Annotated in this window: 47 protein-coding genes and 6 pseudogenes (2 of these 53 only partly in view); 42 read left to right on the top strand and 11 right to left on the bottom strand. The window is 54.9% G+C overall.

All coding sequences use genetic code 11. The features are described 5' to 3' along the window. The 14 genes from ACYZTY_RS13715 to ACYZTY_RS13650 form a co-directional block, all read left to right on the top strand. Window positions 1-1,211: the 3' portion of a carbon starvation CstA family protein gene (locus ACYZTY_RS13715; protein WP_461958939.1), read on the top strand. The gene continues 853 nt to the left of window position 1, outside the view; the window shows 1,211 of its 2,064 coding nt (coding positions 854-2,064); its start codon lies beyond the left edge, outside the window; its stop codon occupies window positions 1,209-1,211. 15 nt (window positions 1,212-1,226) lie between these two features. Then, window positions 1,227-1,424 carry a YbdD/YjiX family protein gene (locus ACYZTY_RS13710; protein ID WP_109631600.1) on the top strand — a complete coding sequence of 66 codons (198 nt, stop codon included), beginning with the start codon at window positions 1,227-1,229 and terminating at the stop codon, window positions 1,422-1,424. Between the two features lie 250 nt (window positions 1,425-1,674). Next, window positions 1,675-2,496, top strand: coding sequence for a polyphosphate kinase 2 (ppk2, locus tag ACYZTY_RS13705; protein ID WP_461958938.1), 822 nt, complete (start codon window positions 1,675-1,677; stop codon window positions 2,494-2,496). Between the two features lie 167 nt (window positions 2,497-2,663). Then, a complete protein-coding gene (locus tag ACYZTY_RS13700) occupies window positions 2,664-5,561 on the top strand; it encodes a sensor domain-containing phosphodiesterase (RefSeq protein ID WP_461958937.1) in 2,898 nt (965 codons plus the stop codon). 105 nt (window positions 5,562-5,666) lie between these two features. Beyond that, a complete protein-coding gene (locus ACYZTY_RS13695; RefSeq protein ID WP_461958936.1) occupies window positions 5,667-6,191 on the top strand; it encodes a cupin domain-containing protein in 525 nt (174 codons plus the stop codon). 834 nt (window positions 6,192-7,025) lie between these two features. After that, on the top strand, window positions 7,026-7,274 hold the full coding sequence (locus ACYZTY_RS13690; RefSeq protein ID WP_461958935.1) for an AbrB/MazE/SpoVT family DNA-binding domain-containing protein: 249 nt from the start codon (window positions 7,026-7,028) through the stop codon (window positions 7,272-7,274). 173 nt (window positions 7,275-7,447) lie between these two features. Beyond that, entirely contained in the window at window positions 7,448-8,125 is a 678-nt protein-coding gene (locus tag ACYZTY_RS13685; RefSeq protein ID WP_461958934.1) for a GntR family transcriptional regulator, read from the top strand. A gap of 84 nt (window positions 8,126-8,209) precedes the next feature. Further along, entirely contained in the window at window positions 8,210-8,944 is a 735-nt protein-coding gene (locus tag ACYZTY_RS13680) for an SDR family NAD(P)-dependent oxidoreductase (RefSeq protein WP_461958933.1), read from the top strand. Next, a complete protein-coding gene (locus ACYZTY_RS13675) occupies window positions 8,937-10,001 on the top strand; it encodes a phosphotransferase (RefSeq protein WP_461958932.1) in 1,065 nt (354 codons plus the stop codon). The genes ACYZTY_RS13680 and ACYZTY_RS13675 overlap by 8 nt, the downstream gene beginning before the upstream one ends. Continuing rightward, window positions 9,998-11,263 carry an aspartate aminotransferase family protein gene (locus ACYZTY_RS13670; RefSeq protein ID WP_461958931.1) on the top strand — a complete coding sequence of 422 codons (1,266 nt, stop codon included), beginning with the start codon at window positions 9,998-10,000 and terminating at the stop codon, window positions 11,261-11,263. The genes ACYZTY_RS13675 and ACYZTY_RS13670 overlap by 4 nt, the downstream gene beginning before the upstream one ends. Window positions 11,264-11,503: 240 nt before the next feature. Next, entirely contained in the window at window positions 11,504-12,604 is a 1,101-nt protein-coding gene (locus ACYZTY_RS13665; protein ID WP_461958930.1) for an ABC transporter ATP-binding protein, read from the top strand. Between the two features lie 39 nt (window positions 12,605-12,643). Next, complete coding sequence (locus ACYZTY_RS13660; RefSeq protein ID WP_461958929.1) at window positions 12,644-13,672, top strand: ABC transporter substrate-binding protein; 1,029 nt, start codon at window positions 12,644-12,646, stop codon at window positions 13,670-13,672. Window positions 13,673-13,754: 82 nt separating this feature from the next. After that, entirely contained in the window at window positions 13,755-15,002 is a 1,248-nt protein-coding gene (locus tag ACYZTY_RS13655; RefSeq protein ID WP_461958928.1) for an ABC transporter permease, read from the top strand. 40 nt (window positions 15,003-15,042) lie between these two features. Continuing rightward, the gene (locus tag ACYZTY_RS13650; protein WP_461959320.1) at window positions 15,043-15,828 is read left to right on the top strand and encodes an ABC transporter permease; all 786 of its coding nucleotides are present in this window, start codon (window positions 15,043-15,045) and stop codon (window positions 15,826-15,828) included. 88 nt (window positions 15,829-15,916) lie between these two features. On the opposite strand, the gene ACYZTY_RS13645 is transcribed toward ACYZTY_RS13650, so the two are convergent. Beyond that, window positions 15,917-16,426: a Rieske 2Fe-2S domain-containing protein gene (locus ACYZTY_RS13645; RefSeq protein ID WP_461958927.1), complete on the bottom strand. Its 510-nt coding sequence runs from the start codon at window positions 16,424-16,426 to the stop codon at window positions 15,917-15,919. 208 nt (window positions 16,427-16,634) lie between these two features. Between ACYZTY_RS13645 and ACYZTY_RS13640 the strand changes: the two genes are divergently transcribed. The 6 genes from ACYZTY_RS13640 (at window position 16,635) to ACYZTY_RS13615 (ending at window position 20,566) form a co-directional block, all read left to right on the top strand. Then, a complete protein-coding gene (locus ACYZTY_RS13640; RefSeq protein WP_461958926.1) occupies window positions 16,635-17,099 on the top strand; it encodes a thiol-disulfide oxidoreductase DCC family protein in 465 nt (154 codons plus the stop codon). 154 nt (window positions 17,100-17,253) lie between these two features. Further along, the gene (gene folE, locus ACYZTY_RS13635) at window positions 17,254-17,814 is read left to right on the top strand and encodes a GTP cyclohydrolase I FolE (protein ID WP_461958925.1); all 561 of its coding nucleotides are present in this window, start codon (window positions 17,254-17,256) and stop codon (window positions 17,812-17,814) included. 35 nt (window positions 17,815-17,849) lie between these two features. Further along, window positions 17,850-18,560, top strand: coding sequence for an SDR family NAD(P)-dependent oxidoreductase (locus ACYZTY_RS13630; protein ID WP_461958924.1), 711 nt, complete (start codon window positions 17,850-17,852; stop codon window positions 18,558-18,560). A gap of 14 nt (window positions 18,561-18,574) precedes the next feature. Continuing rightward, a complete protein-coding gene (locus ACYZTY_RS13625) occupies window positions 18,575-18,880 on the top strand; it encodes a DUF6482 family protein (RefSeq protein ID WP_461958923.1) in 306 nt (101 codons plus the stop codon). Between the two features lie 25 nt (window positions 18,881-18,905). Beyond that, window positions 18,906-20,444 carry a cryptochrome/photolyase family protein gene (locus ACYZTY_RS13620; protein WP_461958922.1) on the top strand — a complete coding sequence of 513 codons (1,539 nt, stop codon included), beginning with the start codon at window positions 18,906-18,908 and terminating at the stop codon, window positions 20,442-20,444. Next, window positions 20,441-20,566, top strand: coding sequence for a DUF2256 domain-containing protein (locus tag ACYZTY_RS13615; RefSeq protein WP_461958921.1), 126 nt, complete (start codon window positions 20,441-20,443; stop codon window positions 20,564-20,566). Before ACYZTY_RS13620 ends, ACYZTY_RS13615 begins: the two co-directional genes overlap by 4 nt. A 95-nt stretch (window positions 20,567-20,661) precedes the next feature. Here the strand turns inward: ACYZTY_RS13615 and ACYZTY_RS13610 are convergent, their stop codons facing one another. The 3 genes from ACYZTY_RS13610 to ACYZTY_RS13600 all read right to left on the bottom strand — a co-directional run bounded on the left by ACYZTY_RS13610 (window position 20,662) and on the right by ACYZTY_RS13600 (window position 24,637). After that, entirely contained in the window at window positions 20,662-22,221 is a 1,560-nt protein-coding gene (locus ACYZTY_RS13610) for a diguanylate cyclase domain-containing protein (RefSeq protein ID WP_461959319.1), read from the bottom strand. Window positions 22,222-22,598: 377 nt separating this feature from the next. Then, window positions 22,599-23,969 (bottom strand): heavy metal sensor histidine kinase, encoded by a 1,371-nt coding sequence (locus ACYZTY_RS13605; RefSeq protein WP_461959318.1) that lies wholly within the window; start codon window positions 23,967-23,969, stop codon window positions 22,599-22,601. Next, a complete protein-coding gene (locus ACYZTY_RS13600; RefSeq protein WP_461958920.1) occupies window positions 23,966-24,637 on the bottom strand; it encodes a heavy metal response regulator transcription factor in 672 nt (223 codons plus the stop codon). The genes ACYZTY_RS13605 and ACYZTY_RS13600 overlap by 4 nt, the downstream gene beginning before the upstream one ends. A gap of 150 nt (window positions 24,638-24,787) precedes the next feature. Between ACYZTY_RS13600 and ACYZTY_RS13595 the strand changes: the two genes are divergently transcribed. From ACYZTY_RS13595 to ACYZTY_RS13555, 9 genes and pseudogenes are all read left to right on the top strand, one after another. Continuing rightward, complete coding sequence (locus ACYZTY_RS13595; protein WP_461959317.1) at window positions 24,788-25,291, top strand: GlcG/HbpS family heme-binding protein; 504 nt, start codon at window positions 24,788-24,790, stop codon at window positions 25,289-25,291. Window positions 25,292-25,301: 10 nt separating this feature from the next. Next, complete coding sequence (gene uraH, locus ACYZTY_RS13590; RefSeq protein ID WP_461958919.1) at window positions 25,302-25,712, top strand: hydroxyisourate hydrolase; 411 nt, start codon at window positions 25,302-25,304, stop codon at window positions 25,710-25,712. Window positions 25,713-26,480: 768 nt separating this feature from the next. Continuing rightward, window positions 26,481-27,206, top strand: a pseudogene (locus ACYZTY_RS13585) (PAS domain-containing protein); the annotation flags it as partial. 81 nt (window positions 27,207-27,287) lie between these two features. Further along, window positions 27,288-27,797: a methyl-accepting chemotaxis protein gene (locus tag ACYZTY_RS13580; RefSeq protein ID WP_461959316.1), complete on the top strand. Its 510-nt coding sequence runs from the start codon at window positions 27,288-27,290 to the stop codon at window positions 27,795-27,797. A 107-nt stretch (window positions 27,798-27,904) separates the two neighbouring features. Next, window positions 27,905-28,432: pseudogene (locus tag ACYZTY_RS13575) on the top strand (oxidoreductase); the annotation flags it as partial. Window positions 28,433-28,434: 2 nt separating this feature from the next. After that, on the top strand, window positions 28,435-28,887 hold the full coding sequence (locus ACYZTY_RS13570) for a PAS domain-containing protein (protein WP_461958918.1): 453 nt from the start codon (window positions 28,435-28,437) through the stop codon (window positions 28,885-28,887). A gap of 374 nt (window positions 28,888-29,261) precedes the next feature. Further along, window positions 29,262-29,471, top strand: coding sequence for a hypothetical protein (locus ACYZTY_RS13565; protein ID WP_461958917.1), 210 nt, complete (start codon window positions 29,262-29,264; stop codon window positions 29,469-29,471). A gap of 9 nt (window positions 29,472-29,480) precedes the next feature. Beyond that, window positions 29,481-29,567: pseudogene (locus ACYZTY_RS13560) on the top strand (transposase domain-containing protein); the annotation flags it as partial. A 2-nt stretch (window positions 29,568-29,569) separates the two neighbouring features. Further along, window positions 29,570-29,983, top strand: a complete 414-nt coding sequence (locus ACYZTY_RS13555) for a type II toxin-antitoxin system HicB family antitoxin (protein WP_461958916.1) — start codon at window positions 29,570-29,572, stop codon at window positions 29,981-29,983. Window positions 29,984-30,044: 61 nt separating this feature from the next. Here the strand turns inward: ACYZTY_RS13555 and ACYZTY_RS13550 are convergent, their stop codons facing one another. Continuing rightward, a complete protein-coding gene (locus ACYZTY_RS13550) occupies window positions 30,045-30,545 on the bottom strand; it encodes an Lrp/AsnC family transcriptional regulator (protein WP_461958915.1) in 501 nt (166 codons plus the stop codon). Between the two features lie 119 nt (window positions 30,546-30,664). Between ACYZTY_RS13550 and ACYZTY_RS13545 the strand changes: the two genes are divergently transcribed. The 5 genes and pseudogenes from ACYZTY_RS13545 to ACYZTY_RS13525 all read left to right on the top strand — a co-directional run bounded on the left by ACYZTY_RS13545 (window position 30,665) and on the right by ACYZTY_RS13525 (window position 35,891). Further along, a complete protein-coding gene (locus ACYZTY_RS13545) occupies window positions 30,665-31,699 on the top strand; it encodes a histone deacetylase family protein (RefSeq protein WP_461958914.1) in 1,035 nt (344 codons plus the stop codon). A 50-nt stretch (window positions 31,700-31,749) separates the two neighbouring features. Next, window positions 31,750-32,802, top strand: coding sequence for an ornithine cyclodeaminase (locus ACYZTY_RS13540; protein ID WP_461958913.1), 1,053 nt, complete (start codon window positions 31,750-31,752; stop codon window positions 32,800-32,802). A gap of 152 nt (window positions 32,803-32,954) precedes the next feature. Beyond that, on the top strand, window positions 32,955-34,370 hold the full coding sequence (locus ACYZTY_RS13535) for an amino acid permease (protein WP_461958912.1): 1,416 nt from the start codon (window positions 32,955-32,957) through the stop codon (window positions 34,368-34,370). A 333-nt stretch (window positions 34,371-34,703) separates the two neighbouring features. Then, window positions 34,704-35,393 (top strand): hypothetical protein, encoded by a 690-nt coding sequence (locus ACYZTY_RS13530; protein ID WP_461958911.1) that lies wholly within the window; start codon window positions 34,704-34,706, stop codon window positions 35,391-35,393. Window positions 35,394-35,681: 288 nt separating this feature from the next. Continuing rightward, window positions 35,682-35,891, top strand: a pseudogene (locus ACYZTY_RS13525) (hypothetical protein). Between the two features lie 154 nt (window positions 35,892-36,045). Here ACYZTY_RS13525 and ACYZTY_RS13520 read toward each other — a convergent pair. Beyond that, window positions 36,046-36,687, bottom strand: a complete 642-nt coding sequence (locus ACYZTY_RS13520) for a TetR/AcrR family transcriptional regulator (RefSeq protein ID WP_461958910.1) — start codon at window positions 36,685-36,687, stop codon at window positions 36,046-36,048. 92 nt (window positions 36,688-36,779) lie between these two features. Between ACYZTY_RS13520 and ACYZTY_RS13515 the strand changes: the two genes are divergently transcribed. Continuing rightward, a complete protein-coding gene (locus ACYZTY_RS13515) occupies window positions 36,780-37,412 on the top strand; it encodes an NAD(P)H-dependent oxidoreductase (protein ID WP_461958909.1) in 633 nt (210 codons plus the stop codon). A 650-nt stretch (window positions 37,413-38,062) separates the two neighbouring features. Here the strand turns inward: ACYZTY_RS13515 and ACYZTY_RS13510 are convergent. Then, window positions 38,063-38,695 (bottom strand): TetR family transcriptional regulator, encoded by a 633-nt coding sequence (locus ACYZTY_RS13510; protein WP_461958908.1) that lies wholly within the window; start codon window positions 38,693-38,695, stop codon window positions 38,063-38,065. Window positions 38,696-39,465: 770 nt separating this feature from the next. On the opposite strand from ACYZTY_RS13510, the gene ACYZTY_RS13505 reads away from it, so the two are divergent. From ACYZTY_RS13505 to ACYZTY_RS13485, 5 genes are all read left to right on the top strand, one after another. Further along, entirely contained in the window at window positions 39,466-40,089 is a 624-nt protein-coding gene (locus ACYZTY_RS13505; RefSeq protein ID WP_461958907.1) for an isochorismatase family protein, read from the top strand. After that, window positions 40,086-42,038 (top strand): anthranilate synthase family protein, encoded by a 1,953-nt coding sequence (locus ACYZTY_RS13500; RefSeq protein ID WP_461958906.1) that lies wholly within the window; start codon window positions 40,086-40,088, stop codon window positions 42,036-42,038. Before ACYZTY_RS13505 ends, ACYZTY_RS13500 begins: the two co-directional genes overlap by 4 nt. Before the next feature lie 68 nt (window positions 42,039-42,106). Further along, window positions 42,107-43,573 carry an MFS transporter gene (locus tag ACYZTY_RS13495; protein WP_461958905.1) on the top strand — a complete coding sequence of 489 codons (1,467 nt, stop codon included), beginning with the start codon at window positions 42,107-42,109 and terminating at the stop codon, window positions 43,571-43,573. A 64-nt stretch (window positions 43,574-43,637) separates the two neighbouring features. Beyond that, window positions 43,638-47,099 carry a carboxylic acid reductase gene (car, locus tag ACYZTY_RS13490; protein WP_461958904.1) on the top strand — a complete coding sequence of 1,154 codons (3,462 nt, stop codon included), beginning with the start codon at window positions 43,638-43,640 and terminating at the stop codon, window positions 47,097-47,099. A gap of 148 nt (window positions 47,100-47,247) precedes the next feature. After that, a complete protein-coding gene (locus tag ACYZTY_RS13485; protein WP_461958903.1) occupies window positions 47,248-48,336 on the top strand; it encodes a 3-deoxy-7-phosphoheptulonate synthase in 1,089 nt (362 codons plus the stop codon). 109 nt (window positions 48,337-48,445) lie between these two features. Here the strand turns inward: ACYZTY_RS13485 and ACYZTY_RS13480 are convergent. Continuing rightward, window positions 48,446-48,556 (bottom strand): annotated as a pseudogene (locus ACYZTY_RS13480) (transcriptional regulator); the annotation flags it as partial. A gap of 212 nt (window positions 48,557-48,768) precedes the next feature. Here ACYZTY_RS13480 and ACYZTY_RS13475 point away from each other — a divergent pair. After that, on the top strand, window positions 48,769-49,554 hold the full coding sequence (locus ACYZTY_RS13475) for a transposase (protein ID WP_461959315.1): 786 nt from the start codon (window positions 48,769-48,771) through the stop codon (window positions 49,552-49,554). A gap of 175 nt (window positions 49,555-49,729) precedes the next feature. On the opposite strand, the pseudogene ACYZTY_RS13470 reads toward ACYZTY_RS13475, so the two are convergent. Next, window positions 49,730-49,846 (bottom strand): annotated as a pseudogene (locus ACYZTY_RS13470) (MarR family transcriptional regulator); the annotation flags it as partial. Window positions 49,847-50,094: 248 nt separating this feature from the next. Here ACYZTY_RS13470 and ACYZTY_RS13465 point away from each other — a divergent pair. Beyond that, the gene (locus tag ACYZTY_RS13465; protein WP_461958902.1) at window positions 50,095-55,710 is read left to right on the top strand and encodes a putative Ig domain-containing protein; all 5,616 of its coding nucleotides are present in this window, start codon (window positions 50,095-50,097) and stop codon (window positions 55,708-55,710) included. A 102-nt stretch (window positions 55,711-55,812) separates the two neighbouring features. On the opposite strand, the gene ACYZTY_RS13460 is transcribed toward ACYZTY_RS13465, so the two are convergent. Next, window positions 55,813-57,183: an HlyD family type I secretion periplasmic adaptor subunit gene (locus ACYZTY_RS13460; RefSeq protein WP_461958901.1), complete on the bottom strand. Its 1,371-nt coding sequence runs from the start codon at window positions 57,181-57,183 to the stop codon at window positions 55,813-55,815. Further along, window positions 57,176-57,671 carry the final stretch of a type I secretion system permease/ATPase gene (locus ACYZTY_RS13455; protein WP_461958900.1) on the bottom strand. It continues 1,226 nt past the right edge of the window, so only the last 496 of its 1,722 coding nucleotides appear in the window; its start codon lies off the right edge, out of view — the gene reads right to left on this strand; it ends in the stop codon at window positions 57,176-57,178. The genes ACYZTY_RS13460 and ACYZTY_RS13455 overlap by 8 nt, the downstream gene beginning before the upstream one ends.

Below are 57,671 nucleotides of genomic sequence, written 5' to 3'. Positions count from 1 at the left end.
TCCTCAAGATTGGCACCATCGTGGCCTTGGCGATCGGCATTCTGATCACCATGCCCGACCTGAAAATGCCAGCACTCACTCAATTCATCGACGGCACCGGGCCGGTGTGGAAAGGCGGGTTGTTCCCGTTCCTGTTCATCACCATCGCTTGTGGCGCGGTCTCTGGTTTCCACGCGCTGATTGCTTCCGGCACGACGCCGAAGCTGTTGGCTAACGAAGGCCATGCCCGTTACATCGGTTACGGCGGCATGCTGATGGAATCCTTCGTGGCCATCATGGCGATGGTCGCGGCTTCGGTGATCGAGCCAGGCGTGTATTTCGCCATGAACAGCCCGGCGGCGCTTGTCGGCTCGGATGCTGTTTCGGTTGCTCAGACGGTCAGCAGCTGGGGTTTTGCCATTACTCCGGAAGCGCTGCAAGCAGTGGCCAAGGACATCGGTGAAACCACCATCCTGGCTCGTGCCGGTGGCGCACCAACGTTGGCAGTCGGCATCGCGCAGATCCTGCACCACGTTCTGCCGGGTGAAAACACCATGGCATTCTGGTACCACTTCGCGATCCTGTTTGAAGCACTGTTCATCCTGACCGCAGTCGACGCCGGTACCCGTGCCGGACGCTTCATGTTGCAGGATCTGCTCGGCTCGTTCGTGCCATCCCTGAAACGCACGGAGTCCTGGACTGCCAACCTGATCGCAACCGCCGGTTGTGTGGCGATGTGGGGTTATCTGTTGTACCAAGGCGTGATCGACCCATTGGGCGGCATCAACACCTTGTGGCCGTTGTTCGGCATCTCCAACCAGATGCTGGCCGGTATCGCGCTGATGTTGGCGACTGTCGTGCTGATCAAAATGAAACGTCAGCGCTACGTCTGGGTGACCATGCTGCCAGCCGTATGGCTGCTGATCTGCACCACCACCGCAGGTTTCATCAAGCTGTTCGATGCCAACCCGGCGATCGGTTTCCTGGCCCTGGCCAAGAAGTACAGCGATGCCCTGGCCAACGGTCAGATCCTCGCGCCGGCGAAGAGCATCGACCAGATGCACCACGTGATCTACAACGCCTACACCAACGCTACGCTGACGGCGCTGTTCCTGCTGGTGGTCTTCAGCATCCTGTTCTTTGCGCTCAAGGTCGGCATCGCCGCTTGGGGCACCAAGGAGCGTACGGATAAAGAAGCGCCATTCCAGGCGATGCCGCAGCCGCAGCCGTGATGGAGGAGGGCGCCTATGTTCAATGACCTGAGTCGCCTCGGTAAATACCTCGGTCAGGCCGCACGCCTGATGGTAGGCATGCCCGACTACGACACCTACGTCGAACATATGCAGAGCAAACATCCGGACAAGCCGGTGATGAGCTACGAGGTGTTCTTCCGGGAACGCCAGGAAGCGCGTTACGGGAGCAAGGCCGGGCCGAAGTGCTGTTGATCCGCTAGCCGCGGGTTATCAAATGTAATGTGGGAGCAGCTCTTTGTGGGAGCGAGCCTGCTCGCGATAGCGGTCTGACAGTCAGCCTTGATGTTGAATGTGAAGTCGCAATCGCGAGCCGGCTCGCTCCCACAAGACTGCTCTCATTTTTTTGTGTCTGGTTTGGTAATCCTCAGCGCGCTCCTTGGCACCTATACATCTTTAACCATGGACTAAACTCAGCGATCACAGCGACTGTGAGGGCTGGGTTATGGCAAAGGACAAGAAAGGCAGCAAGAAAACTGATTCCGCCGCAAGCGCGAAGATGTCCAACAAGGACTACCTGAGCGAACTGCGCCGACTGCATGTCGAAATAGTGAAGTTGCAGGAGTGGGTGCGGCAGAAGGGCATCAAGATCTGCATTGTTTTCGAAGGACGCGATGGGGCAGGCAAGGGCGGGACGATCAAGGCGCTGACCGAACGGGTGAGCCCGCGTATCTTTCGGGTAGTGGCGCTGCCTGCGCCGACCGATCGCGAAAAAAGCCAGATGTATGTGCAGCGTTACCTGCCACATCTGCCGGCGGCGGGCGAGGTGGTGATCTTCGATCGCAGTTGGTACAACCGTGCGGGCGTCGAACGGGTGATGGGGTTCTGCACCAAGGATCAAGTTGTCGGTTTCCTGAAGGCAATACCTCTGGTGGAGCGCGCGATCGTCGACTCGGGCGTAATCCTGCTCAAGTATTGGCTGGAAGTCAGCCCGCAGGAACAGACCCGCCGACTTGAGGCGCGCATCAAAGATGGACGCAAAATCTGGAAGCTGACCGCAATGGACCTGAAGTCGTACAGCCGCTGGTATGACTACTCGCGTGCACGTGACGACATGTTCAAGGCGACAGATACCGAACATGCCCCATGGCTGGTGGCCAACTCGAACGACAAGAAACGAGCGCGCCTGAACATCATCACCGATTTGCTCAGCCGCATTCCCTATGAAGAGGTGCCGCGCGAGAAAGTGAAGCTGCCCAAGCGGCAGCGGCCCGGCGGTTATCGTGAGCCGGATTACCCACTCAAAAAGATCCCCGAAAAGTTCTGATTATTCAGGGGCAGCGTCGCGAAAACGTCGTTGCCTCTCCCTTGGTTGATACTGAAGCGAATAAAACGATTGAAAAAAACTTATATAAGCCTTAAACGGGAAGCTCACTGGCATATTGCTAACAATAACTAAATGGATATCGCCAGCTTTTGGCTCAGGGAGCGCTGATGAGTTTTCGTCTATTGACCGACTTCCCGCGGCAATCGAACGATGGCGACGTAGTCGCCTCTCAACTGAAAGGTAGTTCGGATACTGTCGGTATGGCCTGCGCTGGCAACGAAGACGCGGTCGAACAATTGCTGGCCTCAGCGCGCCATTGGACCCACACCAGCGCATGGGTGGTGTACCGCGCCGGTGAACAAATGCATTGGGTCGGGCAGGGCGACCCACTGGTGAAGTGGCCGTCGAGTGTTGCGAACGAAGAGTTTGAAGCCTTTTGCCGAACCAGGCACTTGCACCGTTGGCCGACCGGAAGAGGCGAAAGTGTGCTGGGTTGGCTACTTGCGCCCGTCAACGATGCCGAGGAGCCGGCACTTGCCGAGTTTGCCCGGTGCTTGGGCATGCAGGTACAGACCAGTACCCTTGCCCGTGCGCAAATTACTCAGCGTGTGCTGTATGAAATTACCTACCTGGCCAGTTCTACCCGCGACCGGTCAGTGTTTCTGGTGGGAGTGCACCGTCTGCTGGCGAGCCTGATCGACGCCGAGAATTTCTATCTCGCGCTGTATGACCCCCACAGTGGCAAGATTGACTACCCGTATTACGTCGACATCATCGACGTTGACGCCGTAGAGGCCGAGCACTACGAATACCTTGACGCTTCTCACCTGTCATTGACCGGCCAGGTGTTGACCACTGGCCAGCCGTTGCTGATCGACGCCGCCGGTATTCGCGCGGCTCAGGCCGACGGGCGTTTCTATTGCGTGGGAGATCGTCCCGAGTTCTGGATGGGCGCACCGTTGAAAAACGCCTCGGATGAGGTGTTTGGCATGCTGGCGATGCAGGTCTACGACGTTTCCCGTACCTACAGCGCTGAAGACCGCGCGCTGTTTCTGGTGGTGGCCCGCCACGTGGCCATGGCGCTGGACCGGATTCTGCACCGAGAGGGCCTGGAAGCGACGGTGATGCGCCGCACCCAGGAGCTTTCGGCACTCAACGACGCATTGAGGCAGGAAGTGGCAGAGCGAGAGCGCGCTGAACATCTGCAGAGCGCGCTGTTCCAGATTGCTGAACTGTCCAGCCAGCCTGGCGATATGGCTGAGCTGTTTCAAACCTTGCATGGCATCGTCGGTGATCTGCTGTTCGCGCAGAACTTCTACATCGCGCTGTTCGACGACACGACCCGTGAAGTGACCTTTCCTTACTATGTCGATGAGCGGCAGACGACCTGCCCGGTGGCACGGCGTGGACGCCAGGGCCTGACCGAGTACGTTATTCGTCAGCGTCGACCTTGCCTGATTGACCCCGGCGAGGCTGAACGATTGTCTGTACAGGGTGAAATCGAACTGGCCGATGAATATGTCCGATCCTACTCCTGGCTGGGCATTCCATTGTTCGATGGCGATGTGGTACGTGGCGTGCTGGCGGTGCAAAGCTATACCTCGCAGGTGCGCTATACCTTGCGTGATCAGGAACTGCTGACTTTCGTGTCGCGGCATATCGACACCGCGTTATCGCGACGCACGGCCGCCGAAGCGATCCATGCCGCCAACCTCAAGCTCGAAGCCCGGGTGCAGAACCGTACCCGCGAGCTCGATCACGCCAATGCCAAGTTGCAACACGAAAACTCCCATGATGCGCTGACCGGGCTGCCGAATCGTACCTACCTGCAACAGCACCTCAATCTCGCCTGGTCACGATTTGGCAGCGAAGGCGGGCACCTGGCGGTGATGTTCATCGACCTCGATCGTTTCAAAATGGTTAACGACAGCCTCGGCCACCATTTTGGCGATCTGCTGTTGATGCAGGCCGCCCACCGTTTGCGCAACTGCCTGCGCGAGACCGACATGCTCGCGCGACTGGGGGGCGATGAGTTTTCGGTGCTCGCTCCCGAGGCGCCGCTGGACGTAGTGATCGAAATCGCCGAACGGATCCTGGTGGCGTTTGATCTGCCGTTTTTTATCAATGGCCATGAAGTTTTTTCGTCCTGCAGTATCGGTATTGTCAGCGCCGACAATCAGTTTCATGCCGAACCCGCCGACTTGCTGCGCGATGCCGATGCGGCGATGTACCGGGTCAAGAGTGCCGGTCGCGACAGCTACGCGGTGTTCAATCAGGAAGTGCGCCGCGAAGTCTCAGACCAGGTCGAGCGTGAAGGGGCCTTGCGTAATGCCCTCAAACGAACCGACGAACTGCTGCCGTATTTCCAGCCGATTGTCAGCGTCGACAGTGGCGAACTGTTAGCCCTTGAAGCGCTGATCCGCTGGCATCAGCCGGGCGGCCGGGTAATTGCGCCGGGAGAGTTCTTGCCGAATGTCGAGGGGTTGCGTCTGATCGGTCGACTGGACCTTTACATGCTCACCAGCGTCGCGGCGATCCTCGCAAACCCCCAGCACGCCAATTGGCCTCCGGTGCACGTCAATTGCTCCAGCTACAGCATGACGCGTCCGGACTTCGCCAGTGATGTGCTTGCATTGTTGGCGCAGCACCAGGTCGCGCCGTCGCGGATCTGCCTGGAGTTGACTGAAGGTGCGTTGGTGGCTGAACCGGCGATTGCCCGGCTGAACATGCAGCAATTGGCCGACAACGGCATGTCGGTGGTGCTCGATGACTTCGGTGCAGGATTTTCATCCCTGAGCTATGTGCATCAATACCGTTTCAGCGGCTTGAAGATCGACAAGTCATTCATCCTCGAACTGACCACCAGCGCCCGCAGTCGCGCGATCGTGCGCGCGATTGTGCGGATGGCCGAATCGCTGGATCTCAGCGTGGTGGCCGAAGGTGTCGAGGATGAAGCAACGCTTGTCTTGCTGCGCGAAATGGGGGCAGGGCAGGCCCAGGGTTATTATTTTGCCAAGCCGATGGGGTTGAAGGCGTTGTTGGAAACTTCGCTGTTAGGGCGCTAACGTTTGGGCTTTATATATAACTAAACTAAACATGCATTTAGCGTAGTTATAATTATTAAGCATATATCGATGGGTAGTCACTTTTATGAGAGAGCCTAAATCCAGATGACCAGCAATGTGTTTAAAACCCTTGTTCCTGGCGCTGAAGCATTGATTACAGCACTGGATCTGGAGCCTCATACGGAAGGTGGTTTCTATCGCAGAACCTTCCAATCGGATCACCATCCCATGGTTGAAACCGATAGCGGCCCGCGTTTCCTGATGACATCCATTTACTATTTGCTGACCAAGGATGCGCCGACAGGTCATTTTCATCTCAACCAGTCAGACATCGTGCATTACTACCATTTGGGAGACGCAATTCAGTACAGCCTGATCTTTCCAGATGGCACGTTGAAAACTGTGGTGATGGGCAGCGACGTTATCGCCGGGCAATGTTTGCAGCTGCATGTACCGGGCGGTGTCTGGAAAGCTTCGCGGCTGACAGATGGATTGGCTGGATACGGGTTGATCAGTGAAGCGGTTTCACCTGGGTTTGATTATGCGGACATGGAATTGGGTCATCGGCAGAAGCTCAGCGAACTGTTCCCAGAGCATTCGGAGCTGATTGCAGAGCTGACACAAAAATGAGGGGCTGGGAGTGAATTGAGAGCTTCAAAATCTGCGTGCAACCGGGCTAATCTCGAAACACGCTGTTACGTGTAATGTATATTATGTTAAATCATGTGCTATGTTAGATATGTTCATGAGCTGCCTAAGCCGCTTGTGGCAATTGATATTAGAGTGGAAATCATCGAAATTAACCGGACTCATTTTACAATTAGACTTAGGAGCTTCCGAACCGCGGCCTCATACCTAGAATGGAGAGTGAGTGGAAAAAATCAGCGATTATTCTCGACTAAAAGACCATTTTCAGGACGATAGCATTGATAGATAGCTGGAAAAATATCGCTCTCTGCCTATCTTGCTTCTTTGGAGATCAGATTATGACTCCCCTCGGTTGGATTTAAGACTCCGAGGCATCTACGCTACGATCATGAAATATTCAGTCCAGTCGCAAGGTCTAGATGGATTGGCTCACCTCAGTGCGCTGGGAACGAACATCACGAAACTCTGACCAGTCCTTTATCCTCGTGCACACGGGTACAAAAGCTTACTGCTCTGATCAAAGGACAGTCTCAGGCATTCGGCTCGAAATTCGGCAGATGGAACGCCGGTTCTTTAAGCTCGGCATAAACAAGCAATCGAGTAGAGCAAGGCACAGGCCGAAAGGGAATTTTTTGGCTCCCTTGCTCCCTTGCTCCCTTGCTCCCTTGCTCCAGCAAGTAAGTTGGGACTATGTGCAGGCCGTGTGCTGGTGATAAAAAAGCTCTCGTGGGCTGCCGAGCTGATACCTCAAAGGAGTTTCGTTGTGTGCAGCGATCGCACGTTACCATTGCCGACTCAAAGCAATGGAGACCACACGTGAGAAAGCCACTTATGAAAATCATCATCGAAGAATGGGATGGTGACGGTGCTATCCGGATTCCTGATGAGGCACTGCAAGAGTTGGAGCTGGATGTCGGCGACGCTGTGTATCTGATTGAAGAATTTGTCGGCAACACACGGTGCCTTGTCCTATCAAAAACACCTCAAATCGCGGATCGAAGTCTGGTGCCACTGTTGAATGCGCGCCCGACACAAGTTTTGGCCGAAGAGGCCACTGCCTACTGAAAGCGTCACCAAGGTCATGATTCGGCGAAGACTACCCTGAGCGCAGCATCCGCTCTCAACGCCCCAACCGTAGGGGCCAAGGCCTACCAATGCCGCTGCTAATTTTCGCAAAAGGCTTAATGCATCATGTTGTATAGTCGTTGGCCAACCTGCTCCATTTCACTCGGTGATCCATGTCTTACCCCCTCGACGCTATCACTCACACCTATCTGGGCAGCAACGTTTACTCCCAACTGCGCAACGCGTTGATCACCGGCGGGCTCAAACCGGACGATCGACTGCGTATCCGGGAACTGGCCAGTCAGTTGGGGACGAGCGTCACACCAGTACGTGACGCCATTCTGCAACTGGCCAAAGAGAAAGCTCTGGTGCTCAAGACCCCAAAAGACATCAGGGTGCCCGTGCTTGATAGTGCGGCCTATCTGGAAATCCGTACGCTGCGGCTGAATCTCGAAGGTCTGGGCGCCGAAACCGCGGCACGGCTTGCAACTTCCAGCGATCTGGCGCGCATCGATGCCAATATCCAACGCAACCTTGAGGCCATCAACAATAATGACCTTCCTGAAGCACTGCGCCTGAATAGCGAGTTTCACTTTTTGATCGCGGAAGCCGCTCGCATGCCTCTACTGCGCAGCTATTTGGATAGCTTGTGGATGCGTGCAGGCCCATTAATTGCTCAGGCATACGCGCACTTTTCCTTGACTATGGCCATCGAGCACCATGTTGAGATACTCGATGCGCTGCGCCATCAAGACGCCGCGGCGGCCAAGCATGCGATTCAGACAGACATTCTTGATGGCAATCAAAAAATGCTGGAATTCATAGCGGTCAGCCAGGAGGCAGCCTCCTAAACTCAGCTTTCCCTTGAACGGCTATTGACAGCAACCTCGTCTGAAACAATGATGCATCAAACATCAATTGATAGAGATGCGTCCATGAGCGAGAAAAAAAAGCTTCTTTTGACCGGAGCCAGCCGCGGCATAGGCCATGCGACGGTCAAGCACTTCAACGCGGCTGGCTGGGAAGTGTTCACCGCCTCCCGGCAAAACTGGGTCGCCGAATGCCCGTGGGCGGAAGGCTTGCTCAACCACATCCATCTGGATCTGGAGGACATTGACAGTGTAAGCGCCAGCCTGGCGACCATTAAGGAAAAACTGGGGGGACGCCTTGATGCTCTGGTGGACAACGCCGGCGTATCACCAAAAAGCCTGGAAGGCGGGCGACTCGGCGTGCTGGAAACCGATTACGCCACGTGGCTGAAGGTGTTCAACGTCAACCTGTTCTCTACCGCCCTACTCGCTCGTGGCCTGTTCGATGAACTGAAAGCCGCCCAGGGCAGCATCATCAATGTCACGTCCATTGCTGGTTCCAAGGTGCACCCTTTCGCTGGCGTCGCCTACGCCACTTCCAAGGCGGCACTCTCGGCATTGACCCGGGAAATGGCCTTCGACTTCGGCCCGCACGGGGTTCGGGTCAATGCCATCGCCCCTGGCGAAATCGACACCGCAATCCTGTCCCCGGGCACCGCCGATATTGTCCAGCGGCTGGTACCGATGAATCGGTTAGGACAACCAGAGGAAGTGGCCTCACTGATCTATTTCCTTTGCACCAGCGGTGCTTCCTACGTCAACGGTGCGGAAATTCACGTCAATGGTGGCCAGCATGTCTGAGGCCATCATGGACAGGGTGTGTTACGCCGATTTGATGACCACCCAGGCGCCAAGCGTGTCGCCTGCCGAGGCGCTGGAAATCGCCGATCGGGTATACGGACTCAAGGGCACGCTGAAGCTGCTGAATGGCGAACGCGATGCCAACTTTCTCATCCAGTCCAGCACCGGCGCCTTCGTCCTGAAATTTATCAATGCGGCCGAAGATCCCAACGTCATCAGCTTCCAGACCCAAGCATTGCTGCACATCAAGAAACATGGCGTGCACCTGCCGGTTCCGCGTGTGCTGCCCTCGCGCGATGGCGCAGTTGAACCGAAAGTGCGGGTCAATGGGCAGTCGCTGACACTGCGCACAGTCAGCTACCTGGACGGTATCTCGCAGAACCTGGGCACGCCCAGCGTCGCACTGATGCACGAACTCGGTACATCTCTCGCCGAAGTCAATCTGGCCCTCAAGGGCTTTCAGCACGCGGCGGCCCACCGCGACCTGCTCTGGGATGTCGGCCATGCGGAGCGGGTCAGGCCGTATCTGGATTACCTGGACGCTGATCAACTGCCATTGGTTTCCACCCTGCTGGACAGCTATGAAACCTCTGTGAAACCGCGCCTGGCCAAACTCCGTGCGCAGGTGATTCATAACGATCTGAACCCACACAACGTCATGCTCGACTGCGCAACCGGCAGCCGCGTCTCGGCCATCATCGACTTCGGCGACGCGCTCTACGCTCCGCTGATCAACGAGCTAGGGACGGCACTTTCTTACCAGTTCGACGCTGATGCGATCGATCCGCTTTGGCAGATCAAGGCCTTCGTCGCCGCTTACAACGAGCGGATTCCGCTGCAGCGCGAGGAGCTGGAGGTGTTAGGCGAACTGATCGCCATGCGCATGGCCATGGCCATCACCATCGCCCAGTGGCGCGCCAGCCTGTATCCGGAAAACCGCACCTACGTCCTGCGTAACCTGCGCACCACTTGGCGCAATCTGCAATGCCTCACCGCCTTGCCCGAAGGGTTGCTGACCCAAAGCTTGATCAACGCCTGCACACCGGAGGCTCCATGACTTCGACCACCGCAGCTGAACTGCTCGCCCGTCGCCAACGCGCGTTGGGGGGCAGCTATCGATTGTTTTACGAGGAGCCCTTCGCCCCGGTGAGAGGTGAAGGTGTGTGGCTTTACGACCAGGACAACACCGCATACCTGGATGCCTACAACAACGTGGCGTCCATCGGTCACTGCCACCCCGCCGTGGTGGCAGCCATTGCCGAGCAAAGTGCCCGGCTGAATACCCACACACGCTATCTGCACCCCTCGATTGTGGATTATGCCGAAGAACTGCTCAGCGAGTTTCCCCCGCAGCTCGATAATATGACCATGACTTGCACCGGCAGCGAGGCGAACGACCTGGCGCTGCGCATCGCCCGCTGCCACAGCGGTGGCACGGGCATCATTGTTACTCGCTGGGCCTACCACGGCGTGACCAGCGCATTGGCTGAGGTATCGCCATCGCTGGCCACGGGCCTTCCCACCGCCAGCCATGTGCGCCTGGTGGAGGCTCCGGATTCCTACCGCCGAACCGCCGATTTCGTCGCCAGCGTCAAAGCGGCGGTACAAGACATGCAGGCACAGGGCATCAAACCCGCGGCGCTGCTGGTCGACAGCATTTTCTCCAGTGACGGCGTGTTCAGCCCGGCTAACGGCGAACTGGCGGCCGCCGCGCAATGCGTGCGCGAGGCCGGTGGGCTGTACATCGCCGATGAAGTGCAGCCCGGGTTCGGCCGCACCGGTGGGCAGCGCTGGGGTTTTGCCCGCGAGTCGGTGATTCCGGATCTAGTCACGCTGGGCAAACCCATGGGCAACGGCCATCCGGTTGCGGCCGTGGTCGGGCGTTCGGCGCTGTTCGATCAATTCGGTCGTCAACAGCGTTATTTCAATACATACGGCGGCAATCCGGTGTCCTGCAGCGCAGCCCACGCGGTACTGCGGGTGCTGCGCGAAGAAGACCTGCAAGCCAATGCGCTAAAGGTCGGCGATTACCTAAAAACCGGGCTGCATGCATTGGCCAAGCGCCATGAAGTGATTGGCGATGTGCGCGGCGAAGGCCTGTTCATCGGCGTCGAGCTGGTGACAGACCGCGAGACGCAGGCCCCGGCAACAAATGCCGCGGCGGCGGTCGTCAACGGCATGCGCCGCCGTCAGGTATTGATCAGCGCCACGGGGCCACAGGCCAACATTCTGAAAATTCGTCCGCCGCTGGTATTCGCCCGGGAGCATGCGGATCTGTTGCTTGAACGCCTGGATGAAACCTTGAGCAGCCTGAACTGAGCGTTACATCTTGCCGAAGCACGCTTTATTGAGCCTGCTTCGACACCCGGCGAAATGCCCCCAATCCAGGGCAATCGACCAAAGACTCGAATGCCCTCGCACAGTTGTGGTGCGGCCTCATAAGCGCTTCCACCCGAAGAACCTCACACCAGGCTGGATGAGTTCAGTGGCACGGATTCTGCTTTTATAAGAACATGATGCATCATGCTTCAATAGAGAAGCACATTTGGAGGGTTTGAGATGACAGGTAACAGTGCCAGCGCTTTCGTCCGCTTCAAAGGGGTGGAGAAAAGTTACGACGGTCTGAAGACCGTGGTTAAGCGGTTAGACCTGGACGTCGCCCAGGGCGAATTCCTCACCCTCCTCGGCCCATCCGGTTCCGGCAAGACCACCAGCCTGATGATGCTGGCCGGGTTCGAAACCCCGACGCATGGGCAGATCTTTCTTGAAGGCAATGCCATCGAAAGCGTCCCGGCCCATCGTCGCGGCATCGGCATGGTGTTCCAGAACTACGCCCTGTTCCCGCACATGAGCGTCGCCGAAAACATGGCGTTCCCATTGCAAGTCCGGGGCATGAAGCGCCATGAGATAGAAACCCGGGTCAAGAAAGCCCTGGAGATGGTGCGCCTGGGCGATCTCGCCAAGCGCTTCCCCGCACAACTGTCCGGTGGCCAGCAGCAGCGCATAGCCCTCGCCCGCGCGCTGATTTTCGAACCGAAGCTGGTGCTGATGGACGAGCCGTTGGGCGCCCTGGACAAACAGTTGCGCGAACAGATGCAGCTGGAAATTCGTCGCCTGCACCGCGACCTCGGCCTGACGGTGGTGTTCGTCACCCATGACCAGGCAGAAGCCCTGACCTTGTCCGACCGCATCGCGATTTTCAACGATGGTGTCATCCAGCAAGTCGACACGCCCAAGACGCTTTATGAACGCCCGGCCAACTCGTTTGTGGCCACGTTCATGGGCGATACCAACGTTCTGCCCGGTGTGTTGGGCGCATTCAGTGTCGACCACTGTCAGGTGCAGCTTGATCAGGGGCAACAGCTGACAGCCCGTACCACCCCTGGTTTGGCCACCGGCAGCCGCACCTCGCTGTCGATTCGTTCCGAACGGGTCACCCTCGATGGCGACGACAGTTATGACAACCGCCTGACCGGTTGCATCGAGGAGTGCATCTATCTGGGTGACCACGTGCGTATCCGTCTGAACGTCGCGGGCAACCACGACTTCAACGTCAAAGTGCCCATCGCCCAGATGCAATCTCATTGGCGCGAAGGCCACCGTGTTCCCGTCTGTTGGCATAGCGCGGACGCCTCGGCGCTCGACGCCATGCCTGCTTGATCCCTCCCCTTCATTGTTGATGACCTCAGGATATTTGCCATGCTCAAGCGTCTAGCCGCACTGACTGTTCTGACTGCCTTCGGTGGTCAGGTAAATGCTCAACCGCTGACCGTCGTGTCCTTCGGCGGTCTGAACAAGGAAGCCCAGGATAAAGCGTTCTATCAACCGTTCACGGCGGCTGGCAAAGGCGCCGTGCAGGCCGGGGAATACAACGGTGAAATGGCCAAGATCCGCGCCATGGTGGAAACCGGACAAGTCAGTTGGGATGTGGTTGAGGTCGAAAGCCCCGACTTGATCCGCGGCTGCGCCGAAGGCCTGTTCGAACCTCTGGACTGGAGCACCTTGGGCGACGCCAACAAATTTGTCAGCGGCGCCGTCAGTGAATGCGGCGCGGGGATTTTTCTCTGGTCGACCAACCTGACGTACAACAGCGCCAAACTCAAATCCGCGCCGAAAGGTTGGGAATCGTACTGGGACACCAAGACCTATCCCGGCAAACGCGGTCTGCGCAAAAGCGCCAAGTTCACCCTGGAAATCGCCCTGCTGGCCGACGGTGTAAAACCCGCCGAGCTGTATCAGGTATTAGGCACTCCCGAGGGCGTTGACCGCGCATTCAAAAAACTCGACCTGATCAAGCCCGATATTCAATGGTGGGAAGCAGGCGCCCAACCCCTGCAATGGCTGGTCGCCGGCGACGTGGTCATGACGTCGGCCTACAACGGCCGAGTGTCCGCCGCCCAGGGTGAGGGCCATGATTTCAAGATGGTGTGGAATCAGAGCCTGTACGACATCGACAGCTGGGCCATCGTCAAAGGCTCACCGAACAAAGCGATGGGTGAGCAGTTCATTGCCTTTGCCAACCTGCCCCAACACCAGAAAGTCTTCGCGCAAAATATCCCTTACGGGCCGACCAACAAGGACACGCTGCCGCTGATTGACGCCAAAACCCGGGAGCAACTGCCAACGGCACCGGCCAACCTCGAGAACGCCCTGCAAGTGAACACCAACTTCTGGATCGAACACGGCGAGGAGCTGGAACAACGCTTCAATGCCTGGGCGGCGCGCTGATCGATTACCCGCACAGACTGCCTGGATCGTGTCGGCGCTGACTGCCGGCGCGTCCGGGCCGTGTTGACGAAAGGAGACTCCCATGTCCGAAACGCTCGCCCTTCCCTCTGCGCCGCCAGCGGTTCAGACGCAACGCTTGCAGAGGAAATTACAGGCCACCAAACGGGCTTACATTCGACGTTCGATGCTGCTCATCCTGCCTCTGTTGGCCCTCCTAGTCGTGGGCTTTCTGACACCAATCGGGTCGCTCCTGACCAAGAGCGTGGAAAACCCGGAAGTGGCCAACGCCCTGCCCAAGACCCTGACTTTGCTAGACAACTGGGATGGTCAGACACTGCCGGGTGAGTCCGTGTTCAGCACCCTCGGTGAAGATTTGCGCAGTGCGCGCAGCAATGGTCAGCTGTTCGCCCTCAATCGGCGGCTGGGTTACGAAAGCGCTAGTTTGCGCAGCCTCTCGACCTCCATATTGGGCCGGTTGCCGGCCGACGGCGTCAATGTTCGTGACGCTCTGATAAAAGGCGTGCCGGCGCTGGCCGAGATCAAGACCTGGTCGACCCTCAAACAGCTCGGCCAACCCTACACCAGCTTCTACTGGCTGGCCGCTTTCGATCTGAAGATGGACGCCGGCAAGATCCGCGCGGTGACGCCGGATAAAGCGCTGTACCTGGACGTACTGAAGCGCTCGCTGACTATCGCCGGGCTGGTAACCGTTCTTTGCGTCCTGCTGGGCTACCCGCTGGCCTACTGGCTGTCGCGGCAACCGGCCCGACGCGCCAATCTGCTGCTGATCCTGGTGCTGCTGCCGTTCTGGACGTCGCTGATCGTGCGCACGGCGAGCTGGATCGTTCTGCTGCAATCCGGCGGCCTGATCAACAACACGCTGATCGATCTGGGCATGCTCGACAAGCCGCTGCAATTGGTATTCAACCGCGCCGGCGTGCTGATTTCGATGACCCACATTCTGCTGCCGTTTCTGATCCTGCCGCTGTATGCCGTGATGAAAGGGATCGACTCCCGCTATGAGCGCGCGGCGATTTCACTGGGTGCTCACCCTTTCACTGCGTTTAGGCGGGTCTACCTGCCGCAGACTTATGCTGGCGTGACGGCCGGTGCGTTGCTGGTGTTCATCATGGCCATCGGTTACTACATCACCCCTGCACTCCTGGGTGGGCCGGGGGATCAGATGATCAGCTACTTCGTGGCGTACTACACCAACACCACCATCAATTGGGGTATGGCGACGGCGTTGGGCAGTCAACTGCTGATCATCGTGTTGTTGCTTTATTGGGTGTACGCGAAGGTTTCGCGCCCCGCCAACCGAGCCGCATGAGGAGCCTGCAATGAAGCATGTCGAACCGTTCGAGATCCGTCTGTTGCGCCCATTCTTAAGCGTCTACAGCCTCGCATTGCTGATGTTCCTGATCATCCCAATCCTGGTCATCATCCCGTTGTCATTCAATGAGGGTTCATTCCTGAGCTACCCGTTGAGCGGCCTCTCGTTGCGTTGGTATCGCGAGTTCTTCAACTCCAGCGACTGGATGCCCGCCCTGCTCAACAGCCTGAAAATCGCCCCCGCCGCGACCTTGCTCGCCACAGTATTCGGCACCCTGGCTTCGGTCGGACTGTCTCGGGGTGAATTTCGCGGCAAGGCGCTGATCATGGCGATCATGATTTCACCGATGGTGGCGCCGGTGGTCATCGTAGCGGTCGGCCTGTATTTCTTCTTTGCCAGCTGGGGTTTGCTCAACAGCTATCTCGGCCTGGTCATCTCCCATGCCGTCCTGGGTGTGCCGTTTGTGGTGATCACCGTCAACGCCACGCTCGAAGGCTACGACCGCAGCTTCACCCGGGCGGCCGCCAGCCTTGGCGCAACACCCTGGTACGGCTTCAAACGCGTGACCCTGCCGCTCATAGCGCCGGGCGTGTTAAGCGGCGCGTTGTTCGCCTTCGCCACGTCATTCGACGAAGTCGTGGTGACGCTGTTTCTGGCCAGTCCTTCCCAGCGCACCCTACCGATGCAAATGTTTGCGGGTATCAAGGAGAATCTCAACCCAACCATCGCGGCCGCGGCAACCATGATGGTTCTCAGCGCATTACTGTTACTGCTGGCCATGGAAGCGCTGCGACGTCGAAACGAGCGCATTCAGGGCGTCTAGCAGAAAAGTGGGGGCGGTTCCTACGAGGAGTAGGAACCAATAAGCCAGCCAGTAGGTTATTGAGTGTGCACATGGAAGGTTGCTTAGTTCATCCCGCTACCGTTGGGATTCGGCATCGTCCGGAACTACAAGCTTGCGATGGTTCGAGCATGTGGGGGCCATATACAAACGATGCATGCGCAAAATCGAGGCCGTTTTTAATCACACGATCCCAACTTGCTTCCCAGTCGAAATGACCGGACACCACGCTTTCAGCTGAATCGACGATCCAGTCAAGCGTCGGTAGAGCTGGCCGTTCTGGCGCCAGTAGGTCACCCAAAAAATGCCAGATCCAGACATAGCGCTCCAATGTCGGATACGCGTCGATCCGAGCCTTCGCCGGAATGCGCAGGTGCGGCCGTGCCGGAATGTGAGTGCAGATGCCATCCGCTCCAAAAAGCCAACCCTGATAGGGGCAACTCACGCTGTCACCCACTTGGTTGCCGGCAGAGAGGGAGCCACCTCGATGAACGCAAATATCAGAAAGCAGATGTGCTTCCCTGACTGTCACGGAAGGCAACAAAAGGCTGACCCAGTAACCGAACAGGTACCAGCCCATCAGACAATCGGGAGGAAGGAAGCACGATGTACCAGAGATTTTTGCGCATGATTGGCAAATGACCAATGAGCATTGCATCAGGGACGTATCCGCTAACTTTGAACGCTGCCTGCCGTGAGTGGTTCATTTCACGGTAAAGGAATGACCGTGATTGTCAGGTCGTTTTTTTGGGACTACCTTATACAAAACTTATACAAGACGATAATCAATGTACAACAAAGAGCATTGGCCACTGACGTTGTACTTTGACGGCAACTATCCATTGTGTGCGCGTGAAATCACGATCCTGCGCCGACACGCCGCAGAGAGCCGACTGCTGTTTGTTGACATAGACAGTCCTGAGTTCGACGCCAAAGCGCTTGGTTTCACGTTCGAGCAAATGCAGGCGACTCTTCATGCCTGTTTCGCCGATGGCCGCTGGGTTAACGGCTTGGACGCCACCCTATGTAGCTGGCGTGCCGCCGGCCTGGGATTTTGGGCCACGCCGCTGACTTGGCGTGCACTCAGACCGCTGCTTGCACTCGGTTATCGCCTGTTTTGCCGTCTCCGTCCCCATTTGGCGTGGTTACCTCACCCGGATGGCCGCCGTCGATGTGTCGATAACCGTTGCGCGGTGCCGGAAGCAAAACCCACACGCGACGAGCTGCTCACCGTCAAAACAAAGCAGCCCTAGAACGCTTCGCTTTGGTATTGGGCTGACGAAGAACCTGATCCACAGTTGATCTCGCGATGCTCGTGTTATCTGCGTCAGATCGTGCGCAGCAGAAACGCCCCTACAGCCAAGGATTGCCGTCACATGAAGCGCAGCATGGCTGCGAGGAGTCTAAATGAACCCATCAATAGCCGAGCATTACCGTGAAATTCTCGTCGCCGTAGGCGAGAACCCTGAGCGTGAAGGACTGCTGGACACGCCCAAGCGCGCAGCCAAAGCGATGCAGTACCTGTGCAACGGTTACACGATGAATCTGGAGGAAGTCATCAACGGCGCACTGTTCGAATCGCTAAACGACGAAATGGTCATCGTGCGCGACATCGAACTGTATTCATTGTGCGAGCACCACATGCTGCCCTTCATCGGCAAAGCTCATGTCGCGTATATCCCCACAGGAAGGGTATTGGGCCTGTCCAAGGTCGCACGAGTGGTCGATATGTTTGCCCGCCGCTTACAGATTCAGGAAAACCTCACCAAACAAATTGCCGGCGCCCTTCAGCACATGACCGATGCCGCCGGTGTGGCTGTGGTTATTGAGGCAAAGCACATGTGCATGATGATGCGAGGCGTGGAGAAGCAAAACTCGGTGATGACCACATCAGTGATGCTGGGCGCTTTTCGCGATTCTTCCGCTACCCGTCACGAGTTCCTGCAACTGATAGGGCGACTCGGTTAGCGCCAATAGATCACGTCTGTCTGCGGAGAGGCTAAATGAACAGTTCCTTCAGGATGAACTCCCTTGGCGAGGGCTACCGTGCCTTGGTGATAGGCGCCAGTGGAGCGCTCGGCGCGGCGTTTTGTGAGTTGCTCAACAAAGATCCAAGATGCTCGGTTGTTCGTGAGCTGGGGCGCAACAGTGCTCCAGGATTGGATCTGGAAAAGCCCGACAGTATCGCCAGGGCGGCCGCCGAATTAGCTGAAGAAGCCCCGTACCAGTTGATTTTACTTGCTGCCGGTCTGCTTCATCGCGAAGACATCAAGCCTGAAAAAAGTTACACCTCTATTGAAGCGGATGCGCTTCAGGCGATATTCCAAGTCAACACACTCGGGCCTGCACTGGTTTTGCGTCACTTCCTGCCCTTGCTTGACCCTCGTGGTGCGATGGCAGTGCTCTCCGCCAAGGTGGGCAGCATCGGTGATAACCGTTTGGGCGGCTGGTATGCCTATCGCGCCTCCAAGGCAGCGTTGAACATGTTGATTAAAACGGCTGGGATCGAACTAGCACGAACACGACCTCAGACCCGCTTGCTGACTCTTCATCCAGGTACGGTCATCTCGGGCCTGTCCCAGCCCTTTAAAGGCGCTTCTGCCGCCAGGCCCGCAAGCCTCGCTGCCCGCGAATTGTTATCACTGATTGACCGTTTGGCGCCTGCCGACAGCGGCAATTTCTTTGCTTATAACGGAGAACGCCTACCGTGGTAGGCAGGGAGTGAACCTTGAATCTGCAAGCGTTGACCGAACGGGTCGCGAATGGCGAAGTACGAGAGTTGGAGCTGCTGTCTCTGGAAGGCGGTTTTTATCTGGCGCGAGTCGAGCTGGATCAAGGCCAGTTCACACTGCTGGACGACGAAGCAAAACCTATGCGCCTTCGCTCCATCAATCACCTGCGTGAGTTGTTGCAGTTTGTCCCGCCATTCCCCTGCGTGCTTGTGCAGCAGTGCGTCCATGACGAGATGTGCGGTTCACGTGAAGAGCCCATAGGGTCGTTACGCATTCCTTTCTCGCTGACTGCGCCTTGGTGAGTCACCTTCCGTTGGACTCTGTCGAATGAATAAGACTCACCGACTATGCCTGGTCTTGGGCGACCAGTTGTCTTTTGACCTGGCCTCATTGAAGGGGCTGGACAGCGAGCGCGATACGGTTTTACTGGTCGAAGTGATGGAGGAAGCCAGTCATGTGCCCCATCACCCGCAAAAAATCGCACTGATCTTCAGTGCGATGCGTCATTTTGCTGAGGCGTTGAAGCAGTGCGGCATCCGCGTGCAATACGTCACGCTCGATGATCCGCACAATAGCGGATCGGTGCCGGGCGAATTACGGCGCTGGCAGTCACTGCTGCAACCGGATGAGCTGCACCTGACAGAATGCGGTGACTGGCGCCTGGAGCAGTCACTGAAAGATTGTGGCTTGGCGATCCAGTGGCATACCGATAGCCGTTTTCTCTGCACCCGACTCGAGTTTGCGTCCTGGGCCGAAGGCAAAAAGCAGCTGCGCATGGAGTTCTTCTACCGTGAGATGCGACGCAAGAGTGGCCTGTTGCTCAACGGCGACGGCAGCCCGGTCGGCGGCGCCTGGAACTTTGATGCCGAAAACCGCAAGGCGCTTCCCAAAGGCTCAAGAGCGCCCTCGCCCGTGCGCTTTTCGGCAGATGCGATTACCCAGGAGGTGCTGGCGCTGGTCGCAAAAAACTTCTCCGGCCACTATGGCGCCCTCGACACCTTTGACTACCCGGTCACCCACGCCGATGCCCAGGCGTTGTGGGACTACTTCCTCGATTGGGGCCTGGCAGCCTTCGGCGATTATCAAGATGCGATGGCTAACGATGAACCGTTCCTGTTTCATGCGCGGATCAGCGCCGCGCTGAATATTGGCCTGTTGGATCTGCGTCAATTGTGCAGCGACGTCGAGGCTGCGTATTGGGCGCACAACATTCCATTAAACGCCGCCGAAGGCTTTATCCGTCAACTCATCGGCTGGCGTGAGTATGTACGGGGCGTCTACTGGCTGAAAATGCCCGACTACGCCGGCGGCAATCTGTTTGGTAACAGCAGGCTGCTTCCAGAGTTCTATTGGACAGGCGACACCAAGATGAACTGCATGGGCCAGGCGGTCGGCCAAAGTTTGAAACATGCCTATGCCCACCACATCCAGCGGCTGATGGTGACCGGCAACTTTGCGCTGCTGGCCGGCATTGCGCCGAGCCAGATTTGCGACTGGTACCTGGCGATCTACATGGACGCGTTCGACTGGGTCGAACTGCCCAACACACTGGGCATGGTCATGCACGCCGATGGCGGTTACCTGGGCTCCAAGCCTTACTGCGCCAGTGGCCAATATATAAAGCGCATGTCTGACTACTGCCGTCACTGCGCGTACAAAGTCAGTGAAAGCACGACCGACGACGCCTGCCCTTTCAATTCGCTTTACTGGCATTTCCTGATGCGTCACGGCGACCTATTGCGCAGCAATCAGCGCATGGGCATGGTCTACAAGAACCTCGATCGGATGACTGAAGCCAAGCAGGAAGCGCTCTGGAAACGGGGCCAAAAACTGCTCGCCAAACTCGATGCAGGGGAGTCGTTTTGAAAAAGAGTGAACTGCCCGTAAAGGCATGTGCGGTCTGCGGATTGCCTTTCGCCTGGCGCAAGAAGTCGGAATGCCGATATGCCGATATGCCGATATGCAGAAATGCAGAAATGCAGAAATGATATCTGCATCCAGAGAACCTTTAACAAAGCCTGGCTCCCTGGGTTTTTGTTGCCGAACTTAGCGATTAAATGAGCCTGAATATCCTATAAGCATCTCAAGCTTCCGGGGACTCAGTCATCGCGACTCCTTTTCGCCCCAGTTGTTTAACGCCGTACATCGCCTGATCCGCCGCTTTCAGCAATGAGCCCAAATTTTGGCCATGATCAGGGCACAGAGAGACTCCGATACTGCACGACAGTGACAGCTCTCCTGCGCTTGTCGCTACTGTCTGCGCAATGACTTCCAGCACTCTTTCAGCGTTGAGTTCAGCACTCTCTGAGTTGATAAGATCCGTGATCAGAATCACGAATTCATCTCCACCGTAGCGTGCGACGGTGTCACAAGAACGAGTGACCTGAAGCATGCGATTGGCGACTGCCTTGAGCACCTGGTCACCCACCTCATGGCCATGCTTATCGTTAATGTCCTTGAAATGATCCAGATCTATCAACAGAACGGCGAACGCAGTCCCACGCACTGTCCAGTTTGAGAGGGCTTGGTCAAAACGGTCGGCGAAGAGGTAGCGATTCGGCAATTGGGTTAGAACATCATGTGTTGCGAGATAAGCCGAGCGTTCGTGTTCAACCTCTGCTCTTTCGATCGCTTTGAAATGCCGAATCAACACCACAGGCACAAGTACGAATGCCCCCGCGAGAACCGCAAGGATGATCAATGTTTCCGCTGTCAGAATATCGCCCAATCGCAACTGACGCTCAAACAACAAGGTCATCGGCTGTGAAACACTCCTGATCTCGACTCGGTCAGATAGCGCCGGTAATAGGAAGCGATCCAGGATACCGGCTTGCTCGGTCTGCGTTGAAAAGACATTGCTTTCAGATCCTGCAGCGGTTTTCAGGACAGCACTGACGCGAACCAGGGGATCTACGTTCGCATAACTCACAGCATCCTGTAGCGAATCCGTCTTGATCAAAAGCAAAGACACCATCGTGCTGCCAAAGAAATTGGGGCGAGTGTTCTCTCGATCCTGTTCAGGACGACTGACTGACTGCATCAGAATGTAAGCGTCACCACCCTCATACATTGAGAAAACAGGCGATACGACCGGCTTCTGATTATTGTGGGTTCGAGCCAACGCATAGGACAGATAGGCGACGGTTTCTAGCTTGACGCCATAAATCGAACTGGATTCAGGGAGTAACGGGTACATGAACAATACAGGCCAAGTCTCATTGAGATAGACCTGATGTTGCGCAGGTTGATGAGTGAGACTCGGAAAATCCTTGAGTTGAAAGTCTGGACGCCAAGTACGACGCAACAGATCTTCAAAAGCCGACTGTTCGGCGATGGGTACCGCCCTCGCCGCCTCAAGCATGTAAATATGAGGATAAGCGGCTAAAACGACTGCCGCATACCGGGCCGCAGCTTCCGTATCGCTCTGATCGACGGCCTGAAGAAATGCCGAGAAACCCGCCAACACAGCCTCATTAGTATCAAGCTGATTGCGCACGATGCCGGAAATATTCTGCACGTATTCCGAGAAACGCTTTTCTCTGCGTTCAGTCTCGGACTTCAGCAGTAACAGGGCCGAAAAACCAACCAATCCGACAGCAAGGATAATGAACCCCGCGAGGGAGCTGCGCCGTTTAGTAAGCACCACTTTAATTTTCCAACGCGCAGAGCGAGAGCCGTGCCTTGGCAAGCACCGTTGAAGCCAAACGTGATTGGGGGTGAACGACCGATGACATACTGTTCTTAAGGTCGTTTAGTATTGAAAACAATTCCCAATGGATCAGATCTGATGCGCATATTTGCGATTCAAAAATGATGCTGGGCAAGGTTACCTCCCCAAAAATGACGTAGCAGGCTTTCGGATTCATGCTCAGCACAGCGTCTCCCCTTTAGCATGTGCCCGAAAGAAAACTTTTCAAGCCCCATTTGCATGCTTCCTACGCGGTCACCACTGCAAGAAATCTCACTATAGGGCAATTTGCCAGCATTCGCTGTGTCGGGTGCAATACCTTCGGTTCGAGTTCAGCCGTTTATAAGGGGAAACTCCAAGTGGAAGCTCGTACCTGCTTCAGTGCTATCAACGGTTACACAACCGCCATGCAGTTGCATAATCGAACGAACAATGGCCAATCCCAGCCCCCCAGAGTCGTCGGGCTGATTACGTGATGGGTCGCACCGGTAAAAGCGCTCAAACAATCGTGGCAGATGTTCGGCTGCAATCGGCTCGCCGTGGTTGTGCACCGTAATTTCGAGCCTGTCTTCCGAAATCTCGCTGCTGACGGTCACTGCTGACGCGGGAGTTGCGTAGCGCAGCGCATTGGCTAGCAAGTTGGCCAATGCTCGACGGATCAACCCTGGATCCCCCAGCAACTGATGCTGGGTCTGGTTTATCAGTTGCACATCTCGCTCTTGCGCCACGCCTTCGAAATACTCACACAGTTGCTCAATGAGATCGTGCAGGTTGATTTGCTCGAATTTTACGCAGGCGTTTGGCTGCTCGGTGCGGGCGAGAAACAGCATGCTGTCAATCATTCGCGCCAGCCTTTCATACTCTTCCTGATTGGATACCAACAAATTCTGATAGTCCTCGATAGAGCGACTGCGCCTCAGAGCTTGCTGGGTATGTCCCATCAGGTTGCCAAGCGGGGTTCGCATCTCATGGGCGAGGTCTTCCGAGAAGCGCGAAAGCTGGGCGAATCCGTCCTCAAGGCGTGCAAGCATCTGGTTGAGGGCATTACAGAGCAGTTTGAGTTCATTCAGTTCATTGAACTCATCCAGCCGCAGATGCAGATGCTGCACATCGATTCCGGCAGCGCGCTTGGCCAGCAGGCGCACAGGGTGCAAGCCTCGTTGACTCACCCACCAGCCGAATGCGAAAGCCAGCAGCGCGCCGACCGACATGGCCAGCCAGAGCTTGAGTCGATAAGCACCCAGCATCTGGTCGCGCTCACTCAACAACTTGCCAGCGATCAGGGTCAAGCCGCGATCACCCTGCATGACATCCTGCCAAGCAAGCCGCACTGGCTCAGAAGAGTGATCGTCAACGAGGCGAGCCTGGGGTGTAGCCGGCAACTTTGGAAAAGTCATACCCACTGGGTTGATTTCGATCAACACCTTGCCGGTGTCATCGACAATCCATAGCAGATTGTCGCGATTGCCCAACATGTTTTCGTAGAGCTTGGGCCGACCTTGAAGTTGCTCGATGCTGTCGCTATCGCTGATCAATGCTTGCATTCGCTCCAGGCGCCCCAGCAGGGCCTGATCATCGCGCCAGGCAATCTCTCGCTGTAACGATTGATAAAGATAAAAACCAATGGAACCCAGTAACAGTGCGCTGACCAGCGCGAACATGATCGCCAGACGCAGGCTAAGGGTGTGCGGAAACAGATTCAGGATTGCACCTCAAGCATGTAACCGATACCACGCACTGTGTGTATCAACTTAAGTGAGTATGGATCGTCAACCTTGGCCCGCAGTCGACGGATGGCGACATCCACCACATTTGTGTCACTGTCGAAGTTCATTTGCCAGATCTGTGAGGCAATCAACGAACGCGATAGCACCTCCCCTTCACGACTAAGCAGCAAGTGCAGTAATGCGAACTCCTTGTTGGTCAGGGTGAGGCGCTCTCCGTTGCGCGTTACCTTGCGTCGCAACAAGTCCAGGCTCAAGTCGCCTGCCACAAAATACTCAACCTCGCGAGGCGGGCCGCGGCGAAGCAACGTGCGTACCCGTGCCAACAACTCGGCATAGGAAAAGGGTTTCACCAGATAATCATCGGCCCCCAACTCCAGGCCTTTGACCCGATCATCAACCGAATCACGTGCGGTGAGAAACAATACTGGGGTCTGCCACTTACGCCGGATGATTTGCAGCAATTGCCAGCCAGACAGCCCCGGCAGCATGACATCCAGAATGATCAGATCGAACTCACTCTCCTGCGCCAAATGCTGGCCGTCCAGCCCGTCAAGGGCGATCTCTACTGCATAGCCCGATTCAGTCAGGGCTTTGCGCAGGTAATCCGCCATTTTCGTTTCATCTTCAACCACCAGGATACGCATTTTTTCCTCCAAGACTGGAGCACAGGCTAGCCCGCTTCGGTGATTTCTCACATTACATATTGGTAATCAGGAGGTAATCATTCTGACGGAGCGGGCTGGTCATGATGTCTGGCAATGACTGAGACAGACTCAACCAACCAAGGAAACAGCATGCGTACAAGCCTATCGACTTCATTGCTGATCACAATCGCAATGAGCTCTGCGTTCGCCGTTGCAGCCCCGGATCAGGTTGCGCAGCGCAAGGACGTGTCACTTGCAATGGCCAACGATTTGCTAACGGCCGCGCTGACAGCCTGTCACGCCGATGGCCGCACAGCCGTTGCCGCAGTTGTTGACCGAGGCGGCAATTTGGTTGCCGTGCAACGCGATGACAATGTCGGCCCGCACAACACGTTAGCCGCGCAACGCAAAGCCTATACCGCCCTGTCGACCAAGACTTCGACGCGGTTGTTAGCTGAACGCGCTCGCGCTAATCCAGATGCGGAAAACCTCAACACCCTTGATGAGTTGTTACTGCTCGGTGGAGGCGTGCCATTGAAATTCGATGGCCAAGTCATCGGCGCCCTCGGGGTGGCCGGTGCGGGTGGCGCTGCACAGGATGAAAGTTGTGCAGAGGTCGCTATCAACAACGTTCTACCTGCCGTTAAAAACTAAGGACATCACCATGACTGTATTGAAAAGTTTCTTCGCTGGCGCTGTGTTGAGTGCCCTTTCAGCCATTGCATTAGCGGCAACAAATCCATTGAGCGTGCATGTACTCAACTTGCAGGATGGCCTGCCCTCCCCTGGAGTCAATGTCACGCTGGAAAAGCAGGACGGGAAAAACTGGGACATGCTCAACAGCGCGGCAACCAACGAGCAAGGTCGTATCACCGGGCTGTATCCGGAAGGTCGGGGTCTGGAGAAAGGTACCTACCGTGTCACCTTCAAGACTGGTGAGTGGTTCAAGGCGCACAAAACGTCCAGCTTCTTTCCGGAGGTACCCGTCATTTTTGAAGTGGACGGTACCGTTCCTCACTATCACATCCCGTTGCTTCTCAGCCCTTACGGCTTCTCTACCTACCGAGGAAATTGATCGTTAAACGATACAAAATGGATACCGCACGAACGTGAAGACAGCCGCCCCTACTCAAAAGGGCGGCACTGTCGATTAACTTTTCGGCATCAAAACCTTAAGCAATGATCACACTCACTCCTTAGGCTTGGTTCACGTTTCAGGGGGGGGATGCCGGTGACAGCACCTTTCTGATCCTCGACCATGAACTGCAGGCCACTGATCACCCCACCCGATTGGTCATGCCGAGACAAGGCATGCAGTGGATTTCAAGGCGCAAAGAATAGCGTCCATCCTCAGTGTGTTCCTGTGCTTACTTGATACAAACCTATACAAGACCCTGAAATTCGCACAAGACTGATCAGCAGGCGGTGACGCCTTACTTTATCGATGAATGCCCGTTCTGCGCGCTATACATCAATGACCTGCGCAGAGGCGCCAATGAGTCCAAACCGCTATTTATTGGTATCCGTTGCGATCGGATTGAACCCGCGCATGGACGCTCTCGTGCTGCAAACGTTAAGAATTTAGGCCACTAAAATCAATTGAGGTGCAATCCGAACGCCCCTTTCAGTCGGATATCGAGTGCTCTGCCGAGAGTGCAAAAGCTACGTAAACCGATAGTCTATTGCCGGTGCGCAATCCCCTACCCGATCAGCGCATTACTCGCGATCAACATGCTTCCCTCGTGTTCAATCTGGAATTTTCTTGTACAATCACAGCGCCACTGTATAGGTTTTGCGGTGGATTGATGAAAGTGCCAAGCAGTCCATAGCCACTGAGGTTCGTATGTTCAACTCGCAAATCAAAAAAGAACTGACCATCAGCAAGCAGCGTTTGGCTGACTGCGAAGCCACCCTCGCAGCATTACGTGGCTCCATGGCTCTGATTGAGTTCCAACCTGATGGCACGATCCTCGGCGCCAATCACAATTTCCTGAGCGTAATGGGCTACCGCCTTGAGGAAATTCACTCCCGGCATCACCGCTTATTCTGTACACCGAAATACGCCAACAGCGTCGCTTATCAAGGTTTTTGGTCAAGGCTGAGTAATGGTGAGTCCATAAACGACCGCTTCCTGCGCCTGGACAAACAGGGGCGTGAGATCTGGCTGGAGGCTAGTTACAACCCTGTTCGCGACGCCTCTGGACGGGTGATTAAGGTCGTCAAGATTGCTACTGATGTAACTGACCGGGTGCGGAAGGAACAAGAGCAGGAGAGCCAAATCAAAGCGATTAACCGTTCCATGGCAACCATTGAGTTCAACCGGCAGGGTGAAGTCATCAGCGCCAACGAAAACTTCCTTGCAGTGATGGGTTACCGCCTCGATGAGATTGTTGGCAAGCACCATCGTCTGTTCTGTGAGCGTAGCGAAAGTGAATCCAACGAGTATCGCCAGTTCTGGGAGCGCCTGAATCACGGCGAATTTTTCTCCGGCAACTTCAAACGCCTCAACAACCAGGGACAAACCGTCTGGTTACGTGCGACTTACAATCCGGTGTTCGACGCCAGCGGCAGCCTTTACAAAGTAGTTAAGTTTGCGAGCGATATCACGGCTCAGGTTCTCCAGCAGGAAACTGAGTCACGAGCAGCACGCATGGCTTACGAGACTTCACTGAAAACCGACAATACAGCACACGAAGGCGCCCGAGTGGTGCAGGAGACCGTGGATGTCATGCAAAGCCTGGCTGGCGAATTGAATCACGCAGCCGAAGGTATCAATGATGTCAGTCAGCAGTCGGAAGTAATCAGCAGCATCGTGCAGACCATCCGTGGCATCGCCGAACAAACGAATCTTCTTGCGCTAAACGCCGCCATCGAAGCCGCTCGTGCCGGAGAGCAGGGTCGAGGTTTTGCGGTGGTAGCTGACGAAGTGCGCAATCTGGCTTCGCGCACAAGCCAGGCCACCATCAAAATTGTCGAGGTGGTGCAGCACAATCGTTTATTGGCCCAGGGGGCAGTGGCCAGGATGGAGGCGAGTAAAGACAAGGCAGAACAAGGAGTCAAATTAGCCGGTGAGGCTGGTCAAGTAATCCTGGATATTCAGGATAGTGCTCGCCAAGTCGTACACGCGATCAGCAATTTCTCGTCGACATTAGCTAGATGATTCAGCCTTGCGGCATGTGCAAAATCTTGGCTTGATCTACACCTTCATAGTGGTTGAAAAAACGGGGGTTGAATGAACGAAAAATCACGACCAGTAGCTCCTTGTAGCGCCTACGGTTTTTGCGTGAGGTAGTTGCTGGGGTAGCAGAGTGTATTGGCAAAGAGAAGGTTGGCGTCCGTTTCGCGCCATTATTCAGCAACACCGATGAGGAGCGCACTTACCTAGGGATGGTTGAAGACGATCCTCATACCACCTACATCGAAGCGATCAAAGTACTTGAGGATGTTGGGATTGCTTACCTCTCCATCGCCGAAGCGGACTGGGATAATGCACCACGGATGCCCGAATCGTTCCGTCGCGCAGTCCGTGGTTCCTTCAGCGGGACGATCATCTACACCGATCGTTACACTGCACAAAGCGCTACGCAGTTGTTGGATTCAGGCCTGGCCGACCTTGTCGCTTTCGGCCGTACGTTCATCGCCAACCCGGATCTACCAGCCAGAATCGCGAACGATTGGCATCAGAACCCTCTGAACTCAGCCACAGTGTATGGCGGTAGTGCCGAGGGTTATACTGATTATTCCGTGTATGGTGGGTATCCGCTAAAAATAATATGTCAATCACTGGGGCTCTGAAAATGATCGACGCAGAACTGTTGAAGCTGGTGGTTGAAGCATCCAACGACGGCATCGTGGTAGCAGAGCAGGAAGGCGACGAAAAAATCCTGATCTATGCCAACCCCGCCTTTCAGCGCCTGACGGGGTACAGCGTTGACGACATCCTGTATCAGGACTGCCGCTTCCTGCAGGGTGATGACCGTAACCAAGCTGGTTTGACAGTAATCCGCGAGGCGATAAGGAACCTGCTCCCCTGCCGCCAAGTCATTCGCAACTATCGCAAGGACGGCAGCGCCTTCTGGAACGAACTGTCGATCACCCCAGTGTTCAACGACACCGATCAACTCACCTACTTCATCGGTATCCAGAAGGACGTCAGCGTCGAAGTTGAGGCCAGGGAGCGAGTGCGTGAACTGGAAGCTGAAGTCGCACAGCTGAAGATCCAACTGGCTCAGTTGCAATACAAAGCCTGAATGCATCCGCACTTGATGGATTAACGCTCCAGTGGTGTTCACTCACAAACAACCCAATGCACCAAACCAGTGATTGCTGATCACTTAAGCAATGTACGAACCCCGACTCCCCGCCTCCGGCAGAATTTGTGCTCTGCCGCGATCACCGATCTCTTCCAAGGTTTCCCACTGACCCAGAATGGCCAGCTTCAAGCACGAGCGCTAGCTGACTCCTCGTACTTTCTTGCGGTTGTGCCTGATCTAAGCATCTGTTGCGCTCGGGCTGAAATCTCAGCCTTCCGAGTGATAACGCTTTTAACGTTTGCGAGGTTGCGGGCTTCGCTTGCGACAACAGAACAAGCTGATTCTAGGGCAATTCGCCATTAGGAATCGCGATGCCAAATTCAGACCTGCTCCCTTCCCTGCTATACAAGATCAATCAAAACCAACTCACCCTTGAGGCTGCCATCATGGAGCTCACGCTCTGGGTCGAGCAGCGTGGATCGGGCGAGGTTGGAGGCAATGTGCGTGGTGCGCTGGAAACGATCAGCAAGAATGAAGAGTTCATCACCATGACGCTAGCGGTGCTAATGGCACCGGAGTGATCTACCCCAGATCCGTATGCTTACCTGAAGGACATTCTCAGGCGCCTACCGACGCAGCGCGCGAGTGAAATTAGCGCGATGACCTCCGAGGAGTGGCCATGTACGACTATGCAATCCGCTTCGAGGAAGACAGTGCTCCAGGACTTGCCATGTTCTGCCGCGACCTTCCAGAGCTGAACAGCTATGGCGATGATCGGGAGGGCGCAGTCAGCGAAGCCCTGGACGCGATCGAGACAACCCTATCCATTTACGTCGATCAGCGACGATTCATACCAGAAGCATCTGCGCCGGGGGCTGGTGAGCATGTAGTCCGCTTGCCAGCGGTAACCGTGGCGAAGATCGCGCTATGGAACGCCATAATGGAGCGAGGTATGCGCAAGGCTGACTTGTGCCGGTTGCTCGGCTTGCACCAGGCCCAGGGTGATCGCCTAGTGGACTTTATACACACCTCAAAAATTGAACAATTAGAAGCAGCTTTGAAAGCTTTTGACTTGCGTCTCTCGGTAAGCTAATTGCCGCCGAAACAAATTAGTCGCTAACGCGACTTTGAAAAGGTGATCGAGCGCCTGCAACTCACTCCTTGGTCGATTTGGGTATCGCAATACGGCTACTGGTCTTGACCTCGCGTAATGCCAGGCTGGACTGGATGGACGCAATACCTACCTGACGCCTGAGCACCTGCTCGATGAAGTCACTGTAGCTATCAAGATCCGCTGCTAACACTTGCAGCACATAATCGGCATCCCCGGTGATCTTGTGGCAGGACAACACCTCGGGCAATTGTGCAATCACCGCCTCGAAGGCGTCCGGAGCGTGATCGGCGTGGGTGGAAAAACGGATGTGCACGAACGCCATAATATCCAGCCCGAGCATTCGTCTATCAAGGTTTGCCTGATAGCCCTTGATGACCCCCGCCTCCTCCATTCTCTTACGTCGTCGCCAACAAGGCGTAAGGCTCAACGAGAGCCGCTCGCTGAGTTCAGAGTTGGAAATACTCGCGTCCTCCTGCAATAACTCAAGAATCGCCAAGTCGGTCTCGTCGAGGGCAACGCGTTTGGATAATTTTTTCTGCATTTGGTCACTCCTGAGTAAAACCACCCGTTAAATCCATTAAACCACGAAGATAAAGCAAAGAAAGCGCATCGCGACCAGAACAGAATATTTGCACTGGTTCACATTAACGGATGCGCAGAATGTTTACAGTTTTCAGTGATTCCCACCGTTTGCACCACGGCACCGAATTAAAAGACGGGGTGCTCAAGCCGTCGTTCGAACAGCCTAGTCGGGCCGATACCGTTCATAAACGAGTCAAGCAGGTAGGACTTGGGCAGATCGTCGAACCGCGCGCGTTTGATCGGTCGTGTTACGTCAACGCGCACAGCGAACGCTACGTCAGTTTCCTGGAAAGCGCCTGGACAGAATGGTGCGCAACAGGACGCACCCATGATGCCTTGCCATTGGTCTGGCCAGTGCGCGATCTGGCCAACGAGCAAGTGCCGACGTTCATCGATGGCAAGCTCGGTTTCTATGCCATGGACGCCGGCTCCCCAATTACTGCCACCACATGGCAAGCAGTGAAAACCAGTGCCGATATCGCCCTCACAGGCCTGGCGCTGATCGATGAAGGCCACGACAGTGCCTTTGCCCTTTGTCGTCCGCCCGGCCATCACGCGGCGCGTGAATACATGGGCGGTTATTGCTATCTCAACAACGCGGCCATTGCTGCACAGCAGGCCGTCACCCAGGGCGCCAAACGTGTCGCGGTACTGGATGTGGACTTCCATCACGGCAACGGCACCCAGAATATTTTTTACGAGCGCGACGACGTCATGTTCGTGTCGCTGCACGGTGAGCCGGCGGTGTCCTATCCGTACTACTCAGGTTTCAGCACCGAAATCGGCGCCGGGCATGGCGAAGGTTACAACCTCAACTATCCACTGCCGAAAAACACCACCTGGGAAAGCTACCGCAACGCCCTGCTCCATGCCTGCAGGAAACTCCAGCAATTCGCGCCTGAGGTACTGGTGATCTCACTCGGCGTCGACACGTTCAAGGACGACCCCATCAGCCACTTCCTGCTGGAAAGTGACGACTTCATCGGGATCGGTGAGCTGATCGCGAGCGTTGGCTGCCCCACCCTGTTCGTGATGGAAGGCGGCTACATGGTCGATGAAATCGGGATCAATGCGGTGAATGTGCTGCATGGTTTCGAGAGCAAACGCGCCTGAGTCATCCAGCGCTCTACAGCGTTTCAATTACTGAATCGGAGAACAAAAACATGACTCTTTTTATCGATGTCGATGATGCTGCACGTCTGTTTACCAAGGTAGGAATCCGCCGGGCCATCCGCGAGATGGCGGCATACATCGAAGCGGATTATTCCCGCTGGACGCAGTTCGACAAGTCGCCGCGCACCGCCAATCACTCCGCAGACGGCGTGATCGAGTTGATGCCCACCGACGATGGCCAGCAGTATTCGTTCAAATACGTGAATGGCCACCCGGACAATGGTCAGAGGAACTTGCTGACAGTCATGGCGTTCGGCCTTTTGGCAGATGTCCATAGTGGCTATCCGACCCTCCTTAGCGAGCTGACAATGACAACCGCTGTGCGCACCGCTGCGACCTCCGCATTGGTTGCGCAATCTCTCGCGCGCCCAGGTGCAACCTCGATGGCGATCATCGGCAATGGTGCCCAGAGTGAATTTCAGGCGATCGCTTTCCATGAAATGCTGGGCATAAACGAAATTCGTATCTTCGACATTGATTGCGACGCGTCACTCAAGTTGAAACAAAACCTGGCGGCATTCCAGAACATCAAAGTGATTCTGGCCAGCTCCGTACAGGAGGCGGTTAGGGGCGCGCACATTGTCACCACGGTCACCGCCGACAAAGCCTACGCAACGATTCTGACTCCCGAGATGATTGAGCCTGGCATGCACATCAATGCCGTCGGCGGTGATTGCCCCGGTAAAACCGAACTGCACGCTGACATCCTGCGCAATGCGCGGGTCATCGTGGAGTTCGAACCGCAAACACGCATCGAAGGCGACATCCAGCAATTGGAAGCCGACTCTCCGGTCGTCGAGTTCTTTCGAATTGTATTGGGCGAAGTTCCCGGGCGCGAGAGCGATACACAGGTCACGGTCTTCGACTCGGTGGGCTTTGCCTTGGAGGACTTCTCGTCACTGCGCTACCTGAACGACTTGGCTCAGGAACAGGAAATCGGTAAGCGCATTCACCTGGTACCGAAGCCGGTCAACATCAAAAACCTCTACCAACTGCTGGATCAGCAGCCGGCGAATGCATCGCTTCTGCGCACAGCCAGTTGATCTGTGCGGGACGCCCCCAGGAAGTTGCCTGGGGCCACTCACCACCCAGCAACGCCTGAGCACCGCTGTCATTAGTTGTTGAATCTCTAACAAGAACGCTAGAAACCTACTTTCTGCCAAAACTCAAAAACATAAAATCAAGAGGTTTTGAAATGAAATCGAACCCATCGGGGCTGGTTGAACAGCCCGCGCTGCAGCGCACGCTCAGCAATCGTCACATCCAGTTAATGGCCATGGGAGGGGCCATAGGTACGGGTCTGTTCATGGGCTCGGGCAAGATCATCGCTCTCTCCGGCACTTCGATCATTCTCATCTACATGATCATCGGTCTATTCGTTTTTTTCGTCATGCGTGCCATGGGCGAAATGCTGCTTTCCAACCTGAACTTCAAAACCTTTGCAGATTTTGCCGGGGCCTACCTAGGCCCACGCGCGGCATTCTTCCTCGGCTGGTCGTACTGGCTGAGCTGGAGCGTTGCGGTGATAGGCGATGCCGTCGTGGTCGGCGGATTTTTTCAGTATTGGTTTCCGGATGTGCCGGCATGGATACCGGCTATCGGGATGCTGGCGACACTGTTCGCTTTGAATGTGCTGACGGTTAGGCTTTTCGGTGAAGTGGAGTTCTGGTTTGCGATCATCAAGATTATTGCTGTTGTGACCCTGATCGGCGTCAGCATGGTGTTGATTGCCAGCTCCTTTGTATCACCCAGTGGCGTCACTGCGTCCTTGAATCACCTGGTAGATAAACAGGCCGCCTTCCCTAATGGCCTATTCGGCTTCTTCGCCGGATTCCAGATGGCAATATTCTCGTTTGCCGGCACCGAGCTGATCGGCACCGCTGCCGCTGAGACCCGCTCCCCGGAGAAGACCCTGCCTAAAGCCATCAACTCCATTCCACTGCGAATCATCCTGTTCTACGTTCTGGCTTTGACCTGCATTATTGCCGTAACGTCCTGGCAACAGGTTTCGCCCGTCAAAAGCCCTTTTGTCGAGCTTTTTCTGGTGGCAGGTTTTCCCGCAGCCGCCGGCATTGTCAACTTCGTGGTACTGACTTCCGCCGCCTCGTCGGCCAACAGTGGCGTATTCTCATCCAGCCGCATGCTGTTTGGACTGGCGAACCAGAACAACGCTCCCGGAGTATTCCGGCGACTATCGGGCAACAGCGTGCCTCTGCTGAGCCTGGCGTTCACCACGCTGTTGATGTTGGTGGGTGTACTGGTGCTGTTTATCGTTCCGGAAGTCATGACAGCGTTCACCATAGTCTCTACCGTGTCGGCGATTCTGGTGATTTTCACTTGGTCGACCATTCTTGCGTCTTATATCGCCTATCGCAAAAAGCGCCCTGAGCTCCATGCGAAATCTGCTTACAAGATGCCTGGCGGCGTGCCGATGGCCTGGTTTTCTCTAGCGTTTATGGGATTTGTTCTGTGTCTGTTGGCATTGAGACCTGATACCCGTGTTGCCTTGATGGTCATGCCGGGGTGGTTCGTATGGTTGGCAATTGCTTACCAGTTGACCCGCTCCTGGAAGCCCAAATCTGCGACTGCGTCGGCGAATCAATATAGCTAGTGTCCTTTGGTCTCTAGCAGCAACGATTTGGTCTCCCCGTGCAAGTCACTCTGAATGTTGGAGGCATCAGGCACCTGGCCAATGTCGACGCCACCGTCGGTGAAGTCCTCATCGACCTCCACGGGCTCAGCAACTTCGTCATCTGTCCTTGATGCTCGCAGCGAGTGGAGCGGTTTGCCCTCCACTCGCAGCCTCTTTTACTGCTCGCCGAGATCTATATGAAGATCTAACCCCCAGACAAATCTCAAAACCGCGCGACATATACAAAGTCAGGGCAAATTGCCATGATCCGTGGATAGACGATATGTATCGTCAGTTGCCCAGGGGATTTCAATGCTCGTGCACACTTCTAAGTCAGCTCGCGGCTTGGCAATCGTCTCTTTTGTTTCAGGCATCTGCGGTTGCGCTTCAGATGGCGGAGTAGGAGAGTTGGCCGTGGTGGGCCTTGTAGTAGGGGCGGCGAGTATGGACTCAGGGGCATTGATGGCCGCAGCTGCTGTCGGCACAGGGGTGATAATCGCAGCGTCCATGTCTGGGACGGATGAAGACAAAGCCGCCAATCCAGCATCCCCGGTATCGCCCGTCGTCCCGGTTTCTCTTGCTCCCCCCTCAATAATAACTGCTCCACTTCCAGTCCAGGCGCCGGTTGCGAAACCTACCGTTCTGGCAACCACCATCAATTATTGTTACGCCTATCTGACTGTTGGCGAAGAAAGAGGATCGACCTGCAGCCCAGTGGTTGAGATTAATGATACCGACAGAACGGGTACGGCATTTCAGACTCGACTGAACAGCTATGTCGAAAAAGTAAAGCAATCCCAGCCTGGCGTATGGGGGGATTTTGAGTATTCGCAAACACTCAAAATGCAGAACGCGTTCATCTATCAGATGAAGCCGAAAACCAATGGCGCATCGAAGCAAGACGCGGGATTAATTTGCTACGAGTCTCGATCCGATGCTGATGCTCAGCTCAAGCGATCTCAGAAAAACGACTCGTCAATGAAGATCGTAGGGTGGCAATAGCCCGGCCAATCGCCGGGATTTCCGTTCGTCTTGCATTCAGAAGGCGTTAATTACGCTACTTCAGCAAAAAAATAACGACGAGTGTGAGAAAGCGGCTCGTCCCAGCCTTGGATCATATTCGAGGTAGAGTCGAAGACCACTTCAACTGATCGCACAAAAAAAGGGCCCCGCTGGGCCCTTTTGTACTCAAACCAAAATCACTTGGTCAGCCAAGACTCTACGATTTCGGAGCCGCGTCCGGCTTCCCAAACCCTTTGCTACGCTGACCTCTTTCACAGAGGAAGCGCGATGCCAAACTCAGACCTGCTCCCTTCCCTGCTATTCAAGATTAATCAAAACCAGTTGGCCCTTGAGGCCGCCATTTTGGAACTCACGCTATGAGTCGAGCAGCGAGGATCGGGTGAGGTTGGGGGCAATGTGCGCGGCGCATTAGAAACGATCGGCAAAAATGAGAAGTTCATCAATATGAGGCTCGCGGAGCTCACAACACCGAAATGAAGCGTATATATTGCCCTAGAGCGCCGGTTGGAATAGCTGATCCATTGGATATCAAAGGGATGTTCTATGTAGGATCGCGATGGAGGTTTTCTCCCCTTTCAAGCGCTCAACGCAAAGCAGGATAGGTACGGAGCCGCAACAGCCCTCCGCCTGTCTATTCAGTTCTTTGGGAGCCGCCGCGTGAACTTCTTTCGACCATCGCGACGATTATTTCTAAGAGTTCGTCCATCGCCTGCTTGGGTGTAATTTCTCCATTGGCGGCGGCGTGGGATAGTGCCTCGGCCGCACCAAGCATCGCACGCAGGCTCGCCGATGAGATATCACCCTTTCCGGCAAATGGGAGAAAGGCCAACCGGCATTTGTTCAGGAAGACCTCTTCATACTTGCGCTTGATCATTCCGAGCTCCGGTGAGCTGGCCAACGCCGCGATCACCCCGGGTATTTCGGTGCCTTGGAGCATCACACAGTCGATGTAAGACGACGCGATGACCGTGGCCGTACATAACAAGGTCGGTTCACTGGTCTGAAGAGCGACGTCCATGAGCGCGGTTTGACGTGTGTCGAACTCTCGATAGAGTGCCGAGAGCAGACCTGGCCGGCTGATGAAGTGGTCATAAACTACGGGCTTTGTAACGCCCGCCTGTTCGGCGAGTCTTCCGAGTGTCAGCGCTTCCGTCCCCTCGTTCCGAACGAGCCGCCAGGCGACATCCAGCAATTGACGCTGCCTATCCTCTCTCGACAGACGTCGGCGCGGCTCTAGATTTGAGTCCTGCTCAACTGTTTCAGTGCTTGACATAACTATATACCAAAAGTAACTTACAGATCGAAACCTACCAAAAGTATATAGGTTATGCCATTGCCTCTCAATCACACGCAGGAGTACTCGCCGTGCACGCACTCATCGTGATTGCTCATCATGATTCCCGATCACTCACCCATAGTCTCGCTACACAAGTCGCTAAAGGTGTTTCTACTGACCCAAATAATTCATTCGAAATCGCCGATCTCTCGGCAGAAGCTTTCGACCCAAGGTTCACAACCTATGATCTCGCAGTTCATCACAGGGAAGCGCGGCCCCCGGCAGATGTTACCGCTGAACAAATGAGAATCGATCGTGCAGATGCACTTATTCTGGTCTACCCCGTTTATTGGTGGTCGATGCCGGCGCTTCTCAAGGGGTGGATTGATCGGGTGTTCACGAATGGCTGGGCGTTCGACTTTAGTCCGGAAACCACACTTGTGAAAAAGCTCCGTAACCTGCAGGTTCATTTAGTGGCCGTCGGAGGTGCCGATAAGGGAACCTATGCTAGACACGGATATGCTGATGCCATGAAGACGCAAATTGAGCACGGAATCTTTGACTACTGCGGCGCATGTGTCGTTACGTCTGAACTGATGCTGGAGTCAGAAAACCGAGATCCAAGTTTTCACTTGGAAGCAGCACGAAATCTCGGTCGTAACTTGTTCAATCCATCCAAGGAGTGTGTTTGCAAGGGAGAAAATACCCTATCCCAGGTCTGAAATCGTATTGTCGACGTCATCTGTCCGTCTCATCTTCAACCGACATTGGCCAAGACTTGATGCAGAGGACAAACAGCATCAATGCAATTAGTTGGTCAACGGACAAAAGAAGATAATCATTGACAAATGAAAAATCAAATCAGATCAGATCCACACCTAGATATATATTAGTGACAAAAGAAATAATTCCCCTACCAAGGCAGGCGCGGGAGCACAACATTAAGACAAGGTAATTACTGAGTTGTTAACTAGACCAAAAATAGTTTTTGTTAAGACTATGCAGCCAAAGCTAACCTAGAGCACTCAGATCAATATTATAATTAACCGCCAGCTCAAGTAAATATAATAGAAGCGGTAGTCGCCACACTTAAACAAATCCATGGGCAATCGCCATCCGCGAAGTAATATCTTCCCTTTCAAGAAAATTAAATTATATAGTGACACAAGGAAGCGCAGCGCAACTAATGTGTGCTGCACGAGGACTTCCCAAAACAAGATTATACTCGAAGAAAGGAGTGCGACAGCCAGAAGATTAAACACATCTACGTGTAGTTTTTCGAGTTTACGAGAGCCATTGCTAAGCTCACGAATACTTCGTGGTTGCTCAATTTGTGATTGCTCCCGCACGAGACCAATAAACAAGTATCGTATTAGCCTTGGCAGCTAAAATTTAGCCCTTCTTCAATCAGCACGTATACATCATCAAGCACATCTGAATAGAGGACGGAGCGTCCATCAAGATCTTTCCAAACTTCATAAGCGGCGCTATACGCAAACTCCAACACTCCCGCGATGACACCAGGACGAATGTCCTCAGCAGGATCGACACCCATCTTACTTGCAATCACTGCAACCAACGAAGCTTGACGAATTTGTGTACGCTCTAAGTTCCTAGCGCAAACTAATGGATGGCCGCGAATCAGATGTTTTAGAACTTTAAACCTATCGGAGTCCAATCCATAAGAACCCAGCTCACAGCCATTGACGACCTCAACTACTGCGTGACGCAAAGCCGTCAATATTGGCTCGCCCGCAGGTCTCGCGCTCAAGGCTGCGATGACTTCATCATGCTCGACTTCTTGGTAATCAAGAACTACATCCTCTTTCGAAGAGAAATACCGGAAGAACGTACGTGAAGAGACATCTACCTTATCCGTAATATCTTCGATCCTTGTCTCGTCAAATCCCTTTTCTTCGAACAAATTGTACGCTGACTCGATCAGAGCCTCACGTAACATCAACTTCTTCCGCTCTCTGCGGCCGAGATCCTCAGGTGCCTTCACAATCTACCTCTTGCCGATTAATTTCTATTCCTCGCCTTCGTCTTACCGCCAGCTTAGCTCCTGTGTTTTTAACACAGCCAGACTATTTTCTCAACGAGATAAATAACACGCAATGACAAATGTCACGAACTGAACAATTACGACTTCGCTCTATATAGGGTAAGCGTTGAGAGATGGATTCGAGATTTCGGCAGAGAAACTATGCCGGTCATTATGAAAACCGAGCCAACATTTCCCCTTTAACAAGGGTAGGTAAAGTGAACCAGTACTGAACTCAAGGGTAGTTGATCCTGGCGAGACTGGCCGAGTTTCTAAGGCGCCAAACGCAAATCTTGCAGCCCCCCCAAGCGTACCGAAAGCCGAAACCACGAGAAAACCACCTCATTTTCGAATGACAGACATGGCTTTCTTGTATGGGTTATTCAGGCTGGCGGCCACCAATGGAGAGAGCATGCTTCTCAAAATTGGTTCTGGGTACCCCCGCCCCACAGCATTCGCTTAACACCTCGACATAAAAAACCTCCCGCGATCTTAAGTCGAATAATTTTGATACAAAAATAAACATAAGCACCTGAAATTAAAGCACTTTTTTATTAGTCGTCGACTGAATGTTATCACCCTGCGAACTTTGTCAGTTGACACAATGTGTCGCGCAGTGACAGGATTATTTGACGCAAGCGTATGGATATCCGCCATGCGCACCGCAGGCCGTTAGTCGGCACAGTCCTCGCAGAGGTTGCAATCATTTGTTGGTTTTCAAGGAGAGAATTATGACCGGCATACCTTCTATTGCCCCGTATGAAATGCCAACTTCATTCGACCTTCCCCCAAACATCGCACAATGGGATATTGACCCCGACCGCGCTGTTTTGCTCATTCATGACATGCAGCGGTACTTCGTTCAGCCGTTCAACGGGCTACATCGTACTCACCTTGTTCAAAACATCTCATTACTGTGCGAGCGCGGTAGGAAATTGGGCGTGCCTATAGCGTATTCGGCCCAACCAGGTGGTATGAGTCCAGAACAACGGGGCTTATTGAAGGACTTTTGGGGCCCAGGAATGAAGGTTGACCCGGAAGATCGAAAAATTGTTGAGGAGCTAGCACCCGCACCCAACGACTGGATTTCTACCAAATGGCGATACAGCGCTTTCTTTCGCTCTGGCTTACTGGAACGCATGCGTGAAGCAGGTCGTGACCAACTTGTAATTTGCGGGGTCTACGCTCACGTCGGGGTCTTATTCACTGCAGTCGAGGCATTTACGAACGACATTCAGACGTTTCTAGTTGCAGACGCCGTCGCAGACTTTTCAGAAAAACACCATCGCCTTGCCCTCGAATATGCGGCACAGCGGTGCGCCGTTGTTTGCACGACTGAGGACGTTTTTATATGACACATCCTCTGAACGCACCCGACGATAAAAACGAGCTGCTCAGAAGCATTCTATCTATGTCACCTCCTGCGTTCGCGCTGATTTATCGCCCAGAGTCCGCGAACGGCGACTCCGTCGATATTCTGACCGGCACAGTTGAGCACTTAGAAAAACTTGAAGATCTTTCCCGGTGCTATCGTCCACATGCGTCAGCAATCGGTGGGCATGATGTATTGGCGATCATTCCCTACCGGCAGATAACTGAACGGGGCTTTGAATGCGTTGATGACAAAGAACCGCTGATCGCACTGAGCATCGATGCAGCAACGACCCTTGCAAAAGGGAAAGTACTGGAGCAAATACCTGACACGGGTATCACGTTAAGCGGTGAGCATTACGACATCGACGATGACGCCTACGCCGAGACAGCTTTAAAGATCATCAAAGATGAAATTGGCATGGGGGCAGGTTCCAATTTCGTGTTGAAACGCTCATTCCTCGCATCCATTGATGATTTCAGTCATCGCAAAGCTTTGACGCTCTTTCGCAGGTTATTGCAACAGGAAATTGGGGCGTATTGGATTTTCATCATATACACCGGTGATAGGGTCTTCGTCGGTGCGACGCCAGAGCGGCACGTCAGCTTGGAGCAGAACGTGGCCACCATGAACCCCATCAGTGGTACCTATCGATATCCGACATCAGGGCCGAGCGTCGAAGGAGTCCTGGATTTCCTTGCTGACTGCAAGGAGACCGAAGAGCTTTATATGGTCGTAGATGAAGAGCTCAAGATGATGGGCAATTTCTGTGCCCAAGGAGGCACTATCAAGGGCCCCTATCTGAAAGCAATGACTCGCCTAGCACACACGGAATACCTCATCAAAGGGGAAACCCAATCGCAACCGTGGGAAATTCTGCGCGAGACGTTGTTCGCTCCAACTATCACAGGAAGCCCGCTCGAAAACGCTTGCCGAGTCATCAAAAAATATGAGCCTGAAGGCCGCGCCTATTACAGCGGAATCGTTGCGCTGTTAGGCCGCGAGCGAAGCGGTCAGCACTACATAGATTCTTCGATTTTGATCCGCACTGCAGATATAAATAAGTACGGAACGATCAGAGTTTCTACCGGATCCACATTGGTAAGAAGCTCAAACCCCAGTTCAGAAGCTGCCGAAACCCGAACAAAGGCTTTAGGTCTGCTTTCAGCTCTTGGCGTTTTGGATACAACAGACGGGACTCTTAATTCAAAGTCCAGTGAGCCAACTCCTGAAAATCGATACAAAGACCTTGTCACCCATCCGCGCATCAGCGCCGCGCTTGAAAACCGTAATAACCACATATCAGATTTTTGGCAAGCATCTGCGAAAGACCGTGCTCGGCCAAAAAAGGAGCTAGAAGGCCTTCGAGTTTTAGTATTGGATGCCGAGGACACGTTTACTTCAATGATATGCCACCAACTAAGTGCACTCAGTCTGTCAGTAACCGTGGCAAATGTAAAAGAAACAATAAACTACGATGACTACGACATATTTGTATTAGGCCCTGGCCCAGGAGACCCCTGCGATCAAAAAGATGTGAGGGTTAACAGTCTCCATAATGCAGTTAAAACACTACTTGATCAACGCCGCCCTTTTTTAGCTATCTGCCTGAGCCACCAAGTGCTTTGTTCTCACTTAGGGCTCGAATTGATGCACAAAGAGATCCCAAACCAAGGGACTCAGAAAGAAATCGATTTTTTTGGAACTCCAGAAAAAGTTGGCTTCTACAACACTTTTTCCGCCATGACAAATTGTTCAAAGCTTAAATATGGTGAAGGTATAAGAATTGAGGTTAGCTATGATGCTCAGTCCGGTGAAGTTCACGCACTACGCGGGCCACTATTCTCATCTTTTCAATTTCATCCGGAATCCGTACTAACCCAACACGGCGCAAAAATACTCGGCACGGCTATTTGCGACTTGCTGAAGTAAAAAGCCGTAAAAAGCTCCTACTGAAATTTCGTATCACAAACAAATACATAACTAAAGGTCATTATATTATGCACCAAGCTACTATCGCTCAGCCTGCGGATAGGCAAGCATGGCTAGGATTACTTACGGTACTGGGACTGGTTGCACTGGTCGCGATGGACGGTTCCGTTCTGTATTTGGCTATGCCCAGAATCACCTCATCTCTTATGCCTAGTGCTGACCAAGCACTATGGATTTTGGATATTTACGGTTTCGTAGTCGGATCGCTTTTAGTGGCCTTCGGAAACATCGGTGACCGATATGGAAGATTGAAGCTTGTAATGGTGGGAGCGATGATCTTCGGCGGGGCATCCGTTGGAGCTGCGCTCTCGACAACCCCCGAGAGCCTAATCGCGTTCAGAGCTCTTATGGGATTAGGTGGAGCAACGCTATTGCCGTCGGGCCTGGCAATTGTCAGCAACCTATTTCCTGACCCTAAGCAGCGTGCGCAAGCTATTGGGATTTTTGCAGCGACTTTCGCTGGCGGATTTGCGGTCGGGCCACTGATCGGCGGAATGCTGCTGAATAACTTCACGTGGGGGGCTGTTTTTCTTATCAACGTTCCCGTGGTGTTGATTTTCATGCTCTCCGCGCCGTATCTACTACGCGAGGTACACGCTGAGACGACGGGCAAGATCGACGTACCGAGTCTCGCACTGTCGTTTGTTGGCATCCTGCTCTTCACATACTCTCTCAAAACGGCTGCGGCGTACGGCATTTCCACCGGCCAGATGGTCTCTGGTGTGATTGGCGTTATTGGTCTCTTTTGGTTTGTCAGCAGGCAGCGCCATCTCAAGCACCCTTTGCTTGACGTGAGCCTATTCAAAGATCGGATTTTCACCATTGCGATTCTGACCGGGCTACTGTCCTTGGTGGTTTGGTCTGCTACCGGCTATCTAGTAGGCGTCTACATTCAATCAGTACTAGGGTTCGACGTTTTCACCACTGCACTGCTCACTGTGCCAGGAGCCCTTGTCCTCACCGCCACATGTATTTGGACGAGCAAAATCGTTGAAAGAATCGGAAAAAAATGGGCACTTGTAGCTACGCACTTCCTGATCAGCGGTGGGATGTTGCTGCTACTTATGACGGACACCAGCTACGGTGCAGGTTTTTTTGTCGCCTCAACGATAATTGCAGGCATCGGATACGGCCTTTCATTTAGCCTCGTCGCCGAGATTGCAGTATCAGCAGTACCACCTGAGCGAGCAGGCGCTGCAGCCGCAATAGCAGAGACAAGTAACGAGATCGGCAACGCGTTGGGTATCTCCGTCCTAGGTTCACTCGCAGCACTGTGGTTTCGCCTTTCGGGCCCTAACGTTGCTGGCACACTGAACGAAACGCTCGATACGTCAGGTCTCGCCGCCGAAACAATCGCTCAAGCACAACAGGCATTCTTGACTGGTATGCACCTAGCAATAGCTGTTGCTGGCCTGCTTACCTTTGCCGTAGGGCTACTCGCTGTCTACTGGCTTCCCAAAACACTCCCCGAATAATCACGCGATCGGATTATTCGATTATCAGTGCACTTTCCGCCAATTTTTTATCAAGGAACGAATTATGAGCTTGGCAAAAATCGTCGCTGACACGATGAGCAAGTACGCGGATCGCCCTGCTATTGGGGAGCGAGACAAAATATTTATCACTGATGACTCCAGTCAAGAGGTGTCATTCAAGCTGTTACCAAGTTACGGCACGATAACTTATGGCGAACTCTGGAAGCGAACAGGTGCTTTGGCTGCCGAACTAAACCACAATACCAATGCGCCTCTGACTGCAGGCAAGCCGGTTGCATTTCTGGCCTTCACGAGCGGTGACTACGCCACATTAGACTTAGCATGCATTCGTCTCGGTGCAATAGTCGTCCCTCTTCAAACAGGATCATCCCAAGCTCAAATAGACTCGATATTACAAGAAACACAACCTCTGATCTTCGCGACAAGTATTGACTACTTGCAGATCGCTGTGGAAGCAGCACTGAAAACCCCTTCTATTCGTCGAATCTTACTACTGGATTATTATTCAGAGATAACCGAACACTCGAAAAAGCTCAATGACGTACTTAGTCACCTGGATAGCAACTCCAGGACTATTTCAATCGAACCTCTGCAAGCTCTGCTTAAACAGGGGGCTACCTTATCTGAGCCAGCCCTATATAACAGCCCGTCCTCAGATGACGATCTGTCGATGCTGATCTATACATCTGGCAGCACAGGCACGCCCAAAGGAGCTATGTACACACAGAAGCTTGCATCTGGAATGTGGGGCGGTTCGTGGGCCACCATTTTTTCAGAAGAGAGGGCTGTTACATTTCACTATATGCCGATGAGCCACGTCGCTGGTCACTCTTCGCTTAAAAGCACCCTTGCTAGAGGCGGCACTTGTTATTTCACGGCCAAGAGCAATCTTTCTACCCTGCTTGAAGACATCTCGTTAAGCAAGCCAACGGAGTTGTCGTTGGTGCCACGGATATGCGAGATGATTTACCAAAAATATCAAACAGAACTGGCTAGAAAAAAAGCTAGGCACGGCGATGATACGTCCTTGGCGATTCTGGAAGATATCCGGATAAATGTCTTGGGAGGGCAGGTTCGCTGGGCCAGCTGCAGTTCCGCACCGCTGTCCAATGAGTTGAAAATTTTTACGCAAACGCTACTGAACATTCCTCTTCACAATGTTTACGGTTCCACGGAAGCAGGTGCAATCTGGATTGACAATGAGCTACTCAGTCCTCCAGTCGAAGACTATAGAATCATCGATGTACCCGAACTCGGCTATTACGGTACTGATTCGCCCTTTCCTCGCGGCGAGTTGCTTTTGAAAACGCAGTCGATCATCCCAGGCTACTACAAACGACCGGAACTGGCCTCTGAGCTCTTCGATGAGCATGGATACTACAAAACTGGGGATATTGTTGCCGAAACAGGTCATAACCGACTGGTCTATGTAGATCGACGTAAAAATGTAATCAAATTGTCCCAAGGCGAATTTGTCGCGACTGCACAATTGGAGACCACCTTTTCGGCAATACCAGAAATCCAAAGTATCTTCGTGTATGGAAGAAGCGAATGGTCTTACCTACTCGCTGTCGTTGTTCCCTCCGAACACCTTGCGCAACGATTTGATGGTAAAGCAGAACTGATCAAACAATTTCTCGGTGATGCCATTCGTAAGCTGGCGAAAACATCCGAGCTGCGCAGCTATGAGATTCCACGGGACTTGTTAATTGAAAGCGAACCCTTTACCCAGTCTAACGGGCTACTTTCTGATCACGGTAAACCTTTGTGGCCTAAGCTTCGCGAAAAGTACGCTCATCGGCTTGAAGACCTAAACGATCAGCTTGTATCCAAAGAATTGAATGAGCTCCATGATATTCACGAACGGATAAACCAGCAGTCAGTCCTCGAAACGCTAAAACAAGCGGTGCGCAGCCTCGTTGGCGGCGCGACTGAGGAAATCAGTCCACATGCACAGTTCAGAGAACTAGGGGGAGACTCTTTATCTGCGGTCAGTCTCGCTGCAATACTTTCTGATGCTTACGGAATCGCCATTCCCGTCGATATGCTAATCAGCCCCGCGTACGACCTACAGCACGTTTCTGACTACATTGAAAAGACGCTCCAGTCGGGCCAGATTCGCCCTTCAGCTGCGTCAATTCACGGTGCAAAGCCAAACGTATTCAACGCAAAGGATCTTTCACTCAAAAAATTCATTAGCCCAGATGTCCTGCAGAAAGCAGGAGGGCTAAAAGCTTCCGCCAATTCAGCTCGAACAATCTTGCTCACGGGCTCGACCGGTTATCTCGGTAGGTTCTTGTGCCTGCAATTACTGGAGGAGCTTGGTGAAACAGGAGGTAAGCTGATCTGTGTAGTGCGTGGTAAGAATGTGGCATTGGCGACCAAACGGCTTTATGAGTCCTTTGGCAGTGAGAATTCGCAGGTTTTCAGTAAGGTACGATCTCTGTCAACTCACCACCTTGAGGTACTGGCAGGCGATATTGGAGAACCCAAACTTGGTCTGGACCCGGAAACCTGGGACAGACTAGGCAAGGAAGTAGACACCATCGTCCATGCAGGGGCCTTGGTGAACCACGTCCTTCCGTACAGTAACTTGTTCGATGCCAATGTGACGGGCACTGCAGAAATCATCAGCTTGGCTCTCTCAAACCACCTTAAGCCTGTTGTATTCTTATCCAGCATTGCCGTGGCATCTTTAGTGAACACCCACACCACCTTGGATGAAGACGCTGACATCCGCATCGTAGCCGCCGAAATAGAAGCCGACGACACCTACGCGGCCGGATACGCGCTCACTAAATGGGCGAGTGAGGTGTTGCTTAGAGAAGCACACAGCCATTACGGGTTGCCTGTCACCACATTCCGCTCAAGCATGATTCTGGGGCATAGCCAATATCCTGGACAGTTGAATGTCCCCGATATGTTTACTCGCCTTCTTTTGAGCGTCGCACTTACAGGTATCGCCCCATCTTCATTTTATCGATCCACTGACAACGTGGGACTGCCTCATTACGATGGTCTGCCAGTCGACTTCACTGCATCCGCGATATTGAAAATCGGAGTAAGACAACATTTGAAGTCGTATAGGTCATTCCATCTAGTGAATCCGCATAATGATGGCGTTTCGCTGGACACGTTTGTCGACTGGATGACTGACCATGGTGTCAACATCAGCAAAATTTCTGATTATGCTGATTGGCATCGTAGGTTCGAGACGGCGTTACGCGGCCTTCCGGAACGCCTAAAGCAGCATTCGTTACTACCGCTTATGCATGGTTTTAGCGAACCGGCAGAGGTTATCAGTGGCTCAACCATTCCTTCCGATCGCTTCGAAGGAGCCATTGATGCGTTTGAGCCCGGTTCAGAGACCTTTGCAATCCCACATATTTCTGAATCTCTGATTCGAAAATATGTAACAGATTTGCAATCTCTAGGATTATTGGGAGAACACCACAGGGAGTTAAATCGTCCTTCTTCTGCAAGAACACCTGAATTACAGTTATAAGCCAATAGAAACGCATATCACCGTTTCAATCAGTCAAAAACAGTAGACTTTACTGTCCAATGTTTTGGACTACAATCTTGAAATGGTTTAATTGCAGCTCCCACATTAGGAGAGCTGCAAAATTTCCGCTTATGATCAGGTAGCTAACATGAACTCCCACTTACTTGCCTCCCCGTCATCGTTTCCAGCATGTTATGACACTAAACTACAGCTTCCAAGTACTCTTGAAGTCAAACATAAACTTCCAATTTCGGATGCGCTTGCTCGTCAGGTTCAAGACAACCGTAATACAATACGCGCGATCCTGAATGGTGAAGATGAAAGGCTGCTAGTGATCGTGGGGCCCTGTTCGCTCCATCACTCAGATTCGGCACTTGAGTATGCCGAAAAACTTTTGAGTTTAGCTCAGTTGTTAAATGACGAAATCTTTTTAGTGATGCGTACATATGTTGAAAAACCGCGCACGACGGTTGGTTGGAAGGGTTTGGCTTATGACCCTTGGCTCAACGGCACCAACGATGTACATGCAGGATTGGAGGTTGCGCGGATACTGTTACGAGACGTCGTGTCCAAGGGTTTACCTATTGCAAATGAAGTCCTTCACCCCATAGCAGCTGGATACTTCGATGATCTGATGAGTTGGGCTGCTGTTGGAGCTCGAACCACCGAATCGCAAGTCCATCGAGAGTTAGTGAGTGGTTTAGGCATTCCAGTAGGCTTCAAGAATGGCACCGATGGAGGCATCGGCGTTGCGTGTGATGCTATGCGTGCTGCAGCACACCCACATACCCATTTTGGAGTCAACAGCCAAGGATTCGCGTCCGTCCAAAAAACCGAGGGCAATCCAGATACTCATCTAGTTTTGAGGGGCGGCATTGCAGGCCCGAATTATGATCATTTCAGTGTTACCGCCGCTAAGACTGCCATGGACAAAGCCGACCTTCCCTGCCGGATTTTGGTTGATTGCAGTCATTCCAATAGCGGTAAGATTCATACGCGTCAACCCGGAGTATTTGCAAACGTGCTAGAGCAGCGCTTGGAAGGAGAGCATTCTCTCAAAGGCATGATGCTGGAGAGCCATCTTTATGAAGGCTGCCAAGTATTAGGCAACTCCATGCGATATGGAGTGTCAGTGACTGATGCATGCTTGGGGTGGGATGCTACCGAGGCTACATTAACCCATGCTGCATCGACGTTGGCAAAGGCAAAACCGCAGATGAAGGTGATTGCACTCTGACCAACATTGCTGAGGCTGGGAACAGTGGGAAGCGAAAGTTAAGCCGGTTTCGAGTAAATCCACACAGGAGAAAAAAGGCCCTCTCGGGCCTTTTGTACTCAAACCAAACTCACTTGCTCAGCCAAGACTCGACTTTTTCCGAGCCGTATTTCGCTTTCCACTCTTTCAAAATTTTGTGGTTGCCGCCTTTGGTTTCTACAACTTCGCCAGATTCTGGATTCTAGTAGACCTTCACTGTAAGCGCTCCATGAACCCCACATTCAAAGCTGACACCTCATCCCCGAAGCTGTGCTCCCGATTTCTCTCAGGAGCCAGCTCGCCATGATGCGACCCGACGCCAAAGTCGAAAAAGTGTATCTCTATCCCAAACCTGTCGACTTCCGAAAATCCATTGATGGCCTGGCTGCGCTGGTCAAGCAACTGTTAGAGCAAATGCTGCTTGAGCGCGAGTCTAATAAGGGCCGCATCGTTCATCTTGAAGAAGAAAACGTGCTGCTGCGCCAGCGTCTGTTCGGACGTAAGTCCGAGCAAACAGCTGATCCGGCCACGCCACAGCTAGCTCTTTTCAACGAAGCGGAAAGCGTCGTCGAGCCTGTGGACGAAACCTCAAATGAAGAGGTCGTTGCCCCGACCAAGCGCCGCGGCAAACGCAAGCCACTGCCCGCCGATCTGCCGCGCATCGAAATCATCCACGAACTTCCCGAACATGAGCTGACGTGTGACTGCGGCTGCCGTAAACATACTATCGGCGAGGAAGTCAGCGAGCAGCTTGAGATCGTGCCGATGCAGATCCGTGTGATCAAACACGTTCGTAAAGTCTATGGCTGCCGCGATTGTGAAGCAGCACCGGTCACTGCGGACAAGCCGGCTCAACTGATTGAAAAAAGCATGGCCAGCCCAAGTGTTCTGGCGATGGCGGGTAACTGGAACAAACTGGAACGGTACGCCGAGGAAGGCTATTTGCCGATTGACAACAACCCCGCCGAGCGTGCGATCAGGCCCTTCGTCATCGGAAGAAAGAACTGGTTGTTTAGCGACACACCCAAAGGCGCGACGGCCAGTGCTCAGCTTTACAGCTTGGTCGAGACTGCCAAAGCCAACGGCCAAGAGCCCTATGCGTGGCTGCGCCACGCATTAGAACGGCTGCCACTGGCGACCTCGGTTGAAGATTACGAAGCGCTGTTGCCGTGGAACTGCTCGCCGGTGTCGCCAAGCTGAGCGCGCCACCCACCTTGAAGTAGGTGGGTGGCGCGCTTACCTCAGTCGTAAGGCACGCCGTGAATTCATTCATCGCGGCGGCCTCAATCGGCGCAAATATCGATCTCAAAGCTTCGCCTTTACTGGTCAACACCAGAAGAACCTGGCGTCGGTCTTGACCGTCCTGGCTACGAACGATCAAGCCCTTGCGCTCAAGTCGATCCACCATTCGCGTCATCGACGCGCTATGGATAGACAGGTGTCGGCACAACGCGACTGCGGTGTCATCTCCTCGACAAATAATCCTCAGCACTTTGAGTTGCGCCGCTGTTATGCCGAGAGGCAAAGTCGCTCCCAAAGGGCATCGCTCGCAATCAGCGCAAGCGTCAACAAGGCGTTACTTTTTTGAAACACTTCACAACCGCCGATCAGTAAAGTCTGGTTTTTGACACTCCCCCGATATGCGGTCACAACTTTCGCACTCCGCTGGGTCCTAACACGGTGGTCGTCGATGGAATATTGGCGTCTAGCGAGGTTCTTACCTGATACGGAGATAAGCTAATGATTTTCAATGTGCAAAATTTTGGCGCCAAAGGAGATGGCATCACAGACGACACAGCTGCGATACAAAGTGCGATTGATGCGGCAGCCGCTGCAGGCGGGGGGCAGGTGTATATGCCGACCGGGACATATATTGTTTCGGGAGGTGAGGAACCCTCCGACGGCTGTTTGATGCTCAAGAGCAACGTCAATTTGTACGGCGACGGCATGGGCGATACCACCGTTAAGGTGGCTGACGGCTCCGACACCAAAATCACGGGTGTCATCCGCTCGGCCTATGGCGAAGAAACCCATGACTTTGGCGTCAGCAACCTCACTATCGACGGTAACCGCGACAACACCACCGGCAAGATCGACGGTTGGTTCAATGGCTATATTCCCGGTCAGGAAGGTTTCGACTCCAACGTCACCCTCGACAGCGTCGAGATCAAGGATTGCTCCGGGTACGGTTTCGACCCCCACGAGCAGACCGTCAACATGGTGATCAAGAACAGCGTGTCCCACGGCAATGGCCTGGACGGCTTCGTCGCGGACTTTCTCAGCGACAGCACCTTCGAAAACAACGTCGCCTACGACAATGACCGCCACGGTTTCAACGTCGTCACCAGCACCCACGACTTCACCCTCACCAACAACGTTGCCTACAACAATGGCGGCAATGGCATCGTGGTGCAGCGCGGCAGCGAGGACATCCCCTCCCCCAGCAACATCATAATCACTGGTGGCGAGGTGTACGGCAACGGCGCTGAAGGGGTGCTGATCAAGCTGTCCAGCGAAGTGACTGTCAGCGGCGTCGATATTCACGACAACGCCAGCGCCGGGGTTCGCGTCTACGGCAGTAACCACGTCGAGATCATCGACAACACACTCAACAACAACTCTCTGGGTGCCCCCGTACCGGAAATCATCATCCAGTCCTACGACGACACCCTGGGCGTGTCCGGCAAGTACTTCAACGGCAGCGATAACACCATCCAGGGCAACATCATCAGCGGCAGCAACCTGTCGACCTATGGTGTTGCAGAGCGCAATGAAGACGGCACCGATCGCAACGCCATTATTGGCAACACCATCAGTCACACCAGCAAGGGTGCCACGCTGGTCTATGGCGACGGCAGCTATGTCAGCGCCACGGTGCCGATGACCACCGTGCAAGGTACGGCTGGCAACGACACCCTGCTGGGCAGCGCCGAAAGCGAGATTTTCTATGGCGGAGCCGGCAACGACACTATCAATGGCGGGGCCGGTGGCGACATTCTGGTGGGCGGTGCGGGCATCGACAAACTCACCGGCGGCACGGGTGCCGATACGTTTCGTTTCGTCGCTCAGTCCGACAGTTACCGCAACGCAACCGCAAGCTTCGATGACACCATCACCGACTTCGACGTCACCCAGGACAAGATCGACCTCGCTGGCCTCGGCTTCACCGGCCTGGGCAATGGCCGAGGCGGCACCTTGCAGGTCAGCTACAGCGCCAGCAACGACCGTACCTACATCAAGGACTACGATGCCGACGCCAGCGGCAATCGCTTTGAGTTGATTCTCTCGGGCAACCTCGCCAGCACCCTGACCGCCAGCAATTTCATTTTCAATCGGGTGGTCACCGGCACCAGCGGCAGCGACTCGCTGTTGGGTACCGATTCGGCCGACACCCTGCTCGGCCTGGCGGGCAACGACAGCCTCAGCGGCGGTGCGGGCGACGACAAGCTCGACGGCGGTGCCGGCATGGATACCCTTACCAGTGGCGCCGGGGCGGACACCTTTGTGTTCTCCAACCGCCTGGACAGTTACCGCAACTACAACACTGGCGGCGCCAACCTTGGCGACGTGATCACCGATTTCGATATCAGCGCCGACAAGATCGACCTCTCGGCCATTGGTTTTACCGGCCTGGGGGACGGCAAGAACAACACCGTGTACCTGGTGCTCAACAGTGCAGGCACCAAGACTTACATCAAGTCCCTGACCGCCGACGCCGATGGCAACCGCTTTGAAGTGACGCTGAACGGCAACTACGTCGACAAGCTGACCAGCGCCAATTTCGTCTTTGCCACGTCGTCACCGGTCAACCATGCGCCGGTGGTGGCAACGGCATTGCTGGATCAGAACGCCACCGAAAATACCCCGTTCAGCTACGTGGTGCCGGCCACCAGTTTTACCGATCCGGATAACGACAGCCTCAGCTACATCGCCAAACTGGCGAATGGCAGCGCCCTGCCCAGCTGGCTGACATTCGATGCAGCGACTCGTACGTTCAGCGGTACACCCAGCGATACCGCATCGGGCACTTACTCCATACAGGTCACAGCGACTGACGGCAGCAACGCCACCGTCAGCGACAGCTTTACCATCGCGGTGCAGGACGTGCCCGCCTCACCCACTGTGATCAACGGCACGCCGAACAACGACACACTGACCGGCACCGCCGCCAACGAACAACTCTTCGGTGGCGCCGGCAACGACACGCTGAATGGCGGCGCGGGCAACGATACCCTGGTCGGTGGCGCCGGCGCAGACAAACTCACCGGCGGCATAGGTGCCGACGTATTCCGCTACACCTCAACACTCGACAGCTACCGCACCGCTTCCACCAGCGCCAGTGACCAGATCCTCGATTTCGACGTGACCGCCGACAAAATCGATGTCTCGGCGCTCGGCTACACGGCTCTGGGCAATGGCCTGAACGGCACGCTGCAAGTGACCTACAGTGCTTCGAGCAACCGCACCTACCTCAAGGATCTCACCGTCGACGCCAACGGCAACCGCTTCGAAGTGTCGATGGCGGGCAACCTGGTGAGCAGCCTGACGGCGAGTCATTTTGTTTTCGCCGGCCAGAACGCGCCCAGCAATGTAGCGCCAGTGGTGGCCATTCCCCTCCTCGACCAGAACGCCACCGAAAGTTCGCCGTTCAACTACACCGTCACCCACGACAGTTTCACCGACGCCGACCAGGATGTGCTCACCTACACAGCGACCCTCGCCGACGGCAGCGCCCTGCCCGCTTGGCTGAGCTTCAATGCCTCCAGCCTGACGTTCACCGGCACGCCGATCAGCACTGCGTCTGGCAATTACAACGTACTGGTCAAGGCCACGGATCCTTCTGGTGCTTCGGTCAGCGACAGCTTCGCCTTGGCAGTGGCCGATGCGCCCGCCAATACCATCGCCGGCACCAACAATGCCGAAGCCCTCAACGGCACGGCGGGCGCGGACCTGATCCTCGGCCTCGGTGGCAATGACACAATCAAGGCCGGAACCGGTGCGGACATCGTCGACGGTGGCGCCGGACGCGACTCGCTGTACGGCGGCGACGGGGCCGACACCTTCCGCTACACCAACGTGCTCGACAGCTACCGCGACTACGACACCGGCGGCATCACGGCCACCGACACGATTTATGACTTCACCGCGGGCGTCGACAAGATTGATGTGTCGGGCCTGGGATTTCTCGGCCTCGGCGATGGCAGCAATGGCACGCTGTACATGACCCTCAACGCGGCTGGCGACAAGACCTACATCAAATCCGCCGAGTCCGACGTCGATGGCAATCGCTTCGAAATCGCCCTCAATGGCAACTACCTCAACACCCTGACCGCCAGTGATTTCGTGTTCGGCGAGCGCGCCCAGCAGGACATCCTCTACCTACCCACACTCGGCCAATCCAATGCGCGCCTGCTGCGCATGACCGAGGACGACAATCAGTCCGGCACCTCGATGCTGGTCAACGACCTGGACCGCTACACCACTTATGACGTGCGTAGCCAGTTCACCGATGCCGATGGCAATGGCATCGACATCGCGGTGGGGGGCAGCACGGTCAACGGCCTGTCGACCATGGGCGCCGAGGAACTCAAGTTGTGCTGGTGGCTGACAGACACCAACCAGCCCGGGCCTGCGCTGTTGCGCGCCGTCGCGTTGCTGGGCGACCAGCTCACCGAACTGCAATCGATCGATAACGTCACCATGGGCATCATCTGGGGCCAGGGCGAGGAAGCCGCCCAGGAGATCGGCCGTGCCACGGACAAAACAGCGGCGGCCGCTGCCTACAAGGACGCGACCCTGAAGGTGTTTGATTACCTGCATGCCCAGTTCGGCAACTTCAGCGTGTACATGATGGAGACCGGCCACTACCAGGAGGATGCGGCGCGTGCCCGGGGTTATTCCGAAGAGAAGATTGCCTCCATCGTCTCGGGCGTAGGCTATGTCCGCGCCACCCAGGAAGCCATCGCCGCCGAGCGCGCCGACGTCAAGCTGGCGGTGGACTACACCGACCTGCCCTTGCGCTACGAAGTCGATCCGCTGGTGTATCCCGATGACGTCTGGCACCTGCACGAGGAATCAGCGGAAATCGTTGGCCAACGCCTGGCCGATTACATTGCCAATGACCTGGGCTTCCAGGGCAATCCCGACGACAACAACAGCGTGCAGGCCATTTTCGGCAACGCTCAGAACCAGGGAGGGATGATTTCCGGCACTGATCAAGCAGATACCTTGGTGGGCAGCGCGGGCAACGACACACTGGATGGCGACTTGGGCGCCGACACGATGACAGGCGGCGATGGCAACGACATCTACGTGGTCGATAACGCGTTCGACAGTGTGGAGGAAACCAATACCTCGACCGCGCAGATCGATACCGTGCAGGCCTCGGTCAGCTGGACGCTGGGCGCCAATCTCGAGAATCTGGTGCTGACCGGCGTGTCGGAGATCGACGGCACCGGCAATGAGCGGCGTAACTTCATCACCGGCAATGCCGCCGACAATGTGCTCGATGGTGCCGCAGGGGCGGACAGCATGAGCGGTGGCGATGGAGACGACACCTACTATGTCGACAATGTCGACGACACCGCGATCGAGACCAACAGCAATGCGGTGCCTGGAGGAGTCGACAACGTGCACAGCAGCCTGGCGGCCTATACCCTCGGCAGCAACGTCGAGAATCTGTATATCGGCAGCGCTGGTGCCGCCAATGGGACAGGCAATGCGCTGGACAACACGCTGTTCGCCGGTGCCGGCAACAATGTGTTGGACGGACGCGATGGCAACGACACAGTGTCCTTCGAGCGAGCCCTGGCGGGCGTTACTGTAAACCTGTCGACGTCCGCACAACAAAACACCGCGGGGTCCGGGCTCGACACCTTGAAATTCCTCGAAAACGTGACGGGAAGCGCCAACGCCGACAGTCTGTCGGGCAACAGCGCCGCGAATATCCTGAACGGTGGTGCCGGTAACGACACGCTGGTGGGTGGTTCGGGCGATGACCGACTAATCGGCGGCGCAGGCACCGACAACCTCACCGGCGGCACTGGCGCGGACACCTACGCGTTTGGTGCGCTGTCGGACATGGGCGTCGGGGCTTTACGCGATGTGATTAGCGGTTTCAAGACCACTGAGGGTGATCATCTGGATTTCACCAGCCTGGACGCCAACCCGCTGACCGCCACCGTCGACGCCTTCATGTTCATTGGCAGCAACGCCTTCGACCCCACCAACGCCACCGGCCAAATACGCTTTGCCGATGGCATCCTCTCCGGCAGCGTCAACGCCAACGTCACCCCCGAGTTCGAATTCGAGATGGTGGGCGTCAAGGAGCTGCAGGCCAGCGATTTCACAGCCTGACCTGATGTGGGAGCGAGCTTGCTCGCTCCCACAAGGGATTAGCAGTGCCCGAAAAATTAAAGACCACCACACACCCAATGTGGTGAGCCACGGCGGTCATGCTCATTCCTCTTTGAAGGCCGCAAGCAAGCGCTCACGCAAAGGTTTCATCAGGTAATTCATCAAGGTGCGCTCCCCCGTCACCACCGTGACATCGGCGAGCATGCCGGGGCGCACCTGCAGACCAGCGGCCTGCAGCGAGGCGACGGTGTCGGCAGGAATGTCGACCTTGGCGGAAAAGTACGGCTGGTGCGTCTGTTCATCGATCAACTGGTCCGCCGACACTGTAGTCACAGTGCCGGTGACCATCGGCGTATCCACCCGTTGCAGAGCAGTGAAATGCACATGCACCGGCAAACCCGGGCGTAACTTATTGGCCATCAGAGGCTCGAAACGCGCAGTGATCGCCATCGGCGCGTCCAGCGGCACCACCTGCATCAGGGTTTGGCCGGCCTGCGCAACGCCCCCGACCGTGTGAATGCTCACGTCCATGACCTGCCCGGATACCGGCGCACGGATCGCACCGTTGTCGACTTCAAACTGCAAGGCATGAATCTGATCGGCATAAGCTGCCGCCTCGGCGGAGACTTCGCTGAGCTGCGTTTCGGCATCGCGGCGAAATTCCTGCTGCGCCTGCAAGGCCTTGAGGTGGCTTTCGTTGATCGCCTGGCGGGTTCTGCCGACATCGCCCACCCCGGAGGCAATCTGCCCGGCCAATTGGGCTGCGTTGCGCTCGGCCTCGAAGAGTTTGTTGCGTGGAATGTAGCCTTCAAGGGCCAAATTACGCAGACCTTCCAGCTCCTGCTGCTGGAAGCGCATCTGCGTATCGTAATTACGCTTGACGCCTTCGTAGCCGAGTAATTGCTGCTGCAAGGCCGCGGCTTCGTGTTCGATGATCTGCAAACGGCTGCCCAGTTCTGCACGGCGGGTCAGAAACAGCTGGCTCTGTAAGGCCATGGCGGCCTTGACCCGGGGCTCGTCGGCACGCTCCAGCAGTTCAGCGGGCCATTGGATCTCGGCTGAGCCCAGGCGCTCGGCAATCAACCGCGCCTCGACGCTGCGATCGTTGAGCAACTTGCCCAGGGTCACGTCCAGTTGCGACTGCGCCTGCACCGTATTGAGCTGCACCAGCAACTGTCCCTGGGTGACGCGGTCGCCATCGCTGACCAGCAGCTTTTCTACCACCCCACCGACCAACGACTGCACAGCCTTGCGTTCGCCCGCCACCACCACGGTGCCGGTGCCCACGACACCCTGGTCGAGTGGTGCCAGACAGGCCCAGAGCAGGAAACCGCCCAGCGCCAGGACCAGGAAACCCACACCATAGCGTGCAGCGCCCCCGGCGTCGGTACTGGCTCGGGCGTACGCTTTAGCGTGGCGCACGCTCAGCCCCTGCTCGCTGTACGTTTGTGCCTCTGGGGTCAGATCACGCATCTCCGCCAGCCTCCCTGACCGCGGCCGGTCTTGGCCCCGGTCTCAATGCCTTGAGCAACCGATCCCTTGGACCGAATGCATGTTGAGTACCGTCCTTGAGCACCAGGATGTGATCAACCACCGCCAGCACATTCGGCCGGTGGGTAATCAGCACCACGGTGCTGCCAGCAGCCTTGAGCGCATTGATGGCCTGAACCAGCGCCACCTCTCCGGCTTCATCGAGGTTGGAGTTGGGCTCATCGAGCACGATCAGCGACGGGTGCCCATAGAGCGCGCGAGCCAGACCGAGGCGTTGCTTTTGTCCACCGGACAAGCCAAGCCCGCCGGGGCCCAGCGGCGTATCGTAACCCTTGGGGAATTTCAGGATCATCTCGTGAATGCCGGCGTGACGCCCTGCGGCGATAATCTTGTCGGCGTCCTGCTCGCCGAAGCGGGCAATGTTGTCGGCCACACTGCCGTCGAACAGCTCGATGTCCTGCGGCAGGTAT

The organism is Pseudomonas sp. LB1P83, from assembly GCF_054897885.1.
Note: the sequence above shows the minus strand (reverse complement) of the source record. Positions and strands in the feature narration are given on the sequence as shown.

Excerpts from the sequence above, each read along its gene's own strand:
- ACYZTY_RS13710 (WP_109631600.1), top strand. The coding sequence starts at position 1,227 with ATGTTCAATGACCTGAGTCGCCTCGGTAAATACCTCGGTCAGGCCGCA.
- ppk2 (WP_461958938.1), top strand. The coding sequence starts at position 1,675 with ATGGCAAAGGACAAGAAAGGCAGCAAGAAAACTGATTCCGCCGCAAGC.
- ACYZTY_RS13700 (WP_461958937.1), top strand. The coding sequence starts at position 2,664 with ATGAGTTTTCGTCTATTGACCGACTTCCCGCGGCAATCGAACGATGGC.
- ACYZTY_RS13695 (WP_461958936.1), top strand. The coding sequence starts at position 5,667 with ATGACCAGCAATGTGTTTAAAACCCTTGTTCCTGGCGCTGAAGCATTG.
- ACYZTY_RS13685 (WP_461958934.1), top strand. The coding sequence starts at position 7,448 with ATGTCTTACCCCCTCGACGCTATCACTCACACCTATCTGGGCAGCAAC.
- ACYZTY_RS13680 (WP_461958933.1), top strand. The coding sequence starts at position 8,210 with ATGAGCGAGAAAAAAAAGCTTCTTTTGACCGGAGCCAGCCGCGGCATA.
- ACYZTY_RS13675 (WP_461958932.1), top strand. The coding sequence starts at position 8,937 with ATGTCTGAGGCCATCATGGACAGGGTGTGTTACGCCGATTTGATGACC.
- ACYZTY_RS13670 (WP_461958931.1), top strand. The coding sequence starts at position 9,998 with ATGACTTCGACCACCGCAGCTGAACTGCTCGCCCGTCGCCAACGCGCG.
- ACYZTY_RS13665 (WP_461958930.1), top strand. The coding sequence starts at position 11,504 with ATGACAGGTAACAGTGCCAGCGCTTTCGTCCGCTTCAAAGGGGTGGAG.
- ACYZTY_RS13660 (WP_461958929.1), top strand. The coding sequence starts at position 12,644 with ATGCTCAAGCGTCTAGCCGCACTGACTGTTCTGACTGCCTTCGGTGGT.
- ACYZTY_RS13655 (WP_461958928.1), top strand. The coding sequence starts at position 13,755 with ATGTCCGAAACGCTCGCCCTTCCCTCTGCGCCGCCAGCGGTTCAGACG.
- ACYZTY_RS13645 (WP_461958927.1), bottom strand. The coding sequence starts at position 16,426 with ATGGGCTGGTACCTGTTCGGTTACTGGGTCAGCCTTTTGTTGCCTTCC.
- ACYZTY_RS13640 (WP_461958926.1), top strand. The coding sequence starts at position 16,635 with ATGTACAACAAAGAGCATTGGCCACTGACGTTGTACTTTGACGGCAAC.
- folE (WP_461958925.1), top strand. The coding sequence starts at position 17,254 with ATGAACCCATCAATAGCCGAGCATTACCGTGAAATTCTCGTCGCCGTA.
- ACYZTY_RS13630 (WP_461958924.1), top strand. The coding sequence starts at position 17,850 with ATGAACAGTTCCTTCAGGATGAACTCCCTTGGCGAGGGCTACCGTGCC.
- ACYZTY_RS13620 (WP_461958922.1), top strand. The coding sequence starts at position 18,906 with ATGAATAAGACTCACCGACTATGCCTGGTCTTGGGCGACCAGTTGTCT.
- ACYZTY_RS13600 (WP_461958920.1), bottom strand. The coding sequence starts at position 24,637 with ATGCGTATCCTGGTGGTTGAAGATGAAACGAAAATGGCGGATTACCTG.
- ACYZTY_RS13595 (WP_461959317.1), top strand. The coding sequence starts at position 24,788 with ATGCGTACAAGCCTATCGACTTCATTGCTGATCACAATCGCAATGAGC.
- uraH (WP_461958919.1), top strand. The coding sequence starts at position 25,302 with ATGACTGTATTGAAAAGTTTCTTCGCTGGCGCTGTGTTGAGTGCCCTT.
- ACYZTY_RS13580 (WP_461959316.1), top strand. The coding sequence starts at position 27,288 with ATGGCTTACGAGACTTCACTGAAAACCGACAATACAGCACACGAAGGC.
- ACYZTY_RS13570 (WP_461958918.1), top strand. The coding sequence starts at position 28,435 with ATGATCGACGCAGAACTGTTGAAGCTGGTGGTTGAAGCATCCAACGAC.
- ACYZTY_RS13565 (WP_461958917.1), top strand. The coding sequence starts at position 29,262 with ATGCCAAATTCAGACCTGCTCCCTTCCCTGCTATACAAGATCAATCAA.
- ACYZTY_RS13555 (WP_461958916.1), top strand. The coding sequence starts at position 29,570 with ATGTACGACTATGCAATCCGCTTCGAGGAAGACAGTGCTCCAGGACTT.
- ACYZTY_RS13550 (WP_461958915.1), bottom strand. The coding sequence starts at position 30,545 with ATGCAGAAAAAATTATCCAAACGCGTTGCCCTCGACGAGACCGACTTG.
- ACYZTY_RS13545 (WP_461958914.1), top strand. The coding sequence starts at position 30,665 with ATGTTTACAGTTTTCAGTGATTCCCACCGTTTGCACCACGGCACCGAA.
- ACYZTY_RS13540 (WP_461958913.1), top strand. The coding sequence starts at position 31,750 with ATGACTCTTTTTATCGATGTCGATGATGCTGCACGTCTGTTTACCAAG.
- ACYZTY_RS13535 (WP_461958912.1), top strand. The coding sequence starts at position 32,955 with ATGAAATCGAACCCATCGGGGCTGGTTGAACAGCCCGCGCTGCAGCGC.
- ACYZTY_RS13530 (WP_461958911.1), top strand. The coding sequence starts at position 34,704 with ATGCTCGTGCACACTTCTAAGTCAGCTCGCGGCTTGGCAATCGTCTCT.
- ACYZTY_RS13520 (WP_461958910.1), bottom strand. The coding sequence starts at position 36,687 with ATGTCAAGCACTGAAACAGTTGAGCAGGACTCAAATCTAGAGCCGCGC.
- ACYZTY_RS13505 (WP_461958907.1), top strand. The coding sequence starts at position 39,466 with ATGACCGGCATACCTTCTATTGCCCCGTATGAAATGCCAACTTCATTC.
- ACYZTY_RS13500 (WP_461958906.1), top strand. The coding sequence starts at position 40,086 with ATGACACATCCTCTGAACGCACCCGACGATAAAAACGAGCTGCTCAGA.
- ACYZTY_RS13495 (WP_461958905.1), top strand. The coding sequence starts at position 42,107 with ATGCACCAAGCTACTATCGCTCAGCCTGCGGATAGGCAAGCATGGCTA.
- car (WP_461958904.1), top strand. The coding sequence starts at position 43,638 with ATGAGCTTGGCAAAAATCGTCGCTGACACGATGAGCAAGTACGCGGAT.
- ACYZTY_RS13485 (WP_461958903.1), top strand. The coding sequence starts at position 47,248 with ATGAACTCCCACTTACTTGCCTCCCCGTCATCGTTTCCAGCATGTTAT.
- ACYZTY_RS13475 (WP_461959315.1), top strand. The coding sequence starts at position 48,769 with ATGCTGCTTGAGCGCGAGTCTAATAAGGGCCGCATCGTTCATCTTGAA.
- ACYZTY_RS13465 (WP_461958902.1), top strand. The coding sequence starts at position 50,095 with ATGATTTTCAATGTGCAAAATTTTGGCGCCAAAGGAGATGGCATCACA.
- ACYZTY_RS13460 (WP_461958901.1), bottom strand. The coding sequence starts at position 57,183 with ATGCGTGATCTGACCCCAGAGGCACAAACGTACAGCGAGCAGGGGCTG.